Genomic DNA, 57,671 nt, shown 5'->3' with positions numbered 1-57,671 from the left:
TTTTGGGCAATTTATTCTACAGATGGTCTGGGTGAGATCCTCAATCAGCCTTCGAAATTCCAATCGCCTTCAGAATTCTGGAAGTTTTTCTTTCCGGCTCTGACAGGAATGGTAGGATTCTGGGCAACTTTATCATTAAATATTCCTGATTTTACAAGATATGCGACTTCTCAAAAAGCTCAGATCAATGGACAAATGATTGGTTTACCACCTTCAATGGCAGTCTTTTCTTTCATTGGCGTCGTGGTTACATCTGCAACAACCATCATCTATGGAACAACGATTTGGGATCCTGTGATCCTGGCAGGAAAGTTTGAGAACAAAATTCTGGTGACGTTGGCAATGATCGCTATTGCAATTTCAACGCTCGCAACTAATATTGCAGCGAATATCGTAAGTCCGGCTAATGATTTTGCTAATCTCAGTCCATCAAAAATCAGCTTCAGAACAGGTGGTTACATTACAGGGATTATAGGAGTTTTAATCTGTCCCTGGAAACTCATTGCAGATCCTTCAGGCTATATTTTCACTTGGCTGGTAGGCTATTCCAGCTTGCTTGGTCCAATTGGAGGCATTATGATTTCTGATTACTTTTTTGTGAGAAAACAACAGCTGATTTTGGAAGAATTATATCAGGAAGGAAAAACCTATTCTTACAAAAACGGTTTTAATTCCAAAGCTGTTATGGCTTTGATATTCGGGGTTATACCTAACATTCCGGGCTTTCTGGTAACCATAAAAGTTATCCCGGCAGATTCAGTTCCTGAGTGGCTGACCAATCTTTATCATTACGGATGGTTTGTCGGATTCTTTATCAGTGGATTAATTTATTTTCTATTGATGAAAAATAAAAAATAAAACTTTTAATCATCATTTATCAACTATCATTCATCATTTATAAGATATATGAGCATTTTAATTAAAAACGGTAATATTGTTACTGCTTCAGAGAATTTCATCGGAGATATCTTCATCGAAAATGAAACGATTTCAGCCATCGGGAAGAATCTGAAATATGAAGCGGATGAAGTGATTGATGCTTCCGGTAAATTGATTTTTCCCGGTGGAATAGATCCTCACGTTCATCTGGATATGCCGTTTATGGGAACTTTTTCCAGTGATTCTTACGAAACAGGAACACGGGCTGCATTATTTGGCGGAACAACAATGGTTATTGACTTTATTCTTCAGACTCAAGGGAAGTCTCTTCGTTCGGCTTTGGAAGAATGGAAGGGAAGAAGCGAGGGAAATGCAGTCGGCGATTATAGTTTCCATATGGCTGTGACGGATTATAATGATAATACCAAGCCAGAAATCCGGGAGATGATAGAAGAGGAAGGCATTACGTCTTTCAAAACCTTTATGGCTTATAAAGGTGCATTGATGGTGGATGACCGTCAGATGGTCGGCTTGATGGAGGAAGTGAAACAACACGGCGGACTTATCAACGTTCACGCAACCAACGGCGATATGATTGATTATCTGGTTCAGAAAAATCGAAATGAAGGCAATCGTGCTCCGATTTATCACTATCTGTCTCAGCCGGAAGTGACGGAAGCAGAAGCCAGCGAGCGTTTTGTTGATATGACCAATTTTACAGGCTGTCCCGGCTATATTGTGCATCTTACTTGCGAAGGCGCTCTGAATGCGGTGCGAAACGCAACCAGAAGGAATCAGCACGTTTTCGTGGAAACCTGTATTCAGTATTTAATTCTTGATGCGAGTTTATATGAGCAGGATTTTGAGGGTGCAAAATGGGTAATGTCGCCACCGTTGAGAGAGAAAAAGGATCAGGAAACGCTTTGGGCGGGAATCAATCAGGGATTGGTCAATGTGGTTGCAACAGACCATTGTCCGTTTTTCTGGGAACAGAAATTAATGGGTATTGACGATTTCTCAAAAATTCCGAACGGACATCCGGCTGTGGAAAACCGAATGGAACTTTTATATTCCGAAGGAGTTCATAAAGGCAGAATTACACTAAGCAAATTCGTAGAAGTGGCCTGTACAAATCCAGCCAAGATTTTCGGAATGTACCCTAAAAAAGGAACTATTTGTATCGGTTCGGATGCCGATTTGGTGATTTTCGATCCCAATGAAAAACATACGCTTTCAGCAAAAACCCATCATATGAATGTGGATTACAGCGGTTACGAAGGCTGGGAAGTCACCGGAAAAGTCAAAACCGTTTTGTTAAGAGGAAAAGTTGCTATCAGTAATAATGAATGTCTTGTAGAAAAAGGCTATGGTCAATTTATCAAACGGAATAAAGTCTCTGATAAAATTTAATAACTAATAACTCATAACTAAAAGCTATGTCTCGAATCATAAAATCAGGATTAATCCAAATGTCTCTCGCCAAAACAGAAGGCGAAGGAACGATTGACGAAATAAAACAGGCGATGCTGGAAAAACATCTGCCTTATATTGATGAAGCTGGTCAAAAAGGCGTTCAGATTTTATGCTTTCAGGAGATTTTTAATACACCATATTTCTGTCCGGGTCAGGACTCCAAATGGTATGAGTCGGCAGAAACCGTTCCGGGTCCTACGACAGATCTGATGGCAGAATATGCTAAAAAATACCAAATGGTGATTATCGTTCCTATTTACGAAAAAGACGGTGCCGGAATTCTTTATAATACAGCCGCCGTGATAGATGCAGACGGACAATATCTAGGAAAATACCGTAAAAACCACATTCCGCAAACGGGTGGATTCTGGGAAAAATACTTCTTCAAACCCGGAAATATGGGCTATCCTGTTTTCCATACCAGGTACGCAAAAGTCGGGGTTTACATCTGCTACGACAGACATTTTCCGGAAGGTGCAAGAGCGTTGGGAATCAATGGAGCAGAGATCGTTTACAATCCTTCCGCAACAACAGTCGGACAGTCGCAATACCTTTGGAAGCTGGAACAGCCAGCTCATGCTGTAGCGAATGGCTATTTTATGGGCTGCATCAATCGTGTTGGAACAGAAAAACCCTGGAATCTCGGCAAATTCTACGGAACTTCTTATTTCGTCAATCCTTTGGGTGAGATCTTCGCGATGGCTTCGGAAGATCGTGATGAGCTTCTCATTGCCGAATTTGATCTGGATCTGATAGATCAGGTTCGCTCCAAATGGCAGTTTTACCGCGACAGACGACCGGAAACTTACGATGACTTAACTCAATTATAAATTTTTATGGCAGCTATATCCGTCTTCCACTCCCGCTTTTTTCTTTTCTGTAAAAAGAAAAAGAGCTCCGTTCAAGCCGGGCTGCGGATTGAAGATATAATAATGGTTTGACAATTAATCAAACGTTACTTACTAAATAACAACTGACAACTAAGAAAATTATGATAGCAAACAGACGCTTAACTGAAGAACAATATCAGCAAAATTTCGCAGACATTCATCCACCTTTTGAGAATCGGGAAGGCGCTATAATAGAAGCCAACCGCTGTATAATGTGCTATGACGCACCTTGTATCAAAATGTGTCCAACACATATCAACATTCCGAAATTTATCAAACAAATTGCGACAGACAACGTGAAAGGCTCGGCTCGCACCATTTTTACGGATAATATTATGGGCGCAAGCTGTTCCAAAGTTTGCCCGGTCGAAAAGTTGTGCGAAGGTTCCTGTGTTTATAATCTGTTGCACGAAGAACCAATTCAGATAGCACGTTTGCAAAGATATTCCACAGAAAAAGCCATGTATAACAACTGGCAATTGTTCGAGAGGAAGCCATCTCTTGGAAAAAAAGTGGCGGTGGTTGGCGCTGGTCCTGCCGGATTGGCGTGTGCTTTCTATTTGGCAAAAGAAGGTGTAGACGTAACGATTTTCGAAAAGGAATCCAAAGGTGGCGGACTGATGACATACGGGATTGCGGCTTATAAAGTCACTCCGGAATTCTGCGAAGACGAAGTGAAATATATCACATCCATTGGCGGAATTGATATCAGATATAACCAGGAACTTGGAAAAGATGTTCACCTGAAAGATTTGCAGGATAATTTTGATGCTGTTTTCCTTGGAATCGGTGTCGGAATTGCGAGAAGACTCGATATTTCTGGGGAAGATTCTCAAGGTGTCGAAGACGCAATTTCTTACATCTATAATCTCAGAACCAATGATTTTTCATCTGTTCCTGTTGGTGATAAAGTGGTGGTAATAGGTTTGGGAATGACAGCAATAGATGCTGCAACCCAGGCAAAAAGATTGGGCGCAAAGGATGTGACGATTGTTTACAGAAGAACGGAAAACGAAAAACCTTGCACCGACGTAGAATTGGATATTGCCAAACTGGACGGTTGTAATATGGAATATCTTGCAGCACCAAAAGAAGTTTATGCTGAGAATGGAAATGTAAAGACATTGGTTTGCAGTAGGATGAAATTGGGCGATGCAGATGCATCTGGAAGAAGAAGTCCTGTGGAAACCGGAGAAACCTTTGAGATCGAATGCGATATGATTATTAAAGCAGCCGGGCAAACGCCATTCGAAGGGCTAATTTCCAATTACGAATTACAGAATTCTTATGGCAAAGTTTCCGTTAATTCCGCTTATGAAACCAACTGGAAAGGTGTTTTTGCGGGCGGCGACTGCATCAATGGCGGAAAAGAAGTGGTGAATGCTGCTCAGGACGGAAAATTGGCGGCTCGTTCAATCTTAGAATATATATTGAATTAACAAAATCAAAAAAAACATTGTCACACTGAGCTTGTCGAAGTGTCTATCTCAAACTTTAAATCAAAATTATGGCAGATATATCTTGTGACTTTTTAGGTATAAAATCCCCGAATCCTTTTTGGCTGGCTTCAGCACCGCCTACAGATAAAAAAATAAATGTAATGCGCGCCTTCGAAGCGGGATGGGGTGGCGTTGTCTGGAAAACATTAGGTTCCCAGGTGAAAAATGTTTCTTCCCGTTATTCCGCAATCAATTTCAATGGACAGCGTGTTGCAGGTTTCAATAATATAGAATTGATTTCCGACCGACCTTTGGATATCAACCTTCGGGAAATCGAAGAAGTGGTAAGGGAATTTCCGGACAGAGCGATGATTATTTCGCTAATGGCAGATAACACAAGAGAAGCATGGCACGAAATGGTAAAACGTTGTGAGCAAACTGGCGCTCACGGCTTCGAGCTCAATTTTGGTTGCCCGCACGGGATGACAGAGCGCGGAATGGGTGCAGCTGTCGGGCAAGACCCGGAAATTGCGGGAATGATTGTAGAATGGGTGATGGAAGTCGCCACATTGCCTGTCATCACAAAACTGACGCCTAATGTTCATTCCGTAGTTCCGACAGCAAGAGCTGCTGTGAACGCAGGAACCAACGCATTATCTCTAATCAATACCATTCAGTCTGTTACAGGAATCGATCTGGATACATTGGTTCCGAATCCGAATGTTGGCGGGCAATCCGTTTTTGGAGGCTATTGCGGACCGGCTGTTAAGCCAATTGCACTTAAAATGCTGACAACCATTTCCAAAGACCCTGTCACTTCCCAGGTTCCCATTTCCGGGATTGGAGGCGTTTCAACTTGGCAGGATGCGGTGGAGTTTATGTTGTTGGGTTCCACTTCCGTTCAGGTTTGTACGGCTGCGATGAAATATGGATTCAGAATTGTGGAAGATTTATGCGAAGGTCTCAACAACTGGATGGACGAAAAAGGTTTTGAAAAAATCACAGATTTCGTAGGCAAATCAGTTCCTACGATGACTGAATGGGAAAAGCTCGACCTCAATTTCCATATCGTTGCCAATATCAATCAGGACAAATGCATCCATTGCGGATTATGCCACATTGCCTGCGAAGACACATCGCATCAGGCTATTTTCAAAGGCGACGGAATGCCTTACAATACTTACACCATCAACGAACCGGAATGTGTCGGCTGTAACCTTTGTAAGCTGGTTTGTCCCGTTGATAATTGTATCACAATGGAAGAAAAAAGAGTAGCGCCGGATTATCTCAATTGGATTCAGTTCCAGGAAAAGGGTTTGCCGCTGAATGATCATTAAGATTATTTGGGCGCCTTTATCCGCCCTCCGTTCCCGCTTTTTTGTCATTGCGTATGGAGCGAAGTAATCAGTAGAACTTTACAGCAAACGCAATGACAAAAAGAGCTCCACTCAGGTCGGGGCGCAGTTTTGACAGCAATAGACCATTTGTCAATCATTTTAAAATTACAAACCTTTCCGAATTGTAAACCGAAAGGATTTACGAACAATAAAACATATAGCTTCAACCTCATATTTTTTTTAAAAACCAATGAACATCAACGCTTCACGCCTCGAAAATTTCTTCACCGAAATGTCAAAAATTGGGAAAATCGGTGAAACAGGAACCAACAGACCTGCGCATTCTCCTGACGAAAAAAAAGCATTTGAACTCGCTTCATCGTGGATGAAACAAGCCGGAATGACAACAAGAATTGACAATTTCGGGAATCTTATCGGAAGGTTAGAAGGAACTAATCCCGATTTGCCAGTTCTGATGGTTGGTTCACATCTGGATTCTCAACCTTATGGCGGAAGATTCGACGGCGTTGCTGGTGTTCTTTGTGCAATTGAATGTGCAATGACGATACACGAAAAAGGATTGAAGCCAGAGAGAACTTTAGAAATCATTTCATTTGCTGATGAAGAAGGTTGGCGTTTTAACAAGGGTTTATTTGGTTCAAGGGGAATTCTAGGAAGGCTGGAGGAAGGCGAATTGCAGAGAGCGGACGCCAACGGAATCACAAGAGAACAGGCTCTTAAAGATTTTGGTTGTGATATTGCAAAATTTAAAGAATCACGATATAAAAAGGGAAGTATCTATTGCTATCTTGAACTTCACATTGAGCAAGGACCAGTTTTGGATATTCAGGAAAAATCAATTGCTGTTGTTTCCGGAATTTCCGGCCCAATATGGCTGACTGTTAAGCTGAAAGGAATGGCCGGACACGCCGGTTCTGTTCCGATGCCGATGCGAAAAGATGCTTTGGTAGGTGCTTCAGAAATTATCATTGCACTAAACGAAATTGCCAATCAGGTTCCGGGAAATCCAACTGTTGGAACTTGCGGAACCATCAAAGTTTTTCCTGCTTCCAGAAATATAATTCCCGAAGAAGTAGAATTTACACTGGATTTGCGTGACATCGATCTGGAAAGAAGAAACCGCTACGAAAAACAATTATTGGATAAAATCGATGAAATTTCCAAAAAACACGGTTTGTCTTATGAAATTTCAGAAGACTGGAAATCGGAACCGCGGTATTGTGCAGACTGGATCAAAGATATCATCCGGAATAATTGTGAAAAAATAGGTCTAGAAAATACACCGGAACTGATGAGTGGTCCTTTCCACGACGCTATGGCTATTTCTTACGCCTGTGACTACGGAATGATTTTCGTCCGCTGCAAAGACGGAATCAGCCACAATCCACTGGAATATTCTTCTGCGGAAGATCTGGCAATAGGAGCCGAGGTTTTATATGGAAGCATTTTGGATATATTTAAAATAAAAAATTAATATCCTACATCAATTCATTTCAATTTTAAAGTTTCTAAATTTGGTGCTTTAAAATTTAAACTAAAATGAAAATACTAGCATTTGGAGCAAGTAACTCCAGAGAATCCATCAACAAAATATTCGCAGAATATACTGCAAAACAATTTACTGGAGCAGAATTAGAAGTCCTTGATCTGAATGATTACGAAATGCCTATCTTCAGTGTAGACAGAGAAAAACACGATGGCATTCCGGCTTTAGCGTTGAGATTTGCAGAGAAAATCGACGCAGCTGATTTGTTGATTATTTCTTTTGCAGAACATAATAGTACTTATACCACAGCTTTCAAAAATGTGTTCGATTGGGTCTCGAGAATAAAAGACAGAAAACATTTTGGCGAAAAACCGGTGTTCGCTTTAGCTACAGCAACTGGTCCTGGTGGTGGAAAACATGTGGTTGCTGCTTTCGAGGCGAGAGCTAAGTCAAGTGGCGCAACTGTATTGCAAAGTTTTGTGTTGCCAAAATACAAAGAGACTTTTGATACCGAGAAAGGCATCATTGATGAAGAAAAGAATGCTGAGTTTCAGGAGAAATTGACAGCTGTTAAAAACTTTTTCGCATAACATTTTGGAATATTATGCTAAGATTACGTAACTTTGTCATCAAAGAAAGAAAATGAAAATCTTACAAGTTCATTTCAAGCAGTATTCTAATTCTTGCAAAAAGGATTATACATACACCTCCGAACTTGTGAACTAAAATACAGCCGACAATCTCCAAGATTGTCGGCTTTTTTATTTAGCAAAATTGAAAAGTAAGTTTGAAATAAATCTAATGAATTCCAAGATTCTTTCAGGTTTTCAAAAGCCTGAAGGAATCGAAAGAATAGAAATCTGAAAGTGAAAAATGAGCAATACCTATAAATCTGCCGGCGTTGATAAAGAAGAAGGCTACAAAACTGTAGATAAAATCAAAACTGCCGTTGCCGGGACACACAATAAAAACGTCCTGAATAATCTCGGAAGTTTCGGTGCATTCTACGAGATTGCTGGTTACAAAAATCCTGTTTTGGTTTCCGGAACCGATGGCGTCGGAACCAAGCTGAAAATCGCTCTTGATACCAAACAATATGATTCTATCGGTGTAGATTGTTTTGCAATGTGTGCCAATGATATCCTTTGTCACGGTGCCAAACCATTGTTTTTCCTGGATTACCTGGCCTGCGGAAAGCTCGATTCTGAAATTGCTGCAGAAATTGTTCTTGGGATGGTAAAAGCTTGTAAAGACAACAATTGCGCTTTAATTGGTGGTGAAACTGCCGAAATGCCGGGAATGTATAAGCCTGGTGATTACGATGTCGCAGGTTTTTGCGTAGGAATCGTTGAAAAAGATCAAATCATCGATGGTTCAAAAATCAACAAAGGAAACAGAATTATTGTGATTCCTAGTTCCGGATTTCATTCCAACGGTTTTTCTTTGGTAAGAAAGATTTTTCCGGATTTCGAAGAAGAATTTGAAGGAAAGCCTTTATATGAGACACTTCTGGTTCCTACAAGGTTATATTATAGGGACATTCATAAAGTCTTGGAAGAGGTTCCGGTTTGTGGGATTGCTCATATCACAGGAGGCGGATTGTATGAGAATATTCCGAGAATTATTCCAAATGGATTGTGCGCCAGCATCGATGCGTCGAAAATCAAAATTCCGTCCGTGATGCTGGAGTTGGAAAAACGTGGAAATATCGCAAGGGAAGAGATGTTCGGCACATTCAATATGGGCGTTGGGATGGTTTTGGTAACCGATGACAATCACGTTGAGAAAATCCTTGATTTATTGGAAGATGCTTATGAAATCGGAGAAATCACAGAAGGAGACGAAAAAATTAGTTTATCGTAAAATGTCTATCGTAAATGTAAAAGTATTTGACATACTCGTACTTTATACATCATACATTGTACTTCTTAAATGAAAAATATCACCATTTTAATTTCGGGTTCTGGGACCAACCTGCAAAGACTCATTGATTGCATAGTCACAGGAGAAATCCGTAATACAAAAATCAATAAAGTGATTGCTGACCGCGAATGTTTCGGACTGGAAAGAGCAAAAAAACATCAGATCCCGAATCAATTAATCACACGAGGAAAAGATTTTTCGGACAATTTAGAAAAAGCAATTCCTGATAATACAGACTTGATTGTTTTAGCTGGTTTTCTGTCTATTCTGAAATCAGAATTCTGTGAAAAATGGAATAGTAGGATGATTAACATCCATCCCTCATTATTGCCGAAATTCGGAGGAAAAGGAATGTGGGGACATCACGTTCATAATGCAGTCATTGAAGCTGGCGAAAAAGAAAGTGGAGCAAGCGTCCATTTTGTTACTACAGGAATTGATGAAGGAGAAATTATTCTGCAGGGGAAATTTGATATTGATGAAAAAGATACGGCTGAAACGTTAGCTGAGAAAGTTCATCAAGTGGAATACGAAATTTTTCCAAAAGCCATTGATTTGATTTTAAATCGATAATATATTTATTTGAAGTTAAATTAATATTTAGAATTGTAAATTATTGTAAAATAATAACTTGTAAGATCTAATGATAATTAACTTTAATTCATGAAATGAAATCTAATAGCTCAGTTGGAGCAATCTAATAATAAAAATCCGGAGGTGAAAGAACCGGTAAATCACAGTTTGGATAAAACTGTAAAAAGTAAAATTTGAAAGAAAGTATGATTAAGAAAAGAGCACTTATCAGCGTATCTGATAAAAGTGGTTTGGTAGATTTTGCCCGGTTTCTCAAGGCGCAAAACTACGAACTGATTTCCACTGGCGGAACATTCAAACATTTGAAAGAAGCCGGACTCTACCCAGTCCAAATCGATGAAGTGACCGATTTTCCAGAGATGCTGGACGGAAGAGTGAAAACCCTGCACCCGAAAGTTCATGGCGGATTGTTGGCAGTTCGTTCCAACAAGGAACATATGAAAACGGTTCAGGAATATGAAATTGGACTGATTGATATGGTGATTGTGAATCTTTATCCGTTTTTTGAAAACGTGAACAAAGCTATTTCTCTCGATGAAAAAGTAGAATTTATAGATATTGGTGGGCCATCTATGTTGCGTTCAGCAGCTAAGAATTTTAATTCGGTAACGGTTTTGACAGATGTGAATGATTATGAGGTTGTTCAAAACGAAATGTCTGCAAATGGCGATTCAACTATTGAAACAAGGAAGAAATTAGCTGGAAAAGTGTTTAATCTGACTTCTGCTTACGACGCTGCGATTTCCAGTATGCTTTTGGATGAAGAATATCCGACTTACTTGAATGCTTCTTATAAAAAGGTTTCTGACTTGAGATATGGTGAAAATCCTCATCAGTCGGCAGCATATTATACATCAACTTTCGAAAATGGAGCGATGAAGGATTTTGAGATTTTGGGAGGTAAAGAATTGTCTTTCAATAATCTTCGCGATATGGATTTGTGCTGGAAAGTTGTGAATGAGTTCCAAGAAGAAATGGCTTGTTGTGCCGTAAAACATTCTACGCCTTGCGGTGTTGCTGTTGGAACTTCGGCTTTAGAAACTTATACTAAAACATTTGATTGTGACCCGATTTCAATTTTCGGAGGCATCATCGGAATGAATTATAAAGTAGATGTTGCAACAGCTGAGGAATTAAACAAAACATTCCTTGAGATTGTAATGGCAACTGATTTTGATGAAGACGCTTTGGAAATTCTTAGAAAAAAGAAAAACCTTAGAATCATTAAAATCAAAAATAAGGTTATTGATCAGCAAATATGGGTGAAAATTGACGGCGGAATGTTGGTTCAAAATGCTGACAATCAATTTTCAACAGACATCAAATTGATGACAGAAACTGCTCCAACAGAAGAACAAAGAAGAGCTTTGCTGTTCTCGCAAAGGGTGGTTAAATATGTAAAATCCAATGCGATTGTTGTTTCTAACGGCGTCCAGGCAATCGGAATCGGCGGTGGACAGGTTAATAGAATCTGGGCAACGCAACAGGCGATAGAAAGAGCAAAAACGAAATTCGATGGCGAATTGGTTTTGGCTTCGGATGCGTTTTTCCCTTTCCGGGATGTTGTAGATTTCTGTGCGCAGGAAGGCATCAAAGCAATTATTCAGCCTGGCGGAAGTATGAAAGATAATGATTCTATCGAAGCTGCGAATGAGCATAAAATCCCAATGCTATTTACGGGAATGAGGCATTTCCTGCATTGATAATAAAATTAATTGTATTTTAATAAAAAGATAACCCCAATTGAGATCAATTGGGGTTATCCGTTTATATTTATTATTCTTATTTTTTAATCACCTTGAATGATTTCACATTCGATGATGTTCTTACATTTACAATGTAGACACCGGCAGGCAGATGTTTCATATCGATATTTGCTGTTTTAGCATTGGTCTTTTCTGATTTTACCACGCTTCCTGCAAAATTATATATTGCAATATTTTCAATCGTATCACCATTCATTTTTACCGTCAGGTTATCGACAACAGGATTCGGGTAATATTTAAGACCATTATCTTTCGTATTCTCCGCAGTTCCAAGTTTGTCATCAACTTTTACAACAAAGCTGCAGGTATCAATGATCTGTCCATTGAAAATCAGATTATGCTTAACCGTTGTTTCTCCCACAGGGAAAATCGCGCCTGAAGGCAAACCTTCTGTCAATACTGAAAAGACTCCTGTTGAAGTACCTTCACATGCGAAAGTCAAATTGTAATTAACTACAGCACCGATATTACCTGGATTGGTGGTAACGGTCATGTTTGCGGGACAAGTATAATCACACTCTGGTGGATCTGGCAGACCAACCATGTAAACCTGAACATCATCTATCAATGCTCCTGTTCCTTTTGCTGCCAATGAGTTAAATCCTAAATAATAAACTCCGGAAGAATTTGGCGTGAAAGATATAATGGCTTCTTCATACTTGTCATTGCTTACATTTTTGCTCCAGATAACATTGTCTTTCTGTACGTATGCATAGGCTTTGTTAGCAATGCTCAGACTCATTGGAACGTCATTTCCTATAGACCTGTATTTGAATTTGATCAGAATTTCTTTTCCACCTTGTAGATTCAGACCTCTTGAGAAATACCAGGAATTAGCGTCAAAATAATAATTGAAATTTTGAATTGCATGAGATTCTCCTTCAGCAGGATATGATGAATCAATCAGCCACTGGTTGTTTCTTGATATGGATTGTGTGATCCATTGATCATCAGTTTCAAAGCCATATTTATAAGGCAGATTGACCGCAGATCCTGGATTTGGTAAAGTTGTGAAGTAAACAGGTCCTGCCCATGAACTGAAAGTATCTTCTCCACAATTAGCCCTTACGTAAGCTTCATAAATTGTATCCGTAGATAAACCTTCTACATGAACCTGTGTATTACCAACAGCAGTTCCTGAAGATGGAGTGCCTGTTCCGGCAGGTTGTACTGCATATTCGTATCCGTTTCCAGGCTGTGTCAGGAAATCCCAAGTCAGATCTACAGTTGTCTGTGCGTAATTGGCTTTTAAATTCGATGGTTTTGCACAGTTCGGACACGAAGCAATGATTGGTATACTGATGCTTTGTTCGCTTTCGCTTCCCACGACATTGCCATTGGAATCCAATATTTCATAACTGGTCTGCCAGCCGCTATGGCTTCCTCCGTTCCATGTAGTAGTAATAGCATCACCTGAATTGATTTTGAAAGGGAAATCCAATATATCGCCAATCGGTAAAGTTATGTCCGTAAATATAGAATCACCATTCACAAACAGACTCATCGTATTGTAGTTCCAGCCATCACCTTCAGAATCTTTGAGACGAAGGATATATTCGCAAGGAGAAGAATCTTTGTCGGAAACTTTTACATTATCGAACATGACATAGCCATAATTGGCGTCAGAATAAGTTTGGTATCCCAGATAATAAACACCATTTTCCGGAACTGTAAAAGTCACATTAGCAGTATTGTAAGTAGTACTCTGGATAAAATCATTATTCCACAGCTGAACTGAGTTTGCCGATGGGAAAGGATCTTTACTCACCACTACTTTCATTTTTTGCGGATAATATTCATCCTGGCTGGATCTGTAGTCGAACTGCAAAGTAATTTCCTTACCCGCAGGAAGATTAATGCCTCTAGAGATTACCCAGGCATCCGAGACATTTTCGCTGTCATCGTGTAATAAGTAGTATTTTCCGTCTGATGGCCCATACAGTCCTCCGGGACCTGAGTCAAAGTCACCTTTTACCCAAGGTTTTCCTACTGGCGGTTCAAGAAGTGTCCAGTGGCTATCGCCTTCAAAACTTTCATTGTAAGGTAAATTCGCTGGAAGAGCAGTTGTGGCAGGATAGGTTTTAAACTTTACAGGACTGGACCAGTTTCCATAAATCGAGCCTGATGCACAGACAGATCTTACATACAGCTCATATTGAGTTTCCGGCTGTAAACCGTGAGCTGTTGTAGAAAGACCTTGTGCCGGAGTTCCTGCCTCAGTAGGAATACCAGTTCCTGGCGTTTTAATAACATATTCAAATCCTGCGTCCGGTATGGAAGCACTTTCCCACGAGATATCTGCCGTAGTCTGTCCCGGAACTGCTTTTACATTCACAGGTTTTGGACATAATTCTTCATACAGATTAATATTATCCAAACTTATATATCCCAGGTTGGGATCCGGATAAAAGTAAAAAGCCAAATAATAAGTGCCAGTTTCAGGAACTTCGAAAGTTTGATGGGCATTCTGGTAAGTGTTTATCTGAATATTCTCATTGACCCATAATTCTGTAGAGTTGTCAAGAACCGGCGTTGGTTGCTTTTTTAACACCACTTTTAATTTAACCGGAAAAAGGGTGTTAAGGCTGGATCGGTAATCAAAATCCAATGCAATTTTGTGTCCTGATTCGATATTGATACCTTTTGTAATGAGCCAGGCCGATCCTCCGTTTTCGAAGTCGCTCTGGGCACGCGCATAATACTGACCCTGAGAAGGACCATAAACGGTACTTGTCTCATCAGTGAATTCCCAGGGCGTGCCGGGACCTGTGTTCATTTTGTACCAATAATTTTGTTCTGCTTCTGTTTCAAAACCATTGGAGTACGGAAGCGATACCGGATCCGTCTGTCCAAATGTGAATAGAAAACCGAGCAAAGAGAAAAAAGTTAATGCTTTGTTCATATATTTCATTTTGCAACAAACATAGAACGGAAGCCCTTTAATTCCTATTTTTATACTTTAAAAATGAAGAAATATTCATTGTTTTTGAAAGAACTTTGACAATATAGGATCAGGAAGAGTGTTTATTATCTTCTCGAATCTGTTTTTTTAGTTTTCTGATTTTGCTTTTGGTTTGTACGATTTGATAGATTACTAAAATTATAAAAATACAAAGAATGATGATGATCCAGTATTTGACATTATTGTCATTTTCAGAATTTTCCTCAGCCGTTTTTTTTACAATAATTTTGTTTACAGATTTCTTTTTTGCACTAATATCGGTATTGGTTTTCTGCTTATAAAGGTTCAGATACAAGGTATGATTTTTAATATCGTTTAATGCATAATAATTTTCCGAGATATATTTATAAACTTCAGGATTGGCATTTTCTACTTTATTGGATTTTAAAATCAGAATAGCTTTGTCAAATTCTTTTTTGGCTTTCAAATAATCTTTTTGCAGATAACTGATCCTGCCCAGGCCGGCAAGACTTTCTGCGTTCAGAAGAGCGTAGTTTCCGTTAACGGCATATTTCAGAGATTTTTCAAAGGATTCTCTTGCAGAATCAGGTTGATCCTGCTCCAGAAAACAACTTCCGATTTCGTTATATATATCTGCAATGGAAAAACGGAGCATGTCCCGGTTTTTGAGTGCCGCTAGATAGACTTCCAGCGCTTTCTGATAATAGGTATTGGCAAAATCGCACCCCAGTTCGTCACGGTAGATTAAGGCTTTTAAGAAAAGAATATTGCCTTTATAAAATTTCAGCGAGTCGGGTAGTGGATGTTTCTCAATCAGTTCATAAGCTTCATCCGCATAGTATTTTGCTTTGCTATAGATATTGAGATTATGATATTTTTCGCCGATGAATCCTGCTACCTGAATCTGCGTCGGATAATCATTAATTTTCTGCGAGATCTCTCTTGTTTTAAAAGCATATTCTATGGCTTTTTCATAATCCTTCTTCACAGAGTAGCTGCTGCCGATAATTGTAAGGATAGAAATTTCCATTTTTGGATTTCCCTTATATTTTTTATAAAGCTCTTTTCCTTGGAGGATGACCCTTTCAGGGTTTGAATTCATCAGAAGAAACAAAGAATCCAGATGTGGCTCATTTTTATTTTGTGCTGAGCAAGTCTGTGAATTGATGGTAAAAAGAACACAAAGAACTATTATTATATTTTTTATTTTTTGGATAATGATTTTCATGATCAATTGGCTATGGGAAGTTCTTTTTTAATAAAGCTGATAAATTCTTTAGGAGAAATTCCTGTTATAGTTTTAAATACGGTCGAAAAAGAAGTATGGGAAGAAAAACCGCTCTCCTCGGCAAGATAACTGATCTTGTAATTCAGAAAAGAAGGTTCGTTATGGAGTTTATTGATGATGTAATTGACTCTCAGTTCGTTGATGTAAGCATTGAAATTTTTATGCTTATGCTTATTGACAATTTCTGAAAGATATCTTGTATTGGTGTCAAGTTCCTTTGCCATAGATTGTAAAGTAAGACTTTTTTTTGTAAAGTCCTTTCCATTCTCGAAGGCAAGCAGTTTTTCCAACAGAATCTGTTCGGTTTTTTCCGGGATAAGCTGTGGCGTTCTGGACATCTCTTCAGCATCTTCCTTAGCTGAGATTATGATCTCTTCGTCTTTCTCCGTCTTTTTCAGCTTGCTGATGTATTCTTTATAATAATTATAATTTTGCCTGGTTCTGAATCTGAACCAAAATACAAATCCAAGCACAATAAAAGCAACCCCGATCATCCAGATCAGAATATGATTGGTCTTATATCTCTGATAATCTTTTGCCTTGAAATCACTTTCTGTAAGCGAAAGTATCAGGTCACTCGCTTTTTGCTGAGCCGAATTGATGGCTTCATTCAGTTCAAGATATTTCTGGTTATGAAATTGATATTTGGTTTTATTGCCTTCTGATAGATAGAAATCTGCTAAAAATTGATGTATATTTTTCTTTAAAACCACATCATTGACTTTTTCTGACAAGATCAGAAGTCTGGGAATTTCAATGAGATATTGCTGTTTATTTTTTCTGACGAAATTCGCTTTTGCAACATCTAACTCGGCATAAGCTGTAAAGTTTTCTTCCAAACCTGATTTTACGGAGATTTGCAGAGCTTTTTCAGCATACTGCAGGGATTGATCCCATTGCTGATCCATTCCATAAGCTTTTGCCAATTGACTGTACGATCTGGAAACCTGATAAGGAAATCGGGTTGAAAATTTTTTCAGAATTGTATCGTTGATGACTTCCGTAGCGTTACGATACTTTTTTTGTTCACAGAGCAGTATGGATTTTGCTGTCAGAAAATCAATATACAAGCTGGTTTTTTCAGGCTTATGAATAGAATTATTATCGAATTTTTCTGCAATCAGTTTCAGCCTTTCCTCTGCTTTGGGAATTACGCCTAATTTCCTATAAAGATCACCCAGGATAAGATTGGTGCGTAGCAATTCGGCAGAATCTTCATTAACAGAATTTAAATGAATGGATTCTAAAAGTGCGTTCAGTGCAATAATGTAATTTCCCTGCAGGATCTGGGCTTCGGCTTTCAGATTCAGAGCTTTGGAACGTTGTTCATCGGTATCTGCATTGATGGAAAGATATTCGGAAATTGTAATGGACTTTTCCGGATGTGTGTAAAGATTTCCTACTGCATTTTTATAAATATCTTCATTTTCCGATTTTTTTTGTGAAAACACACAAATGCTGCAAGCCAGTAAAAGCAGAACAATAAACTTATTGGTATATAGAATCTTTTTTTCCAAAAACATATTCCTCAATCTCATTGCTGCAAAGATATAATTTACAAATATAACATGAGAAACACTAATTACCGTTAATATTGGGATGATATTTTTGTTAATTCTTATAGATTAGAGTTTCAAAAACTCATTCTGTGCAATTTCTAAAATATTAAGATGACAAAATTTAGCTATAAAATTTATCTTAAAATCGAAATAATATTTACTTTTGGGACAAATTCTGGATATGAGTATTTTTAATGATACAAAGTTGGCATTTGCCGATAAAACCGACGCTCAGCTCAAAAAAGCCTACTGGATGTTTAAAGCCATTGAACAGCCTGTGTTGACCAATATTGGCGTTTCTCTTCTCAATTTTACCGTTAGGAACAATTTTCCGTTTGTGGATGGTATTGTGAAGCAGACTTTGTTCGAGCAGTTTTGCGGCGGTGAAACGCGTGAAGAAAGTATGAAAGTGGTGAAACAAATGTTCAAACGTGGTGTTGGAAGTATTTTCGATTATTCGATTGAAGGAAAAGAAGAAGAAGAAGTTTTTGATGCTGTTTGTAAGGAGATCAAAGATATTGTCCGTTTTTCTGTCGGAAATCCGGCGATTCCATTCATTGTTTTCAAACCAACGGCTTTTGGAAGAATTGATATTTATGAAGAAGTCGGGAAAGGTAAAGAATTGACAACCAGCCAGAAAAAAGAGTGGAATAGAGTTGTACAGCGTTTTGACGAAGTTTGTAAGCTTTGTTTTGAAAGCGACAAAAAAGTAATGGTGGATGCCGAGGAAACCTGGATGCAGGACGCTGCTGATCAGCTTTGTGAGGAAATGATGGAAAAATACAACAAGGAAAAGGCCATCGTCTGGAACACGATTCAAATGTACAGAACCGGCCGACTGGAATATATGAATGCACACTTGAAAAGAGCAAAAGAAAAAGGATACTTCATTGGTTATAAGCTTGTTCGTGGTGCTTATATGGAGAAAGAAAGAGAACGGGCTGCACAACTGAATTACCCAGATCCAATTCAGCCTACAAAACAGGCTTCGGATGACAATTACAATTCGGGAATCGATTTTGTAATGACAAATCTGGATAGAGTTTCTGCGTTTTTCGGAACACATAACGAGAAATCTTCCGAACTGGTAATGGACAAAATGAAAGCGAAAGGTTTGGAGCATAACAATCCGCATATCTATTTCGGACAGCTTTACGGGATGAGTGACAATATCACTTATTATCTCGCAGACCAGCATTATAACGTGGCGAAATATTTGCCTTATGGACCTGTAAAAGACGTTGTACCATATTTAACGAGACGTGCGCAGGAAAATACTTCTGTTGCTGGACAAACAGGAAGAGAATTAGGGCTTATACAGAAAGAATTGAAAAGAAGAAAATAGAAATTAGAAAATCCGCTGTGAAGCGGATTTTTTTTAAAGTTATTTTTGTTTAATAATTTGAGATAATTCTTTAAATTTCTTTAACTCAACTGAAGGAAAATCAGAGATAATCATTGATGAATCACTTAGTATTATCTGATTAAATCTACCGCTATGTGATGGAATATCCAGTCTGTTCAATTTTTTTTCACAGAGTTCATTAATGCTTTCGACAACTAATTTTTGTTCTTCATTTGTTATTTTAATACGTTTATAGAGTTAATAATTTTGATTTACTACCATCATAACAGGCTGTTTTTTCAATATAATCAGCCAGAAGAGACCCTTCTAAAGTATCTCTATAAATTATTAATTGTGTAACGTCGCCTCCCCATTCTCCGCATCTATCATCTCTTGTTTCTAATACAAGTTTATTAAATTGACTGATATGTCTGAATGTGTTTTTATTATTATCAGAGTCTTGACAAGAATAGGTCAAAATAGAAGTTAATACTAATCTTAAAATTATTTTCATTTATTGACAAGGTGATTTTATTAATCTACTTTTTCTTCTCCGCCTTCACAGCCTGCCTGGCTAACAATTTCCAGCCATTTTTAGTTTTCTGCCAGACATATAAAATATCCAGGCTTACTTCTCCTTGTTCTTTTCCAAAATCGTGAGTTTGTGCAAACAAATGATTGCGGACAATCGCTGTTTTATCTACAATTTGGATGGATTGATTGGTATTTTCAATTGTCAAGAAATTAGATTTTTTGCTGACTAATTTTTCTACAAATTCTTTCGCGTCATCAATATGACCACCCGAATGTCCGTAAGTCAGCTCCGGTAAAATCAATGATTCTAAAACAGTTTTGTCACCACTAATCATTGCTAATCTGAGTTTTTCAGACGCTTCGTCAACAGTTTGCTGGTCATTATTTTTTTGTGCCAATAGCATTGATACAGCCAAAAAGCTGAATGTCAATAATAATTTCTTGATCATAATTACTTTAATATCCATCAAAGATAATAAACATTGGGATGTAATTTGTTAAACATATTTTCTATCTTTATTTATACAAATTTTTAAGATTTTGAATCCAATTCTTGATATCGTTCTCCGCTCGCTGGCGGTTTACTTTTTTATGGTGATTGCTGTGCGCGTTTTTGGGAAAAATCAGTTGTCACAGCTTAATGCGGGAGATGTGATTCTTTTGCTGTTGATAAGTAATGCGGTTCAGAATGCTATGGTTGGTTCCAACAGCAGTTTGGAAGGCGGAATTGTTGCCGCTTTGGTTCTGTTTGTAGCGAATTTTGTCGTGAAGAAATTTATTTTCAAGAATCAGAAAATCAAAGAGTTGATAGAAGATCATCCTTATATTTTAGTAAAAGATGGAATAGTTTATCCGGAAGTTTTAAAGAAAGTTTCAATTTCCGAGGACGAACTGGAAGAAGCCGTTCACGAACACGGCATCGAAAAAGTATCTGATGTGAAATTAGCAATTCTGGAAGTGGATGGAAACATCAGTGTAATTTCAACTGACAAAGAAACGGAGCAGACGCACTATTCCAGACATAAAACTAAACTGAAGAGAAAGTTTAGAAATCAGTAATTGATTTATAAATCATAACTAATATTTATTCCCATTAAATATATATCAAAGTTTAGTACAGATGTTATTTCTTCTGAAGAATATATTTGATTTTTGAAATGATTAAATGATGTATCACCTGATTTCCAATGAAAAAATCTATTGTCTGCATCTCTTTCTATTTCAAAATATTTCTCTACACTAGTATCAACATAAGGCATATTTATATAAAATTCAAGTTGAATTTGAAATTCTTCATCTAATTCTTTAATTCTAATTTTTCTTTCGATTTCTATTAAATTATAATTACCTTCACTGTATAGTCTTTTTTCAGGTCCTTGTAAAATTAGAGAAAATATCATTTCATCTTTCTCAATTTTATCATCTATAAAATAATCAAAAGCACTATTATTTTCAAAAAATATTAGAAAACAATTTATTAATTCGTGAATTGTTAATTTATCTTTTTTTTCAATAGAATTTTCAATATTCTTTTTTAATATATCCGTAAAAGGAAGTAATCTATTTTTTATAAATTGAGAGAACATATAAATTAATTTTAAAAAATTCTTTCAGAATGACAAAGAGATTCTTTTTTAAGCTAAAATAGTAATTCCTTTCTCAGCTAAATCATAAATCGTGTTCCTTGCGCTATCAGGTTTTACATTCACAGCTTTTGTTCCATTGAAATGTAGACAAGTAATAAATCCAGCATTAAAAGCATCAATCGCAGTGAATTTTACACAATAATCCAAAGCCAATCCAACAATCTCAACTAACTGAATATCGTGATATTTCAGGAAATCCTCCAATCCTGTTTTCATAAAGTGATTGTTATCCTGAAAACCGCTGTAGCTGTCAATCTCCACATTTTTTCCTTTCTGAATGATGTGTGTGACTTTATCACGATTCAGATCTTTATGAAACTCTGCTCCAAAAGTTCCCTGAACACAATGGTCCGGCCACATAAACTGCGGAACGCCATTGAGTGAAATAGTTTCGCCTACATTCTTTCCATTATTGGAAGCAAAACTTTTATGATTGGCAGGATGCCAGTCTTGAGTCAAAATGATTTCGTCATATTCATTCTCTTCCATCAGAAGATTGATATAGGGAATGATGCTGTTAGCTTCCGGAACGGCCAAAGCGCCACCTTCGCAGAAATCATTTTGAACATCAACTATAATAAGGGCTTTTTTCATTGTCTGAGATTTGGGTTATCAAAATACAAAATGTCATTCTGAAAGAACCGAGCCAATTAATATAACTGGCATTTAGATTCCTGCAAAATGACATTTTGACTTAATTTATTTTAAAATTATCCTAAATATGGATATTTGTAATCTTTTGGAGAGACAAAAGTTTCCTTGATACTTCTTACAGACACCCAACGCGTCAAATTCATTTTAGAACCTGCTTTATCATTGGTTCCGGACGCTCTGGAACCTCCGAAAGGCTGTTGTCCAACAACTGCGCCCGTTGGTTTGTCATTGATGTAGAAGTTTCCGGAAGCATTTTCCAAAGCTTTGTAAGCTTCGTCAATCGCATATCTGTCTTGTGCGAAAATAGAACCGGTCAAAGAATATTGTGTTGAAGTATCAACCAATTTCAGGGTGTCTTTCCAGTTTTCGTCTTCGTAAACGTAAACAGTCAGGATTGGACCGAAGATTTCCTCAACAATACTTTCGTAATAAGGATTGATGGTTTCAATCACTGTTGGATACACGAACCATCCTTTTTTATCGTCATATTTTCCACCGATGATGACGTTGGCGTCGTTTGAAGCTTCCGCTCTGTCAATATAACCTTTGCATTTCTCGAAAGAATTTTTATCAATAACCGCATTTATGAAATTGGAAGGATCTTCAGGAGAACCAATTTTAATCGTTTTGATTTGAGCTTCCATTACAGCTTTTACTTCATTCCAAAGTGATTTTGGAACATAAGCTCTGGATGCTGCGGAACATTTTTGTCCTTGATATTCAAAAGCTCCTCTTACCAAACCTGTGGCAACGGCTTCAACATTCGCTGAAGGATGAACCATTACGAAGTCTTTTCCTCCAGTTTCACCAACGATTCTTGGGTAAGATTTATAGTTGTGAATATTATCACCAATCATTTTCCACATGCCTTGGAAAACCTTTGTAGAACCTGTAAAATGAAGGCCTGCAAAGTCTGGATGCGCTAAAATTTTCTCAGCAGTTTCTTTCCCGTCAGTAAAAATCATATTGATAACGCCATCCGGAAGTCCGGCTTCTTTCAAAACGTCCATGATTACTTTTGCTGAATAAACCTGTTTGTCAGATGGTTTCCAAACCACAACATTTCCCATCATGGCCATACAAGCCGGCAGGTTTCCGGAGATGGCTGTAAAGTTGAAAGGCGTCACCGCAAAGCAAAAGCCTTCGAGGGGTCTGTACTCTACACGATTCCAGATTCCTGCATCAGAAACAGGTTGCTCCGCATAAAGCTCTGTCATAAATTCTACATTGAAACGCAGGAAATCAATGAATTCACAAGCTGCATCAATCTCAGCCTGATGAACATTTTTGGATTGACCGATCATTGTAGCTGCGTTGATAACATCTCTGTATGGTCCGGCCAAAAGATCTGCAGCCTTCAGGAAAATTGCAGCTCTGTGTTCCCAGCCTAGTGCATTCCACTTTGATTTTGCTGCAAGGGCAGATTCTATGGCTAGGTCAACGTGAGACATGTCGCCTTCATAATAGAATCCGAAATCATGCTGATGATCCTGGGGCGAACTAAGTTGTACCTTTTTATCAGTTTTAATATCTTTTCCACCGATTACCATTGGGATTTCGGTTTTTTCTTTCCACATTTTTTTATAGGTGGTAATCAGGCTTTTTACCTCGTCAGAACCTGGAGCATAGGAATTTACAGGTTCATTTTGTGCAAAAGGCACTTGAGAAATGGCTTTAGACATAAATTTAATTTTAATTTCCACAAATTTACGATAAGCATTTTAAAGCGACAATTTAAAATGAATGTTTAAATATTTAGAGAAAAATCATTAATTTTGACCTAAGTTTAATTCAAAAAAAATAATTATGATTAAAAAACTACTTTTTGCTGGTGCTTTAGCATTGGCTTTCAATTCAATGAATGCGCAAACTGTTATTTTCGAAGATAGCTTCGAGACTTATACTGATTTTGCATATACAACCGGTACAGTTGGAAACTGGACTCTTAGAGATTTGGATGGAAAAAATTCTTACAAAATTAATGGGTCTGATTTTCCAAACCAATCCATTCCAAAAGCGTTTATCGTTTTCAACAAACAAGGGATTACACCTACAGTTCCTACTAGTACACAGTTTGATGCCAATACAGGCGACAAAGTGATGGCTTGTTTTAATGCTGTATCTTCACCTTGGAATAATGACTGGTTAATCAGCCCTAAAATTAAATTAGGAAGCTCTGATAACGTATTATCATTCTGGGCAAAGCCTATCAATGAGCTATACGGAGAAGAAAAGTTTAATGTTTTGGTTTCAACAACTGATACCAATACAGCTAGCTTTACTAAAGTGAATACAGCTGTTATTGTTACTGATCCTATCGTTGAATATGCTGAATATACGTTTAACCTTGATGCTTACAAAGATAAAGATGTATATATCGCTATACAGTGTGTTTCTGATGATCAATTCGCTTTGTTGGTTGATGATTTCAAAGTTGTAGGTAATGTTTTGGCAGTTTCAGATGTGAACAAAAAATCTGTTTCTGTTTATCCAAACCCGACTACTGATTATTTGACAATCAACCAAAGAGTTAATTCCGCAGAGGTTTATGACATGACTGGTAAGCTTGTTGCTTCGCCTGCAGTTGTAGATTCTAAAGTTGATGTTAAATCATTACAGAATGGAACTTACGTATTAAAAGTAAACACTGCAGAAGGTTCTACTTCTCACAAGTTTATCAAAAAATAATATTTAAAAAAATATGATTTTTAAAGCCTTTCATTTATCTGAAGGGCTTTTTTTAAATCCTTAGATTTGAATTTTAAATTATATATTAATGACAAATTTTGTATTGATAGCTGTTTGCATTATTGCCGGAATGATTTTCAAGTCTACGAAAACCATCCATCCGGAAGCGCATAAGGGTATCAATACCTGGATTCTTTATCTTGCATTACCTGCGGTTTCATTCAAATATTTACCAAAAGTTGACTGGTCTCTGGAGATGCTTTTCCCGATTGTCAGCACAGTCGTGATCGCAGTGGGAAGCTGGATTTTCATGCTGTTTTACAGCGGGGCAAAAAACTATTCCGCCCGGTCCAGAAGCACTATGGAACTGGCCAGTGGCTACAGCAATACGTCGTTTATTGGATTTCCTTTGATCGCTGCATTTTATGGAGAAAAATATCTGAGCATTGCCATCATCTGTGATCAGATGATGTTTGTGATGCTTTCCACCATGGGAATTATAGCTGCTTTGAAAGGTGGCAGCAAGACAGGGAAAGTAGAAACTAAATTTATATTGAAACGGCTTTTCACGTTCCCCCCATTTCTGGGATGTATCAGCGCATTGGTATTATCTCAATTCATCAGTCTTGATTTTGCTGAACCCTTTTTTGATAAACTGGCCGGGACTGTTGCGCCGTTAGCCTTGTTTTCGGTAGGCCTTCAGCTGAAGTTCAACGGATGGAAAAAACTGATGCCACAGATTTCGGTGTCGATGCTTTACAAGTTGATTTTAGCACCGGCTTTTGTATTGATATTGGCACTTGTTTTCGGGGTCAAAGGCGATGTTGCAAAAATAAGTATCTTCGAAGCTGCAATGCCAACGGTAATCACTTCCAGCATTATTGCCGAACAATTCCGGCTGAACACCAAGCTTATTAATCTGATTATAGGCATCAGCATTATAGTCGGATTTGCGACAACAGGAATTTGGTTTCAGATCATAGAATTGTTATTCTGACTAGGTGTGATTATTTAAGTTAATAAACTAAAGAATCACTATTTGGCTTTGAAAAGCTGATTCTTAAGCTTAAATTAAAACCATAAAAGTTATAAAAGATAAAGCTGCAGATTTCTTTTATGGATTTGTATGCTTAATATTTTTGTGTTTTACGGCAGGATAAAAAAGAAAATAGCGCAAAAATGCATGATGCTTCCTCCTAAAACAAACAGATGCCAGATAGGATGGTAAAACGGTTTACGGTCTTTGGCATAAAAATAAATCCCGAAAGTATAGCATAACCCACCCAGAATAATCAATGTCAATGCGCCGGTGGAAAGGTTTTCTATCATTGGTTTAATCGCAACCAGGGCAATCCAGCCCATAAGGGCGTAAAGGGATAATGAGATTTTTTCATTGCGTCTCAGCGGTGAAAATTTGAAAATAAATCCGATGATGGCTAGTCCCCAGATCACGCCGAACATACTCCAGCCCCAGACACCTTTCAGTCCGAGCAGAGCGATGGGAGTATAGGTGCCGGCAATGAGAAGATAAATGCTGAGATGGTCGATTTTCTGACAGATCTTTTTCCATCGGAGCTTATAAACAGCGTGATAAATAGTGGATGCAGAATAGAGTGCTAACAGGCTAAGGCCAAACACCAAAGACGATGCTAAAGCAATTCCGCTTTTGCTGACTACAGAATAATAAATCATCAGAATCAAAGCAACAACGGACAGGACAATACCAAAACCGTGGGTGATGACATTGTATAATTCTTCTTTTTTGCGGTTCTTCTTCGGCATCTTTCAATTTTAATGTAAAGTTAAATAATTAGATTTTCTTGATATAGAGAGCAGGTATTTTTAACACGAATTTAATTGTTGTTACATATATAAGGAGCCATTCTTAATCGAATTTAAATTTCACAACTTTAAAAGAATTTTACCAGTTGGTTATATCTTGGACATATTTTTTCACATATTATAAATGTTTTTCAATTGTACATGAAAATCCTTAGTTTTGATAAAAAATCAGAAATGAAGAGACTTCTCATTATTATATTGTTTTCTCAAATTGTTTTCTCACAATCGGTTTCTGATCAGTTGGACAAGTCTGTTAAAGAAATGATGTCAACTCCCAACGCTTTGTCAGCCAATCTTTCGTTCTATGTTTCGGATGAGAACGGAAACCTGGTTTATGAATATAATGGGAGCAAAGGGCTTTCTACAGCCAGTACGCAGAAGATTTTCACGTCAGCTGCAGCTTTGGAAACCCTAGGGAAGAATTATCAGTTCAAAACTACAGCTTCATATTCCGGGAAGATATCTAATGGCAACCTCGATGGCGATTTGTATATCGCTTCCAACGGTGATCCAACGCTTGGAACCTGGCGTTATGAGAACTATAAACCAGAAAACTTTAAACAGCAGTTATTAGAGGCTATTAAGAAAGCTGGAATCAAAAAAATATCGGGCAATCTGATTGTGGATGATTCTTATTTCGATTTTCAAAGCACACCCGGAGGTTGGCCTTGGAACGATTTGGGGAATTATTACGGAGCTGGCACTTTTGGTGTGAACTGGAGGGAAAATCAGTTTGATATCAATATCAATGGGAATCAGTTCAAAAGTTTTTCCTACGATTTGGAAAGTATCAATTGGATCAATGAATTGAAAACCGGTGGCAGTTCTGATCAGAGTTTGATTTTCACTGCGCCACATTCCGAGACGGCAATGATTAATGGAATGTTACCTGCCGGAAAAGTGACCACCGTTTCCGGATCAACACCCAATCCACCCATGCAGTTAGCTGTCGAAATCACAAAATTGCTTGAAGATAACAGTATTTCTATTTCAGGGAAGACAACCACCTATTATAATGAAAAGATTACCGGAAAAACGGTCTCAAAAGCACCTATTCAGAATAAGATTTTCGAATATAAATCACCGACACTGGATAAAATCATTTACTGGTTTTTAAGAAAAAGCATCAATCTGTACGGAGAAACGCTGATCAAAACAATGGCAAAAGAAAAGCGGAATAATCCAAATTTTGAGACCGGTGTCGATGTTCTGAAAGACTTCTGGAAGTCAAAAGGAATCAACCCGGCGATGATCAACTTTGCCGACGGAAGCGGACTATCACCACAGAATTATGTTTCGGCAAAAGCGCAGGTACAAGCTTTGCTTTATGCTAAAAAGCAAAGTTGGTTTGATGCCTTTTATGAAGGCTTTCCTACACAAAATGGGATCAAAATGAAAAGCGGAACCATCAAAGACAGCAAATCCTTTGCAGGTTATCAGACTTCTAAAAATGGTAAGAATTATATTTTCTCAATTATTCTTAATAATTACCAGGGCGGAAGTATCGGCAATGCTTTGTTCAAAGTTTTGGATAATTTGAAATAATGAGCAGAATCACTTCTTTTCCGGCGATTGTTGATGAGCAATCAGAAATCCTGATTCTCGGCTCTGTTCCAGGGGTTAAATCTCTGGAAATGCAGCAATATTATGCCCATCCGCAGAATCAGTTCTGGAAAATCATGTTTCATCTTTTTGATGAAGAGTTCTCATCGGATTATAAGCGAAAAATAGCGTTACTGAAAAAGAACAAAATTGCACTTTGGGATGTCATCGAAAGTTGTGAACGAAAAGGCAGCCTGGACACCGAAATCAGGAATGAAATTGATAACAATATTCCAGAGCTAATTGATAATCATCCAAATGTCAAAACGATTTTCTGCAACGGACAAAAATCGTATAAGAATCTCATCAAAATTATGGGTAAGGATTTTAAAATCCCGATTCTGGTTTTGCCGTCTACAAGTCCGCTTCATACTATCAAATTTGAGGAGAAATTGGAGAGTTGGAAAATCATTGAAAATTATCTTTAAATCAACTGTTCCAAATCTGCCAGGCTTTTTCCGCCTGCTGTTCCAGCATATAAAACCCGTTTAGCGTAGTTGCGCCTTTTTCTGCCGATTTTTTCAAGAAAGCAGTTTCTGCGGGATTATAAATCAGATCAATCACATAATGTTTATCGGTAATTCCTTCAAAAGGAAACGGAACCGATTCATCCACATTTGGGAAAGTTCCGACTGGTGTAGTCTGGATAATCAATAATGAATCTTTTACCAGATCTTCCGATAGATTTTCAAAATTGATTTCAGATTTTCTGGAAACGGTTTTGTGTTCGATATTATGTTTTTCAAGGATATATCTCACAGCTTTTGCCGCGCCGCCATCGCCAAGAATCAAAGCTTTTTTGTGATATTCTTTTTTGTTAATGAGTAATGTTTTCTCAAAGCCAAAAGCATCCGTATTGTAACCGGTTTTTTTTCCGTTTTGGAAACTGATGCAATTCACAGCACCAATTTGTAAAGCTTCGGCGCTCAGTTCATCAAGAAACGGAATAACAGCTTGTTTGTAAGGGATTGTGACATTCATCCCAACTAATTTTTGATTGCTTGCGATTGAATTAAAACTCTCGATTTCAGCGATATCAAAGAAGTTGTAAGAATGATTTTTTAAAAATAATTTTCTGAATTTTTCCTCAAAATATTTTTTTGAGAATGAATAAGAAATATTTTTCCCAAGCAATCCGAATTCCTTTTTTTCCATACTTCAAATTTAGGAAATATCATCGCAGGAATCATTATTATTTTTTGAATTATCCATAAGTCAAATTATTTTCCCGGCTCATATTGATGGCGTAATTTTGGCTTTTGGAAAATCAAATTTTTTAATAATGAAAAAGGTAATTTTAAATAACGGCACCGAAATCCCTGAAATAGGGTTCGGAACGTGGCAGACAACGGAAAGTGTTCAGAAAACTATAAAGATTGCTTTAGAAGCCGGATATACGCATATCGACACAGCAGATATCTATGGCAACGAAGAAGAGATAGGAGAGGCAATTGCCGAATCTGGCGTTGACCGGAAAGAACTATTTCTCACCACAAAAGTCTGGAACAGCAACAGAAGCTCTGAAGGTGTAAAACAGTCTCTCGAGCAGTCTTTGAAAAAGCTGAAAACAGATTATCTGGATCTGCTGCTGATCCATTGGCCGGCAAATGCCAAACAGTTTAACAACTGGAAAGAAATCAATGCTGAAACATGGAAAGCGATGGAAGAGGCGTATAAATCCGGCGTGGTAAAAGCAATTGGCGTGAGCAACTTTATGCTGCCTCAGCTGCAGGCACTTTTGGAAACCTCGGATGTGATACCGGCTGTTAACCAGATAGAGTTTCATCCAGGTCATGTTCAGCATGAAGTGGTAGAGTTTTGTAAAGAGGAAGGAATAGCAATAGAAGCGTGGAGTCCGCTTGGTTCCGGAAGATTGCTGAAAGATGAAGAACTGAACGGGATCGCAGAAAAGTACAATGTTTCTCCGGCAATCTTATGTATTCAGTTTGCTTTGCAGTCCGGCGTGATTGTTTTGCCCAAATCGGAAAATCCTGAAAATATCAAGAGCAATCTACATTTTGAAAGGTTCAAAATATCGGACAGTGATATGAAAGCTTTGAAAAATTTGAAAGAAACAGGTTTTTCCGGTCTCAATCCTGAGACGGTGGATTTCTAAAATTATATATATAATGATAAAAAAAGCAGTTTAAAATAATCTTTAAACTGCTTTTTTATTATTCGGAAGCGTTGGAATAATATCTTATTTTTTCTACGATCTCTCCCAGATCGAATGGTTTCGGAATAAAATCAATGGCACCGCTTTCTATAGCAGAATCTCCAAGTCCACGGCTTGCAGACATTATAACCACAGGAATGTTTTTGAATTCCTGATGTGCTTTTATCATTTTGCATATATCCCTTCCGTCTTCTCCGGACAGCCACATATCCATCAGGATGACATCCGGTTTTGTAGAAGTCTCCATCAAAGAGTTAAACATATCAGTACCTCTTTCATAATTAGATACTTCGAATCCTTCCATATTCAGCATCAGTTTTACAGAATCAAGAATGGCAGGACTGTCGTCCACAACTATTATTTTTTTTGATTTTGACATTGTAATAAAAATTATTAATTCGTTTTGTGTTTCTGTGGGATCTCGAAGCAGAACTCCGAGCCTTTACCTTCGATTGAGTTTACAAAAATCCTGCCAGCACTTCTCTTGATAATCTCAGATGAAATATAAAGTCCCAGACCAAGTCCCGGAAAGGTATGTTCCTTGCTGCCGCTTACCCTGTAATACTGTTCAAAAACCTTATCTGTTTTATCTGACGGAATGCCGATGCCAAAGTCTCTCACAGAGAATTGGACACAACCTTCTTCGGTTATTTTTGTGGTAATCTGGATTTTATCAGACTCCGGAGAATATTTTATCGCATTGCTTATGAGATTGCTCATGACCTGCGAGATCCTGTGCCTGTCGCCATAGATGATCCCGATTTTTTCCGGGTCCAGGTAGATTCTGTGGTTGGTACTCATCTGCTGTTCTGTGATGATCTCCTGCACCAGTTCATCAAAATCAAAATCAGACTTATTCAGTAATATCTTTCCATTCTGAATTTTGGTAACGTCCAAAAGGTCATTAACCAGACTCGTCAGCTTATTGATCTGATCGTCCATTTTTTTTGCAACGTCGGCATTCTTATTATCATCCTGTTTTCTCAGGTTTTTTTCGAGAAACTGGGAATAGAGTTTTAGGCTTGTCAGCGGCGTTTTCAGCTCATGGCTTGCAATGCCCAAAAAATTATCTTTTTGCTGTTGGAACTGTTTGAAATCATTGATGTCTGTGCAGGTTCCGATCCATTGCATCACTTCGCCGTCCGCATCTTTGATAGGGATTGCACGTCCGAGAAACCAGCGGTAAGCATCCTCCGAGGATCTGTCCCGGAACTGATATTCAATTTCGTAATTTGACTTTTTGGTCATACTGTTTTTCCAGATTTCTCTGGCTCTGTTCTGATCATCAGGATGGAGGATTTTGACCGTTGCCGATTCTCTGTTGTCTACCCCTTCAAAGCCTGTAAAGTCATACCAGCGTTTGTTGTAATAGTCTATGTTTCCGTCTTTGTCGGCAGTCCATACTATGATGGGGAGACTGTCTGCCAGGTTTCTGTATTTTTCCTCATTTTGCTTCAGTTGTTTTTTAGTCAGGACGGCTTCTGTGACATCTGTTGCAAAGTTAAGGATGGCGTAGACTTCACCCTTTTCATTGATAAGCGGCTTATATGAAAAATTGTAGTAGGAGGTTTGGAGTTCTCCGTTTCTTTCCAGCAAGACTTCGTCTTCCGTTGCAGAATAGGTTGTTCCTGTTTCGAAAATGTTCTTCAGAATGTCAATAAATGGCTGACCTTTTAATTCAGGGAGCGCGTCTTCCAGTTTTTTACCAATGACATTTTCCTTTTTTCCCCAGGTATTGAGCATCGATTTATTAGCGATGTCGATGATGAGATCTTTTCCTTTATAAAGGGCAATGGAATAATCAGATTCTTTGATCAGCTTTTCGAAGGTATATTCTGTTTCCGCAAGTTTTTTCTCTGCATTGACCTGTTCCGTTACTTCTGTTGCTACAACACTTACACCAAGGATTTCTGTCTGTCCATCATTATATATCGGAGCATAGATAAAATCAAAAAAACATTCTTCTTTCTGTCCATTTCTAACCAGAAAGCAGAGTTCTTTATAACCTTTATATATTTTCCCGGTTTTTTTTACATGAGAAAGAATATCAAGAAAGGGTTGATCTTTGAGCTCAGGAAGGGCATCAATAAGTTTTGAGCCGATTATTTGAGCCGGTTTTCCCCAGAGCTCTAAGATCTGTGGATTAGCAACTTTGATAATAAATTCATCGCCTATCAGCATAGACATGGCAACAGGCGCTTGTGTCAGAAGTAATGCCAGAGATTCTTGCGAAATATTAGACCTGATGAAGTTCCTCATTTTTTAGATAATAAATTTAATCTATGTTTTTTTATTTGAAAATTTTTGTTTCCCTATCAGCAATTCAAAAAATAATCTGAAATCAGAGATCAAAGACCAGAAAGGATATCTGAATGTTGCAGGCTTGTTCTTCTCAAAAACCGCATGACTGAACCATGCAAATCCGTAACCGAAAATAGGACAGTACCAAAGAAATCTTTCTTTCCCGGACTCGATTACATAAATAATAACCGCAAAAACCAAAAGTATCCCAATAAAATGGAAAACCCTGGTCAGCGGCTTTTGATGTTCGGTCAGATAAAATTGATAAAATTCTTTATAAGTTTTGATTCTTTCAGGAGATTCCATCTTTTAATCGGTTAAGCTTGCTGTTTTTATACCCATAAATAAAATAGATGATCAAACCTATAGCAAACCACAGTCCAAACCAGAACCAGTTATCGTGGCTCATTCCCGTCAGGAGATAAAGACATGAGCTAAGACCGATCAGCGGGATTAAAGAAAGATTCTTAATGAAGGTCAGGCCACATAAAATAAAATTGACAATGATGAAAATGATAATAGCCAGACGGAATTCACCTTCATTGGGATCACTGATATCCGTTAAATGATGGAAAAATGCAGGCTGATAAAAATAGAAAAATATCAATCCGCCAATAAAAATCAATGGAAAAATTACCTTTCCATTGATATATGGCAAATGGAATCTGCCTTTGATTTTCTCTTTATTTGGTAATAATAAAACGCCACCACAAACCAGCACAAAAGCAAATATAGTCCCGATACTTGTAAAATCAAGGACAAAACTTTTATCTGTAAATAGGATTGGAATGCCCACTACAATTCCTGTCACAATGGTGGCAAACGAAGGCACTCTGTTCTTGCTGTGAACCTCCTGGAATTTCTTGGGTAAAAGCCCGTCTCTGGACATCGCCATCCATATTCTCGGCTGCCCCATCTGAAACACCAATAAAACGGTTGTGATGGCAACAATCGCAATCAACGAAACAATAAATTCCATCCAGGGCATATTCAGATTATTCCTATCAAAGACAAAGGATAGCGGATCTCCGACGCCATCAAACTTTCTGTAATCTACCAATCCTGTTAATGTTAAAGTCAATACAATGTAGATCACAGTACAGAGACCAAGCGAAATCAGCATCCCTTTTGGCAGATCCTTCTGCGGATTTTTTGTTTCTTCTGACAGAACCGAAATCGCATCAAAACCTATGTAAGCAAAGAAAACACCCGAAACTGCTGACATGACACCTGCAAAGCCATTTGGCATGAAAGAACTCTCTGATGTTACAGTGCTTGTCGGGAACCAGTTGCCGGTATTCACATAAGCGATACCAACGGCAATAACCAGGAGAATTACAAATAACTTCAGGATGACGAAAAAGTTATTAAAATTCTTACTTTCCTTGATACCCTGATAACAAAGCCAGGTAATCAGTCCATTGATTACCAAAGCAGGAATGTCAACAATGATTTTCAATCCGCCAAGCATAGGTGCAGATTTCCAGGCGTTGACGAGTTCTGTATTGGGAGAATTATTCAGAAAAGCTTTCTTAGCTTCGGAATAGCTGCATGTGAAAAAATCTGGAATATGAATTCCTATTCTTTCCATAAAACTGGTAAAGTAATCTGACCAGGAAAATGCAACATAAATATTTCCAAAAGAGTACTCCATAATCAAAGCCCAGCCAATCACCCAGGCAATCAATTCTCCGAAACTGGCATAAGCATAGGTATAGGCACTTCCCGCGGTTGGGATCCTGCTTGCAAACTCGGCGTAGCAAAGTGCTGTAAAAGCGCAGGCAAAGCCACAAATCAGATATAAAACTATAACACCCGGTCCGCCCCGGAAAATCGCTTCTCCCAAACTGCTGAAACTTCCTGCCCCGATAATAGCGGCAATTCCAAAAAATACAATGTCCCAGGTTCCCAGAACCCTGTTTAGTTGTCCGGAATCTGTATGTTCTGCGTAGTGTTTTCTTCTGAAAAGTGAACTCATATTAGGTTAAAAATTTATGAAAGAAACAAATGTAATAAAATTTTGAGGTTTTTAACATTTTACTTAAAAATTAAAAAGATTGCAGATTACAAAAGTTTATTATCCTTGTCGGATTTATTTTACTTTTCTTCGGAGTTCCTTCGGGTCTTCTTCGGAAAACATATCTTTTTTCCGAAGAAGACCCGAAGGAGTCCCGAACAATTTCCGAAGAACAAATTACTTTCTTTGGAATGCTGGTTTAGTAATTTTTAATATAATAGTCTTTTGTATAACCCTTGTATCCGATAGTGCGGATTTGCAATACGTGATTTTAGCACCAGACAGTCACTGATACCAGTCAAGAGAAAGGCTTTAGCGAGCCGGAGAATATCAGGAAACTAATATATTCTGTATCCAAATGGCCGTTTTCTGTATATATTTTGCACATTTCCGTATCGCCTCTGTATCCGTTCCGTATCCTTTGTCCGTTGTTCCCATATCCAAGATTTTAATACATTTCTAAATTATAAAATCTAATAAATCTTCTCCCGGATAATATCTTTTCCCTATTTTCGTTGGAAAAGGAACAAACTTTGTTGAAGCAGAGGCTTTGGCAATAATTTTGAAAATCTGTATGAATTCAAAAAAAGTAATACTCGCGTCGCTGATTTCCATTTACGGGATTTCCGAGGCGCAGCAATCTCAATATTTTACACAGAAAGAAGACTATCACTTTGGCTTGGCAGAAAATCTCTATAACACCAAGGTCTACAACGCTTCCCAATACGAATATTCTCAACAGTATTTTTACAACAAAAGCTTAAACCAATCCAGGAAGGAGGCAGCATTGTTTTTCAGCAATGTGATTGGTGTGATTTTGCAGCAACAATATGCAGAAGAAGGACTCAATGCTTTTATAAAAGAATACCCGAAGTCGGCTTATTTTGCGCAGGCCAACGGACCTTTGGCAGATTATTATTTGTCCAAAAAAGATTTCGAAAAAGCTTTGGAAACTTTGCAGAAAGTCAATCAATATCAGCTGAGCAAAGAGGAAAATACCCAGCATATTATGAAGTTGGGTTACGCTAAGTTTATGACTGGCGATTCTTCAGGAGCCATTGAAGCTTTGGAAGAATCTTTTAAAAACGCCGATGAGAACAGCAAACCTGCGATTTCTTATATGTTGGGTCATCTTTATTATGCTGATAAACAAAATGAAAATGCCTTTGTTTACTTTGACCAGATCAAGAATAATGAGGAATATGCACATTTGGTGAAGCCTTATTATGTGCAGATGTATTATAATCAGAAGAATTATGATCTGGCAATTTCCGAAGGCAATGAAATTCTGAACAACGGAAAAACCACAGCTTACGACACGGAGATCCATAAGATAGTAGGAGAAAGCTACTTTATGAAAGGTGATTATCAGTCGGCTTATCCGCATCTGAAATTATTCCTTGATAAAGAACAAACACCGTCTGAAACTGACCTTTATGAAATGGGATTTGTTTCTTCTCAAGTGGGGAAAAATGCTGAGGCTGTTAGCTATTATAATCAATTGATTAACAGTCAATCTCCGTTGGCACAAAATGCTTATTATCAGTTGGGAAATGCTTATCTGCAAAATAATCAGAAACAGGAAGCGCTTTCGGCTTATCGCAACGCGTCTCAAATGAATTATGATGCAAAAGTTCAGCAGCTGGCTTTGGAGCAATATGCAAAGTTGGGTTATGAATTAGGAAATCCTTTTGAGAATTCATCCAAAGTAATTCAAAGGTATCTGGATAAATATCCAAACTCTAAAACCCAGGAAATGCGATCGCTTTTGGTGAAGTCTTATTTATATTCCGGAGATTACAGGGCCACTTTGGATGCTCTTTCAAAATTGGATCAGAAAACCAATGAAACGAAAAAAATAGAGCAGGAAGTTTCCTATTTATTGGGTTCTGAGGAATTTAATAAAGGAAATTTTGACCAAGCTGAATCTTATTTCTTGAGAAGTCTTAAATTCAATTTAAACAAAGATTATTATAAAAAAGCAAAATATTGGCTAGGACAGACTTATTATCAGAAAGCCGATTACAAATCCGCCATTGCTGCCTATAAAGAATTAGAAAACGAAACGGCTGATAATTTTCCTGAACGTGAACAATTGGACTATGATTTAGGTTACGCTTATTTCAAGTCTAAGGATTTTGCTTCTGCTCAGGAATATTTCAAGGAATATCTGAGGTTCCCGAAACAGGAATTTAAAGCGGATGCAGAATTGCGTTTGGCTGATACTTATTATGCTAACAATCAATTAAATGAAGCCTTAGAGATTTATAACAAAACCGAAAATGCCAGCGATTACACTTTATATCAGAAAGCTTTGGCGTTAGGTTTCAAAGGTGATACAGTTGCGAAAATCTCTGAACTGAAAACCTTGATTTCAAAATATCCGAATTCAGAATATGCAGATGATGCGAATTATGAAATTGCGTCTGCTTATGCTCAGAATGATGATTTTAACAATTCCAATGCTTACTTTGATAAAGTCATCAAATCCAGTCCTGACAAAGATCTGGTAGCGAATTCCCAGATTTACAGAGCGCAGAATTTGATTGATTCGAATCAGAATGAAAATGCTATTGCTGAATTTCGACAATTAGCAAATCAGTATAAAAATACAGCTTATGCAGACAAAATTGTTGCAGCCGCAAAACCTGCTTTCGTCAAAAATGGCGATGTTGCAGGTTATGAACAGTTTGCAAAAGGTCTGAATGTCAATGTTTCCGGAACAGAAATCAGTGAAATCAATCTGAATTTGGCTCAAGATAGTTTCTCGAAAAAAGATTATGCAAAAGCGGTTTCTTATTATGAAAAATACCTTGACCAGAATCCAAGCGGAGACAATTTGTTCAAATCTCAATACGAGTTGGGCGAAAGTTATTATCAGTTGAAACAAATTGATAAAGCAATGTTGCCTTTGCAAAATGTCGCTGATTTTCAGAATGATAATCAACAGGACGCGCAAGTTCGTTTAGCTCAGATTTACATTTCGCAAGACAAAATATCAGATGCGAAAAAATATCTGGAACAAGTTGCGAATTCTACAAATGTGAATGTTAAGAATTTCGCGTCCATTGAATTGATGAAAATCTACGCCGGCGAAAAGAACTTTTCGGAAGCTGAGAAATATGCTAATTCTGTGATTTCAAATTCCAAAAATTCTGCATCAACTTTGGAACAGGCGAAAGTCATCAAAGCGAGAAGTCTTATGAATCAAGGGAAAGATAAAGATGCGCAAACGGCTTATGCATTGTTAGAAAAGTCATCAAATACAGAAGTTGCTGCAGAAGCTTTGTACGCAAAAGCGGTTTATCAAAACAAAGGAAAAGCTTTCAAATCTTCTAATGAAACGATTTTCAAACTGGCAAACAATTACGCTTCCGAAGAATATTGGGGCGCAAAAGCATTGGTTGTGATGGCGAAAAATTATCTGGCGCTGAAAGATAATTATCAGGCAAGTTACACAGTAGATGAAATTATCAACAACTATGGTGATTTCCCTGAAATTGTGGCAGAAGCAAAAGAAGTGAAAGCACAGATTAAGAAGTAATTAAAAATAGAGACCTTGTTTTTATCACAAAGTCGCACAAAAATTTAATACAAAAATTTTTTAAGTCGCAAAATATCTTCGATGAAATCAGATTCTATAAAATGTAATCTTTCTTTTGCGACTTTAACAGTCTTTTTTAATCCAAACAATTGCGCCTTTGCGATTAATTTGATTTAAATAAAAAATAAATGAACAAACTAAAATATATTGCCGTTTTGGCATTCTTAGGAACATTCGGAATATCAGAAGTTGGTGCTCAAATCAAAGAAGAGCAACTGATTCTGAACAGAAAGCGTGAGCCGGAAGTTAAGAAAATCGAAAAGAAAAAAACGTCTGTTGTTCAGGAAAAAAATTATCCGCCCGATAATAAAAAGAAAGAAGATTCTATTAATCTGAAATATACAATTGTGGATGTTCCGCCGGTTTCTGACTTCAAAACGACCGAAATCCAAGGCGAGGATATTTCGCCAAAATTCTCCAATGACTATCAATCCAATTATTTCAGATTGGGTTATGGAAATTATGGGAAATTCCTGGCAGATGCAAATGTTTCCGGGAAATTACAAGAGAATGTTGAAGTTGGTGCAGATGTTCATTACCTTTCTACAAGCGGTTTGAAGAAAGACTACGATTGGTTATCCAAACAAAATCAAGCCAAAATCGGAGCGTTTGCCAATATTTACGCGGAAACAGGAAAGTTCAATATCGATGCGGATTATGCTTTCAATAATTATAATTACTACGGGATTTATGCTTTGACACCGCCCAATTCAGATATTGATTTGCAACAAAAAGTGAATAAGTTTTCTGTTAATGCAGCTTACGACCATTATTCCAACGAAATTTTGAATAATGTGAAAGTGAAATCTTATTTCCTGAGCGACCATTTTGGCGCTAAAGAAAATTTTGCCAATTTGGAAGTGAATTTGTCTAAACACGATTTTGTGATTCAGGATGATATCACGGCCAATGCAGATTTGGGAATCAATTTGGAAACAGTTAATTCTAAATTTGATATCCTGAGTCAGAATACGAATAACCAGTTCAGTTTTACTTTGTCGCCGAAAGCTACTTTCTACAAAGGCGAATCTTATTTGATGATTGGTTCGGATTTCAGCTTACTTAGTTCTAAAAATTCAAATAATGCGACCGAAGAATCTAAGAAGAACAAATTATATTGGTTCCCGAAAGCCGAAGTTTTGATTGCTGCAGCAGATGAATTCAAATTTTACGGCGGAATTGATGGCGGTTTGAAATTGAATACTTATGGGAATTTGTTAGAAGAAAATCCGTTTTTGATTTCTGATTTGGTTTTAACGCCAACCGAAACCAAATATCATTTTTATTTTGGAATGAAAGGTGATGTTGACCAGACTTTTAAATATGATTTTAATGCAGGTTTCAGCAAAGTGAACAATGCCCAGTTTTTCTATAACAATAATTTGTTTGATAATAATATTAGTGCTGACAGACGTGGTTACGATTATGCCAATACTTTCAGTTCCATCTATGACAATGGAACGCTGATGGAAGTGAAAGGTGATTTGCAGGCTTTTCCGATGGAGAATCTGACCGTTGATGCTGGTTTGCATTTTATGAAATATAAACTGGACAATCTGGAAGAAGTTTATTATAAGCCATTATTTCAAGTTAATCTTGGTGCAAAATATACAATGCTTGAGAAAAAACTAAATCTTGGTTTTAAGGCGTATTTTGTAACTGACAGAACATCAAATGCTTATGATGTTTCTACAGATCCTTTAGCTTTCGGATATATTTCAGATGAGCATAAAAATGAAAAAGTTGGTGGATTTGCGGATTTAAATCTGTCAGCAGAGTACAAAATTCACAAAAATTTCAGTATTTTCGCACTCGGAAATAATCTTCTTGGTGCCAAATATCAGAATTATCTGGGGTACAAAGTTTTGGGCGCACAGTTTTTAGGCGGCGTGAAGATTAGTTTCTAATAGATAATGGCCTCGTAGTTCAACTGGATAGAATATCGGATTTCGGCTCCGAGGGTTAGGGGTTCGAATCCCTTCGAGGTCACTTGACGGGAAAAATCACTTTTAGGAGTGATTTTTCCTTTTTTTTACTTTGTAATTGATTGTTAATTAATAAGATAGAGGAAAGGGTGGAATTGATCTGGGGTGTTCGAAAAGTCGTTTCGTGAAATTCTAGTTTTTCGGCAAAAATCGAACACATTACCGTTTGAATCCCCTGTAGTATAGATTTGAGAGAGATTTGGTAATACTTTTAGCACTTGATCAAGTTTTGTTGTGATATCGCTATTTTTACCAGTTAGCTTTTGATTCTGCAAATCCATTTCCAATACATCAATTTTCTTTTTACTTTCGTTTTTAATCAACTGATAATCTTCAAAATCCAATTTGTCCTCTAAGTATTTTTCTCTGGCACTATTTAGACGATTATTCAAGTTGATAATTTTTGAAGAAATTTCCTTTCTCTTCACGTCTAGACCTTGATGAATATTTTTGAAATTGATCAAAAGTATTTTCTTAATAAGGTGACTAAATCCAGTATGACACTCATATTTTTTTAACTCTTTTGTGAATGCATCATTAACTATGTCAGAGCTATATCTGTATCCACATCTGGATTTGCAGTGATAATAATAGTAGACGTTCTTTTTACCTTTCGATCCGCTACCTGTAATGTGACCTCCGCATTTGGGACATTTTAAAAAACCTCTTAAAGGAAAATGGTTATGGGCAATCATTTTTCCTTGTGGCCTTTCTGCCCAAGTTTTTCCACTTAAAACTTTCTGTACCTTATTAAAAAGAGATTGCGAAATCAAACTTTCATGGGTAGCTTCAACAAGGCAGGCCTCTTCATCTTTGTAAGCTTTAATAAATATTTTACCACAGTATATAGGATTTTTTATTGCCCTGTAGAATGATGTACTGCTAATGTTTGCACCATAGTATTCATCTTCAACCTTATTTGATTGATGGAGTATTTACCTTTAGCAATCTCATTAAATGCCCAGAGCATATTCGAAGCTTCCGGCTCTTTAAGACCAACATATTTTCTGCCATCTTCTGTACACTTATTGACGTAGCCGTACGAAGCTGTTCCCATTAGCCTTCCTTCTTTCTGAGCTCTTCTCATCCCATAAAAAGTATTTAGAGATCTTCGATCATTTTCAACTTCCGGAGCTGCCAAATAGATTGCCAGCATCATCTTATTTTCCGGAATAGACATGTCTAGAGGTTGCTCGATTGATTGTGGTGAAATGTTGTTGCCTAACAGCAATTTAATCATCTGATAAGCATCACCGGCATTTCTGCTAAAGCGATCCCACTTTGTAAACAGAACTAAATTTGATTTAAGACTTCTTTTTTTTATGTGATTGATATATTTTGTCCACTCCGGCCTATTAAAATTTTTTGCAGAATGGTCCTCAAATATTACCTGACCGATCGTAATCTGGTTTTGATTGCAATATCGTTCTAATCTTTCATGCTGATCTCTCTGAGAATAACCTTTATTAGCTTGTTCATCTGTAGAAACTCTAATATATAAATCTGCTATCAGCATAATAGTAAGTTGGGTGTTAACATTATGGCTATCAGGCTAATGTAGTAAAATTATTTTTAAAATATAATTTTTAATAATAAGATTTGGTAACTGATGAGCAAAATCCATTATACTTCTGACTTCATCATCTGTAGGATTTAACCCAGACTCCATCAGAATTTTTCTAGATCTTTCTAAAGAAACCTTTTTTAAGGTGTTCTGCGTAAAATCAATTCTCACCCTACAAAGCACTTTTACAATCTGTTTCAAACTGTCATCTGATCTATTGTTATGCAGTCGTATTTATTGCAATAATTCCACTGATCAATTTGATTATCAATAAAACTTATGTACCAGCAGCAGGTATATTTTGCATACCCTTGCTAATCTACGGAGCTATTCTCCTTCAAATTATCGCAATTGAAGAATGTAATCCAAGTCTTCTAATGGAAATGAATTTAGGTATGAATAATATTTCCCGTTATTTGAATGAATTTAAATCTGTAGATAAAGCAGCCAAAGAGAAAAGTGAAAAACTGCAATTTGAATGGCCAAACGAAACGCCTCTACATAGTGTAACATCAAAATACAACACCAATGTTATTATAAACGATCCATTTGCATTACTTTATAACGTTATTGAACTTGCGCTAGAGAATGGTGATAAAATAACCTATGAGCGGGCTATCAACAATTATTTTTTATTAACTGACCTTTGTGCCGATCATGAAATTGTAGATTACAACAGTGGGAGCAGATTTGCAATCAATAAACAAGTGACAGATACATTTGAAATAATTTTAACACAGGTGGTTACGGCAAAAAACATTCCTCTACTTTCAATCATAATCTATAAAACTGGAGATTTTGTAAAAGAGAAAGCTTTAAGACAACTGCAAACCACAGCACCCTATGATGACCTCATAGACATCCTGGTTAAATATGCTAAAACTGCTTTGGATAATAATCAAGAATTTGTTATATATATATAAATATATGTTCTCTATGCCGTGAACTATCGCAAAAGGGAATTCATGATCCTGAAATAGATGAAAGAAAAATGTTCTTTAGTCTTCATTTGGCATCCTTTGCTAAATATATTACTATCATTGGGCAAGAAGCGGTTTTGAAGAAAATTCAGATGTGCTGTACAGGTGCCTTGAAGATCTCGGTTTTCTAGGTTGTACAGCTGTTAAACAAATCATTTCAGTGTCATAATTGAATGTTTACAGGGGCTTGTCCAGCTAGGTAGAGAAGCACGTGATGCAGATGTAAAATGTTTTTGGAGACATTGTTCTCTTGACATGACAGATCACGCCGACCAGAGAATAGAATGGATGGTGACTTGGCTTCCACAAGTTCCCGAAGAAGATCGCAGCATTCTTGCCGAATCTTTTGGTACAGCCTATTCCAGACTGTAGTGGAAAAAGCTTACTGTTTCCATTGAAGAAATAAAAGGCGAACTAGGAGTTAAATTTTCAAAAAGTGATGAAAAGCATATAGAAAGCCATGCCGATGCAAAGTATCGTAAAACTATAGATTATTCTGATTTTAAAGAAACAAAGGAATTTAAACTTTATTAGGATAATTATCTTCGTAGTGCAGATCATAAAGTTTGAAAAAGTCATAAAGCTGCTGTAAGCAAGTGTATTGTGAAAGACTGAGTAAATTTTTATGAAATACAATCACTGACCGGTCCAGGTGGGACTACGATAAAACCCTTTAATATGCTGATATTTAGTTTTTTATTTTTTATAGGGGTTCAAAGAAGTGGACTAGGATTTAAAAAGAAATCTTGATTATTCATATAATTCACTTACCTTATTAGCAACATCTTATCCCTCATAAATCTTGTCTCTGTGCTTCGGGCATTAAACCGGCCAATGCTTCAAACAAGCCTTTTTTGTGTTCGTCCGTCGTTAAGAAGTCGAACAAAAGGTGTGTTTCTTCCGTAGGAGTATCCGCATCGTTTTATGTGGATTTTGTTGATGGCTGTACGGTAGCTTCTTTTATTTCCGATTGATGTTATGGTTCCAGTAATCATTAAAAATATTGGCAGAGAGATACTTCGCTAAAACGTGAACCGTTCCAGATCGCTTTTGAATTGTGGTCTATGACAGTGATTCCATAAATACGTCCTGTATCGTTCTGGCGTACCACTACAATAATGCCCTGTTTTTTTAAAAGCCTGTCCATCGTTTGTGGTTTGCAGAGCAATGGTAATGTAGCTTTTAGGGTCTGTTTGGTAGTTCTATCAAAGTGATTTTGCATTTATCAAAATGCAGTTCCAAAGTCGGCAGCCCTGCACTTTTTCCGAAAAGCGAAGCCTTAAACGAATGTGGACTGCCCCTAAAAAAAGTCAGAAACCTTGTTAGGGCGGTCCACACTGCGGATTTTTTCTTTGAATATGTAAGCTTAAAAAATGATCAATTCACCTTCAATATTGTTCATTCTACCCAAACAACTATAAAGAATAGCTGTCTTTGTTAATAGTTTTGTCATCAGAAACAAAGATTAACAGATAAAAAACCTTATAAAAAAATTGATTATATGAAAAACCTTTTTAAAACCTCAAAAATTATTTTTCCATTGGTATTCCTATTAATGGGAATCAATATGCAAGCACAGAATTCTCCGGACAAACTTCTTGGAAAATGGGCCAATGAAGATAAAACAAAAGTGGTAGAATTTGTTAAAAACGGACCTTCTTACGATGCCGTTATCCTGAAATCAGAAGATAAAAGTCTCATTGGTAAAAAACAGATCACCGGACTCAAGTTCCAACACGAGGGCAATTACAATAATGGAACGGTTCATATCATAAAGAAAGGGAAAACGGCTTCCTGTACCGTGAAGATTACTAAAGATCAGTTAACTGTTAAAGCATCTTACGGAATAATGTCAAAAACGCAGGTTTGGACCAGATTGTAAATCAATGAAAAAATCTTTTTTAGTAATATCTGTTATGCTTTGTTGCTTTTCTGTCAAGAGTCAGATTGTTTTTGGCTCTTTTCGGGAAGTGCTTGACTATGCTGACAAACACAGTACATCCATACGTATTCCGGCAGAAAAACAGGAGATCAATAGTATTGGGGAAAAACAGGTGAGATCATTTCTCTATCCTTCCATTAACGTTTCGGCAGGATTTAATGATAATATCACTTTGCAGCCTACATTGGTTCCCGGAAAACTATTTAATCCCAATGCTCCGGAAGGCAGTTTTCAGGAAATGACATTCGGAAAGCCATATGTCTATACAACATCCCTGCAGGTCCAATGGAATGTTCTGGACTTCCAGAAGATCTTTGCGATTAAGACCTCAAAATTGAGATCAGAGGCAGGGAAGATTGATACAGAAGTGAATCGTTTCAACACCTATAATCAATTGGCTTCCCTTTACTATTCAATTTCGCTTGCTCAGAGGTCAATGGAGATCGATAAAGAAAATCTTAAAACTACCGAGGTAATGCTGGACAATGCTTTAGAAAAATATAAGAAAGGTGTCATCAGCGAATCAGACCTTAACCGTGTTTCCATCCAGAACCTTCAAAATCAAAGAAAAATTGAACTCACAGAAAACAATATGGCACAGCTTTACAGACAAATGCAAAGCGCCCTTAACCTCCGCGAAGAAATTCAGATATCAGATATTGGAAGTTTTGAGGATTCTGTTTTTGCTTCTGATTTTCAGGCTGTTCATCCGGAAGTCCTTTTGCAGGAGAAGCAGATCGATATTTCAAAGTCACTCGTAAAGCAAAATGAGGCTTTGCGCTATCCATCGATGGGATTTGTTTATCAATATAATTACAATTGGGCGACAGATCGGCTTAATGATCTTTCAAATGCCAATACACTTCCTCAGCAGTTTTTGGGAATAAAGCTTAATGTCCCTGTTTTCAATGGATTCTCCAACAATCAAAAAATCAAAGAATCTAAAGCAGAGTTGAAAATACAGCAGATTCAACTGGAAAATATAAAAATTGTAAAGGACAAAGAAGATGAAATTCTCAATCTGCAATACGACCAGACAAAGACCAATCTTGAACGGAATACCCAAATATTATCATTACAGGACAAAAATGACATTCATACCCAAAACAAATACGAAAGCGGGATCATCAGTCTGGACGAACGCCTTGATCGATATAGTGATCTTCTTTCTGCTCAGTATAATTATCTGCAAAGCCTTGCTGACTTTTCTCTGGCAAAATATAAGATCTACATTCGGAAAATAGATTTTCAAAAACCATAGTTACACATTATGAAAAATACAATCACAAGAACGGTTCTTTTTCTATTTGCCGGGATGCTGATTTCCTGTAATAAAACAGAAAAAACAAAGCCGGTAAGAAAAAATTTAGAAGATGCCGTCTTTGCAAGCGGATATGTAGAAAAAGATGAAGAATACCTTATCTCTGCAAAAATCAGCGGAAACATACTTGATATTTTGGTGACGGAAGGTGATCAGATATCAAAAAACAGCCTGGTAGCCACCATCGAAAATAAAATACAGACAGAACAGCTGAAGGATGCAGAAACGGTGTATTCTCAATCAAGAAAAAATACTTCAAGTAGTTCTGCGCAACTGCTTCAGATTCAGTCACAGATTGATCAGGCTCAGCATCAGGCGGAGCAGGACAAGGTCAATTTCCAGCGTTACCAGGAACTCAGGGTAAAAAATTCTGTTTCCCAATTGGATCTGGAAAAAGCTCAGTTGCAGTACAGAGCTTCTCAGAACAATTTGATTTCGCTTCAAAAGAATTATCAGGACACAAAAAGTACACTTGAACTTGTTGAGAAAAGAAATGCAATACAAGTCGATCAGCAAAACGAAATTTTGAAGGATTATAACATCACTTCTCCCGGAAAAGGAGAGGTTCTCACAGTCTTCAAAAAAAAGGGTGAACTCGTAAAGCAAGGTGATAACATTGTAAAAATAGGCAACGGCCATTTCAAGCTGAGGTTGTATGTTTCGGAAGATGATATTGCGAAAATCAGGATCGGGCAAAAGGCGGCCATCCGTCTCAATACTTATCCCAATGATACTTTTTCTGCGACCATCGTTAAAATTCTCCCGGCTTTTGACGAAACGGAACAATCTTATATTGTCGAAGCAAAATTTGAAAAACTTCCGAAAGCCGTTTTTTCGGGCACACAACTTCAGGCCGATATAGAAACGACGAAAAGGAAAAATGTGCTGGTCATACCAACGTCTTATATTACCAAAGGAAATTATGTAACACTGGAAAACAAAGTTCAGAAACAAATCGTTACCGGCTCAAAAGATAATGAATGGACAGAGATCCGAAGTGGTATCTCCGAAAAAGATGTGCTGCTAAAACCTAAAAACTAAGAAGATGAATATCAACAGAAAAATATCGTGGATATATCTTTCATCCAAGGTCAAGCAACTCTTTGTGGCTGTTTTGAGTGTCACATTCGGAATATCGATGTACATTTTTATGAACAGCTTTATGTCCGGAGTAAATAGCGCGCAGACACAGATCTCATTCACTTCGATGTCACATATCAGGATCTATAACGATCTGCCTTCGGATGTCAATAATATTCTTCAACCAACTAAAAAAGACGATGGAATTGTTATCGTGAATAATGCCAGAAATATCCGCTATACTGAAGGCATCAAAAATACAGAACCTATCAAAGAATCTGTTGCCAAACTAGAAGAAATAGAAGCAATAACGGAACAGCTCAATCAGAATATTTTCATCAGAAATGGTGTTACAAAGATCAATGCATCATTATCTGGAGTGGATGTTGAAAATGAAGATCACCTGTTTCATACATCAGATTATATGCGGCAAGGTCATTTTTTTGACCTTGAAAAACGTTCGGACGGAATTATTTTAGGATTCAAGTTGGCGCAGAATCTCGGTGTTGGGATGGATGATAATATCACGGTTCTGACCTCTGACGGCATAACAAGAATTTTCAAAATCATCGGAATTATGGAAACAGGTGCTGCCAGTGTGGATAAAACCAGGGCCATTATTTCTATTCGTTCGGCGAGACAGCTTTTCTCAAAGAACAGCAGCTTTGCGACAGATATTCTTGTCAATATTGATGATTATAACAACTCCAAAGAAATTTCTAGAAAAATAGCCGCAATGACCAAATATAAAGTGGAGGCGTGGCAAGATGGCAATGCCCAGCTGGATTCTGCAAACGTGCTCCGAAATATTCTGGCGGTAGCGGTTTCCAGTACCATTTTGATCGTCGCAGGATTTGGTATTTATAATATTATGAATATGACAGTGAATGAAAAAATCAAAGAAATAGCAATTTTGAAGGCAATGGGTTTCAATGGAGCCGATATTGTCGAGATCTTTCTGACACAATCCATTATTATCGGACTTATCGGTGGATTTACGGGACTGGGATTCGGATATTTTGTTTCTAAAGTTGTTGATCAGATTCCGTTTAAAATCGGCTCGATGACAACGCTTCCAATAGATTATAGTCCTGCAGATTATGTTTTGGCTCTTCTGTTCGGCCTTATGATAACAGCCATTGCAGGATATCTGCCCGCAAGAAATGCATCGAAAATAGATCCGGTAGCCATATTAAGAGGATGATGAGGAAAGAAGACGATAAAAACAATGACGACAATGGTTCATCGATAAAACTATTTGTAATTGTATTGATTCTGATATTTTTTGCAGAGTTATCGAGGGAATATTGGGAATACTATACATATTGCCAGGACTGCTGTTGCTATTATTGTTATTGACTTATCAAAATGATTAAAAATCTACTTATAATCATCAAGTTACTGATACTCTTTATTGTGATTACCATCACAGAAATTTTAATTATCGCATTTTTATTATGGATGGAATATCCGGAATAACTTATACTTTTCACAATTATGAAAGCATTATCGATTAACCATATTAATAAATATTTCTATGAACCGGAAAAATTCCAGGTTCTGAAGGATGTTTCGTTTGAGGTAGATAAAGGGGAATTTGTTGCTGTGGTAGGAAAATCGGGTTCTGGGAAATCGACGCTCTTATATCTCCTTTCCACAATGGATACAGATTATGAAGGGCAAATTATAATTAACGATACTCTTGTGACAGGGCTGAATCAAAATAAGCTGTCCGCATTCCGTAATGAGCATATTGGATTTGTTTTTCAATTCCATTATCTGTTACCGGAATTTTCCGTATTGGACAATGTGATGCTTCCTGCGCTCAAACTAAAAAAGCGTTCAAAAGAAGAAATTAAACACAAAGCCTTGGATCTTCTCGATCTCTTGGGTATAAAAGGACACGAACATAAAAAAGCCTCGAAAATCTCCGGTGGTCAGCAACAGCGGGTTGCAATAGCGAGAGCATTGATCAACGATCCTGCCATCATCATGGGAGACGAGCCGACAGGAAATCTCGATTCAAAGAATACCAAGATAGTTTTCGAAATATTCCGTGAGTTGGCAAAAGAAAAAGGACAGACCATCATTGCAGTTACGCATGATGATGAATTTGCCGCCAACTGCGACCGCGTTATTGAAATGGCGGATGGTAAAATTATTATCTAAAAAAAAATAAAAGCATTTAAATACAATCTAAACCCTATTTCAATAGGTTTTTTTTTGTTTTGCGGGTCAAACTTGGTTACTGAAAAAATTCTGAAGTAATACTGCCGTTCAATTCAGCTTTTAAAATGTTCAGTTCAACAAAATTACAACCGATTTACAGCATCGCCTTTTTCAAATTTGCCGGATATTACAAAAACAATAATGAGTAAATACGCTTTAATTTTTTTTACATTGATCATCGTTCCCAAATGCTTTGGACAGATAAAACGTAAAATAAAATATCGGGACAAGGTATACGAAATTTATGTTCAGAATAACAGAATGAAAAATTCAACACAGATAATCCCGGGAATGAAGGTTTTTATCATTATTGGAGCTTCAAGCGATTTGGACAGTATATATAATTCGGATAAGCTCAAAAATATTCCTATCACAGGAATGAATGATTATGCTATTTTCTACTATCTCAAAACTGAGCAAATTACTGAGACAAATGATTTTTTGGCATTTTTCAAAAATATGATTGAAGAATTGTACCAAGAGGATTTTTTTGACCGCAATCGGGTTCATCTTATCTGCAGGAGTTTTTCCAGGGAATTTTTATGTCAGGAATCATACGAGCTGAGCAAAATATTTTCCACCATAACTATTCAAGGAGAAAATGAAACTTCAGGTTGTAAGAATCTTTTTCTTAATAATGAAGAAATATGGTAAAGAAGTAAAAATAAAAGAAGCCGAGAAAACTACTACGTTCCCGGTCTTTGGGAAATATGAATGCCGGCTACTATTTTTCTGACCGTTGGTACGGAAGTGCAGAAGGCGCCGCTATTTACGCCGGAAAAAAGAAGAGTGTTAATAATATAGAAAATACAGGTGATGGCATTACGGTGAGTGGATCTGGGTCTGGTGGTGCAATGTTGCGTAGCGGCATTGGAATAGGCTACATCATTTATCAGCAGAGGAAATTCTGGACAGACATAAAACTCTCCGGCGGCAGGCTAACGGCTATTGCAGGCGGTGGAAATGTTACCCGAACAATTGGAGGCGGGGACGGTAGTGAAGCGGCAATTATTACAAGAAATCGGACGGCTAATTATTATGCATTTACCGGCGCTACCAATTTGAGGCTGAACAATACCTTTTACCTTACCGGAAATCTACAGTATGTACATTCAGAATTTAAAGAGCCAATAGGTTCTGTCAAAGGATTTTCCGTAATTTCAGTCAATGCAGGTGTCGGGATTTTCATTAATATAAAAAAGAAAAAAGATGAATAGTTATTTAAGAGAAATGAAAAAATGGTCAATTCTTTCAGCAGCATTGGTTTTGGCTTTTAGCAGTAAAATCTCTGCACAAGAAGGAAAATATGATTTTTTTGGAGCCACTTACGGCTACCAGAATATCAAGAGCGATTCTGTAAAAGGCCATATGAAGAATATAGATGTCTTTGTAAACTTCCCAATTTACCGTTCCGAAGAAGGAATGGCTGGCGGACGATTGCAGTTTAAGTCAAAAAGTATTTCAGGCCTTGATCCCTCGATTTCCAAAGATCTTTACAGTACAGATCTTTTTGTATTCTGGCAGACCAAAATAAATGAGAACTATAAAATCTACATATTTGGGCAGTTGGGTGTTTATTCAGATCTAAAAGATGTGAGTGGGGAAGATTTCCGTTATTCTTTTGGCGCAAGATATACCATTCAGCATAATGATAATCTCAGAACAGGTTGGGGAATGTCCTACAACAGACAGTTCTTCGGGCATCAGCTGAACCCATTTATATCGGTGGACTATAGGATCACGCCAAAACTCCAATTGTCTGGACTGCTGCCGATTCGACCAAAAGTCACTTATAGTATTAACGAAAATCTGTCTTGGACCAACGAGATAGTTGCAAGTGCGGCAAGTTACAGACTCTCCGCAAACGAAGAGAACAGTCGTTTTATCAGAATCAACAATTGGTATGGCATGAGCGGATTGGAATATAAATTGGCAGGAAATCATAAGTTTTCCCTGGGACTCGGATATGATTTTATAAACAGCATCAGGCTTTACGACGATACCAATGCCAATAACTGGAGCATCTTCACTTTTGATCTTCGCCAAAAAATACAGCCTGTTCAGGAGATCAAATCAAGAGGTTTAAGGTTTGAAATCGGCTACAGTTTTAATTTGCAGAAATAAAATCAGATCGATACTTGTCTGTTTTTTTAATTGTAAAATGATAGATAAAACTGGAAATGTTCAGTAGATTTGAGTAACAAAAGAATTGTAAGATTATTCTTCAACTAAAAATGAAAAAAAGGATACATATTATTTTACCTTTTGCTCTGGCAATTATTTTACCGGGCCTCAATTTCTTTTCAAATTCGGAAGCGAGTGGTAAAGTCCCTAAATATTTTGCGGAAAAATGGCTTTATGGATCTATTGTAATGTATATTCTCTGGTATCTTCTGCAAATATTATCCAATATCAGGAAAAAACATAGAAACTTGATCATTACAGGTGCTGTCACGACTTTCTCGGTCTTAGTTTACGGCCTTTTTGCCTTGTATATATTTAAAATACCGAATACTATCAAATGGGTTTTCATTATCAAATTATTCTTTGCAGCAATATTGTTCTTCATCATTCAGTTTGCGCTCAAGGCTAAGGAAAGTATTTCCAGGCTTCAGCTGCAAAATGAGCAAATCCTGATCGAGAATTACAAAGTTCAGCTTCAGGAACTCAGAACAAAAGTTGATCCTCATTTTCTGTTCAATTCATTCAATACATTGCGGACGATGATCAGGAATAATCATCCTTCTTCTGAACAGTTTGTGATGAGTTTGTCCAATTTCTATCGGTTGACATTAACCTTAAACAAAACATCAACAACCTCTCTAAAAGAAGAAATCGATGTTCTGAAATCTTATCTTTTTCTAATACAGACGAGAAATGAAGGTGCGATCAAAGTATCTATTGATATTGAAGAAAGTCTTTTACAGAAGCAGATCCCTGTACTCAGCCTTCAGATTCTGGCAGAGAATTGTTTCAAACATAACAGAACTTCTTCTTCGCATCCGCTGGAAATTAAAATTTACACCGAGAATGATTACATTTTGGTAAAAAATAATAGATTGCCCAAACTTACTGTTGGTGAGATATCGGGATTCGGTCTTGAGAATCTTATGCAACGTTATGCCTTGCTTAAGATTCCCGACGGAATGATAAAGAATTCAAATGATGAATCCTTTGAAGTAAAATTAAAACTGATATAATTATGAATGTTCTTTTGGTAGAAGACGAAATTCACACTGCCCAAATGCTGCAGTATGTTATCGAAAAAGACAAGGATTTTATCGTGCTGAAAACGCTGGATTCTATTGTAGATACCGTCTCATATCTCGCTAAATACAGCCAGAATATAGATCTGATATTTCTTGATATCCACTTGTCAGACGGGCACAGCTTTGAAATATTCCGTCATATTGACATCAGCATACCCATCATCTTTTGTACGGCTTATGACGAATATGCGCTTCAGGCCATAAAAAACAATGGGATAGATTATATTATGAAACCCTTTGAAGATAAGGAGATATTGACTTCCCTCCAAAAATTCAAACAATTGGCCGTACGTTTCAAGAAAAAGATGACCTTTGAAATTCCCCAAGAAAGTTCCAAATTTCCAGTTTATCAGAAAAGTTTTCTTGCTCAGCAGAGAGATAAGACGATGGTAGTTTTTGCAGAAAATATTGCAATGTTTATTATAGAGCAGGATGTTGTCTACATTTACACCTTTGACAAAAAGAGATATCCCGTTTTCAAAAATCTGGAGTACATAGAGAGTGTTTGTAATCCCCGAACATTTTTCAGAATCAACCGACAAATGCTGATTAACAGGAATGCTGTCATCACCATCCAACCTTACTTCAATCGAAAAGTTATCCTTGAACTTAAAATTGAACCAGAGGAACAGGCGATTGTGAGCCGTCTCAAAGTTACTGGTTTCAAGGAATGGCTTGAAGGTGCAGATCGATTTTTATAAAAAGAACTTGTGTGATAAATATTTACGAACCGTAAAAAGAGTAGATGAGTATGTAATCAAACTTTGTAGTCACGGTTTAAAATGTATTAAAGAAGTCAATGTAAAAGCGTTATTGAATTGTTTGATTTTTGTAAAATATTGTTTCAATTTGGTTATGATCTTCCGTTTTCATTCTAATTTTGTTTTGAAAATAAATTAAAATGGATAAAGGTAAAGTATGGTTTATAACGGGAGCTTCTAAAGGAATTGGCCTCGCGTTGGTGAAAAAATTAATTGAAAATGGTGGTAAAGTTGCAGCAACCAGTAGAAAATATCAGACTTTAATTGATGCTGTAGGAGATTATGACCAATTGCAGTTTTTGCCGTTGGAGCTGGATCTTACGAGCCAGGAATCAATAAATAATGCTTTTGAAAGAACTGTTTTGCATTTTGGAAAAATCGACGTTTTAGTTAATAATGCAGGTTATGGGATCGGTGGAGCCGTAGAAGAATTGACTACAGAAGAGATTGATGCCAGTTTTGAGATTAACGTGATGGCTGTCATTAAAACCATGAAATCTGTAATGCCTTACCTCAGACAGCAAAAGTCAGGTAACATCATTAATATATCTTCTATTGAGGGATTTGCAGCTGGAGTAAGACGAGCGGTTTATGCAGCAACGAAGTATTCTGTAATGGGACTGTCAGAAGTTATGGCAGAGGATGTAAGGGAGTTTGGGGTCAATGTTACAGTGGTGGCGCCAGGTGCATTCAGAACTAATTTCCTTGAAGATGGTTCCATTGTTTTTGGCAAGAATAAAATTGAAGGTTACAATGGCATCAGAGCACTCGACCAAAGATATGCCGCCATGAACGGAACACAGATCGGTAATCCCGATAAGCTGGCCGAAATCTTCATCGATATCGCAAATTTTCTTAATCCGCCGGTACGTCTTTTTTTGGGAAGTGATTCGTACCATCGTGCTACAGAAAAAATAAGTTTAATGTCGGAAGAATTGGAATGTCATAAAAACATTTCCTTTTCTACTGATTTTAATTGAAAATACAAGCGCATACCTGTTAAAAATGAGATTAAAAATACTCCCTTTTGGATATAAGCATTTATTCTGGAGAGGGGTCAAAAAGATATAAAATGCTTTTAACTAAAATTCGATTTTCATGAAGATCAGCCAAAATACTGGGAACAGATATCTGAATTTTTATCAGATCTGACTCGATTATTTGATTTTCGTAATTTACTGTTTCTATTTAGTTAGCCTTACTGTTCAATGACCTCCTAATTTTGTCAATTAAATAGATTAAATATGAATACCAATAAAGTTTGGTTTGTAACAGGAGCATCAAAAGGGATGGGAATGGCATTGGTGAAAAAACTAATTGAAAACGGATGTAGAGTAGCAGCAACAAGCAGAAAATCGCAGTATCTGACTGATGCTTTAGGGGATTTTAGCTAACAACAGTTTTTAGCTTTGGAAGTTGATCTTTCGAACCAGGAATCTATTGTTGAGGCTATTGCAAAGACGGTAGCAAAATTCGGAAAAATTGATGTTTTGGTCAATAACGCAGGCTATGGGATCGGAGGAGCTGTGGAGGAATTGAATCAGAAAGAAATCAGTGACAGTTTTAACATTAACATAATGGCCGTCATTAAAACAATGAAGTCTGTGATGCCATATTTCAGGCAGCAAAAGTCTGGAAATATCATCAATGTATCATCCATTGCGGGATTTGCGCCGGGAATCGGTTGGGCCATCTATGCAGCAACAAAATATGCGGTAACAGGTCTGTCCGAAGTTATGGCGGAAGATGTAAGAGGGTTCGGGGTCAAGGTGACGGTAGTGGCACCGGGAGCGTTCAGGACTAATTTTCTGGAAGACAGTTCCCTTGTTTTTGCTGATAAAAAAATTTAAGGCCCACGCGAAATATGCTGCAATGAACGGAACTCAGATAGGAGATCCCGAAAAGTTGGCTCAAGTTTTTATCGACATTGCTAATGATCCTAATCCACCCGTACGACTTTATCTTGGAAGCGATTCCTATCATCGTGCGAAGGAAAAGATCAGTTTGCTGTCGGAAGAGTTGGAAAGCACGAAAAAAGTGTCCTCCCTAACTGATTTTCGATGAAAAGCATATGGCTTAAATTACGGAATGTTGTCATCGGAATGTTAAGCGTTTTCTATTTGATTTTTGTACATTTAAAATATGGGAAAGATTCAGTCACTGGAAGATTTTTATCGTTCAAAATTTAACTATGTTCCTGATAATATCCGAAACGGAGTAGGGCATTTCAATGTTTTTACAATAGATGAATTTATAGGAAAAAATTCCAGACCTGTGGTTTACAGCAGAAAGGATTATTTTAAGATCACCTTGATCATTGGCCGAAATAAGATTCATTATGCGGATAAAGTGATCGATATTCAAAAGCAGGCCTTGTTTTTTGCAAATCCTCAGATCCCGTACAAATTCGAATGGATTGACGATCATAAATCCGGAATATTTTGTGTGTTTACACCCGCATTTTTTCATCACTTCGGAAACCTGAACGATTACGAAGTTTTTAAGCCCGGAACCTTGCCTGTTTTTGAACTGACAGATGATCAGATGGAAGATGTATCTCGGTTTTTCAAAAAGATGGAGGATGAAATGGTCTCTGGTTATACACACAAGTATGACCTTTTGAGAAATCTGGTATTTGATCTGCTGCATTACACACTTAAAATGAAGCCGGCTTCCAAATCTGAAAGACAGCAGACGAATGCTTCGCAGCGGATCACCAATCTTTTTCTGGAACTCTTGGAGCGTCAATTCCCATTGAGGATGTCAGACAGCAGTTAAACTTCCGTTCACCGTCAGAATTTGCAGCTCAGCTTTCTGTCCACGTCAATCATCTCAATAGAGCGGTGAGAGAGATTACCGAAAAGACAACCTCAGAAGTTATTGCGGAGCGACTCTTACAGGAGTCCAAAATTTTGTTGAGACATACCGAATGGAACGTCTCAGAAATTGCTTATTCATTGGGGTTCAAAGAAGCGACGCACTTTAATAACTTTTTTAAAAAAAATATGAAAATGCCTCCTATGCGGTTTCGGGAAATGTAGTGAATTATTGTAAGTGGATAGTCGATAGTATCAATGTAATAATTAAGGTAACCATACCCATTTTACACTAAGTCCAGAAAAACCATACTGTTGTTGTATGGTCTTTTTTGTTATTTTTGTAACAAGATTTTACATCAAATCGTATCAATACCCAAGGCGAATAAGGAGGCGCCGACGGTGACACGGTGATGGTTGTCATCATAAACTTGTATAGTGATGAGTGCGAAATCTTCAAACAAGTTCGTAAGAGTAAACAAGCCAACACAAGATGGTAGAAAATACTTTTATAGAAGTAAACCAAAAAGTTGTCCTAAAAATAACAATAGGTTTCGTAGGGGATGTTTATAACATCTCCTACTTCTTATTTTCGTCTTTAAAATTTCTTGCTTTCAAAAGTGCTTTGTTAAATTCAGATAGTTCTTCTTCTTTCAGTGGTTCTTTTATTAGACCTTTTTCTATTTCTGATAAAGTAGCAACTTTAATATACTCTTCATTTATAGGTAGAACAATACTCTTTACTTTTGATAAATCTTGTTTTATTTCCATAGCAATATCATCTATAGAAAAGTAGAATTCGTTATTGAACTCTACACTTCTAATATCTGCCCTTATTAGGAGCTCATTTTGTTCTAGTGGCTTATACATAGATTAGATCTTTATATTTTGTTCTAATATTAGAATTCAAAAGTAAGTAATTAAATCTAACTCCACATTTCATTTCTCTGGTATTATAACGAAAAACAAATTCATCTACATATATCTGTAGATATTTTCTTGAAACTGAGTTATACATGTCTCTAAGAATGTTTTTCATGATTTTCCATGCGCCTTCTATGTTATTAGTATGAATTGTGTTATCATATATTTTTTGTTTAGCGTAGTTTTTAATAACACAGTGATTATATTCCGGCATATTTCTGTACCCTTTCCAATCATCGGTAATTAATACTGTCTGAGGTTTTATATACTTTTTGATTATAGGTTGTAATGATTTTACAGATGTATCTTTGGTTACTACTGCTGTAAGTTTACCCTCTCTTTGAACTAATCCAAGTACTGGAGTTTTATCAACACATGCGCGACCTTGTGATTGTGGAATCTTTTTTCTTTTGTGGCGATTTTTATTTAATCCACCATAAAAAGCTTCGTCTGCTTCTACCACTCCTTCTAACTCGTTGTAGTTTTCAATTCCAAAACATGATCTGATTCTTTGTAACATATACCAAGCGGTTTTTTGTGCCAGAATTTCGTGACTTGGGATGTCGTCATTGATGCTGTGAACGCACAATGTTCATCACTTACTTCTGCTCCTAATGAAGTAAAGATCTCTGATTCTGCCTGTTTCCAGAGATTTTTCAGAATCAATCAGAACGCCATCCATATCAAAAATTACAGCTTCTATGCGATTTGTATCTAGATCCATTTTTTTAAATTATAAGCTGCATCCCAGAATTTATATTCCATTCTTGAGGAGGTTACATAGGCTTGTTCCATTTTTTGTCTGATTGCAGG

The 57,671-nt window shown here is 37.2% G+C and carries 52 protein-coding genes, 1 tRNA gene and 2 pseudogenes (1 of these 55 running past the window's edge); 36 read left to right on the top strand and 19 right to left on the bottom strand.

The annotated features are described in order from the left end of the window. From BUA97_RS00265 to purH, 10 genes are all read left to right on the top strand, one after another. Window positions 1–858, top strand: partial view of an NCS1 family nucleobase:cation symporter-1 gene (locus tag BUA97_RS00265; RefSeq protein WP_072995677.1) — the 3' portion only. Its footprint begins 594 nt before the window's first position; only the last 858 of its 1,452 coding nucleotides appear in the window; its start codon lies beyond the left edge, outside the window; the stop codon is at window positions 856–858. Window positions 859–906: 48 nt separating this feature from the next. Then, window positions 907–2,289 (top strand): dihydropyrimidinase, encoded by a 1,383-nt coding sequence (gene hydA, locus BUA97_RS00260; protein WP_072995675.1) that lies wholly within the window; start codon window positions 907–909, stop codon window positions 2,287–2,289. A gap of 26 nt (window positions 2,290–2,315) precedes the next feature. Beyond that, window positions 2,316–3,182 (top strand): nitrilase-related carbon-nitrogen hydrolase, encoded by an 867-nt coding sequence (locus tag BUA97_RS00255; RefSeq protein WP_175546158.1) that lies wholly within the window; start codon window positions 2,316–2,318, stop codon window positions 3,180–3,182. Between the two features lie 161 nt (window positions 3,183–3,343). Further along, window positions 3,344–4,681, top strand: coding sequence for an NAD(P)-dependent oxidoreductase (locus tag BUA97_RS00250; protein ID WP_072995671.1), 1,338 nt, complete (start codon window positions 3,344–3,346; stop codon window positions 4,679–4,681). Between the two features lie 68 nt (window positions 4,682–4,749). Continuing rightward, entirely contained in the window at window positions 4,750–6,018 is a 1,269-nt protein-coding gene (gene preA / locus BUA97_RS00245; RefSeq protein ID WP_072995669.1) for an NAD-dependent dihydropyrimidine dehydrogenase subunit PreA, read from the top strand. Window positions 6,019–6,268: 250 nt separating this feature from the next. Next, complete coding sequence (locus tag BUA97_RS00240; protein WP_072995666.1) at window positions 6,269–7,513, top strand: M20 family metallo-hydrolase; 1,245 nt, start codon at window positions 6,269–6,271, stop codon at window positions 7,511–7,513. A gap of 65 nt (window positions 7,514–7,578) precedes the next feature. Further along, a complete protein-coding gene (locus BUA97_RS00235) occupies window positions 7,579–8,115 on the top strand; it encodes an NADPH-dependent FMN reductase (protein ID WP_072995663.1) in 537 nt (178 codons plus the stop codon). 283 nt (window positions 8,116–8,398) lie between these two features. Then, entirely contained in the window at window positions 8,399–9,388 is a 990-nt protein-coding gene (gene purM / locus BUA97_RS00230; RefSeq protein WP_072995661.1) for a phosphoribosylformylglycinamidine cyclo-ligase, read from the top strand. Window positions 9,389–9,457: 69 nt separating this feature from the next. After that, entirely contained in the window at window positions 9,458–10,021 is a 564-nt protein-coding gene (gene purN / locus BUA97_RS00225; RefSeq protein WP_072995658.1) for a phosphoribosylglycinamide formyltransferase, read from the top strand. A 209-nt stretch (window positions 10,022–10,230) separates the two neighbouring features. Beyond that, window positions 10,231–11,745 carry a bifunctional phosphoribosylaminoimidazolecarboxamide formyltransferase/IMP cyclohydrolase gene (gene purH, locus BUA97_RS00220; protein WP_072997157.1) on the top strand — a complete coding sequence of 505 codons (1,515 nt, stop codon included), beginning with the start codon at window positions 10,231–10,233 and terminating at the stop codon, window positions 11,743–11,745. Between the two features lie 79 nt (window positions 11,746–11,824). Here the strand turns inward: purH and BUA97_RS00215 are convergent, their stop codons facing one another. The 3 genes from BUA97_RS00215 to BUA97_RS00205 all read right to left on the bottom strand — a co-directional run bounded on the left by BUA97_RS00215 (window position 11,825) and on the right by BUA97_RS00205 (window position 17,542). Next, the gene (locus tag BUA97_RS00215; RefSeq protein ID WP_175546157.1) at window positions 11,825–14,710 is read right to left on the bottom strand and encodes a T9SS-dependent choice-of-anchor J family protein; all 2,886 of its coding nucleotides are present in this window, start codon (window positions 14,708–14,710) and stop codon (window positions 11,825–11,827) included. Between the two features lie 109 nt (window positions 14,711–14,819). Continuing rightward, window positions 14,820–15,761 (bottom strand): tetratricopeptide repeat protein, encoded by a 942-nt coding sequence (locus BUA97_RS00210; RefSeq protein ID WP_175546156.1) that lies wholly within the window; start codon window positions 15,759–15,761, stop codon window positions 14,820–14,822. A 200-nt stretch (window positions 15,762–15,961) separates the two neighbouring features. Further along, window positions 15,962–17,542, bottom strand: coding sequence for a helix-turn-helix domain-containing protein (locus BUA97_RS00205; protein ID WP_072995646.1), 1,581 nt, complete (start codon window positions 17,540–17,542; stop codon window positions 15,962–15,964). 217 nt (window positions 17,543–17,759) lie between these two features. Here BUA97_RS00205 and BUA97_RS00200 point away from each other — a divergent pair, with 217 nt between their 5' ends. Next, window positions 17,760–18,923 carry a proline dehydrogenase family protein gene (locus tag BUA97_RS00200; RefSeq protein ID WP_072997156.1) on the top strand — a complete coding sequence of 388 codons (1,164 nt, stop codon included), beginning with the start codon at window positions 17,760–17,762 and terminating at the stop codon, window positions 18,921–18,923. Between the two features lie 250 nt (window positions 18,924–19,173). On the opposite strand, the gene BUA97_RS00195 is transcribed toward BUA97_RS00200, so the two are convergent. After that, window positions 19,174–19,437, bottom strand: coding sequence for a hypothetical protein (locus BUA97_RS00195; protein ID WP_072995643.1), 264 nt, complete (start codon window positions 19,435–19,437; stop codon window positions 19,174–19,176). Window positions 19,438–19,462: 25 nt separating this feature from the next. After that, window positions 19,463–19,924 carry a nuclear transport factor 2 family protein gene (locus BUA97_RS00190; protein ID WP_245795770.1) on the bottom strand — a complete coding sequence of 154 codons (462 nt, stop codon included), beginning with the start codon at window positions 19,922–19,924 and terminating at the stop codon, window positions 19,463–19,465. 73 nt (window positions 19,925–19,997) lie between these two features. Between BUA97_RS00190 and BUA97_RS00185 the strand changes: the two genes are divergently transcribed. After that, window positions 19,998–20,516 carry a DUF421 domain-containing protein gene (locus BUA97_RS00185; RefSeq protein ID WP_072995638.1) on the top strand — a complete coding sequence of 173 codons (519 nt, stop codon included), beginning with the start codon at window positions 19,998–20,000 and terminating at the stop codon, window positions 20,514–20,516. Between the two features lie 5 nt (window positions 20,517–20,521). Here the strand turns inward: BUA97_RS00185 and BUA97_RS00180 are convergent, their stop codons facing one another. The 3 genes from BUA97_RS00180 to pruA form a co-directional block, all read right to left on the bottom strand. Continuing rightward, a complete protein-coding gene (locus BUA97_RS00180) occupies window positions 20,522–21,043 on the bottom strand; it encodes a hypothetical protein (RefSeq protein ID WP_072995635.1) in 522 nt (173 codons plus the stop codon). A gap of 48 nt (window positions 21,044–21,091) precedes the next feature. After that, window positions 21,092–21,697, bottom strand: coding sequence for a bifunctional nicotinamidase/pyrazinamidase (pncA, locus tag BUA97_RS00175; RefSeq protein WP_072995632.1), 606 nt, complete (start codon window positions 21,695–21,697; stop codon window positions 21,092–21,094). 116 nt (window positions 21,698–21,813) lie between these two features. After that, the gene (gene pruA / locus BUA97_RS00170) at window positions 21,814–23,439 is read right to left on the bottom strand and encodes an L-glutamate gamma-semialdehyde dehydrogenase (RefSeq protein ID WP_072995629.1); all 1,626 of its coding nucleotides are present in this window, start codon (window positions 23,437–23,439) and stop codon (window positions 21,814–21,816) included. 124 nt (window positions 23,440–23,563) lie between these two features. Between pruA and BUA97_RS00165 the strand changes: the two genes are divergently transcribed. Beyond that, window positions 23,564–24,445, top strand: coding sequence for a T9SS-dependent choice-of-anchor J family protein (locus BUA97_RS00165; RefSeq protein WP_072995625.1), 882 nt, complete (start codon window positions 23,564–23,566; stop codon window positions 24,443–24,445). Window positions 24,446–24,533: 88 nt separating this feature from the next. Then, window positions 24,534–25,442 carry an AEC family transporter gene (locus BUA97_RS00160; protein WP_072995623.1) on the top strand — a complete coding sequence of 303 codons (909 nt, stop codon included), beginning with the start codon at window positions 24,534–24,536 and terminating at the stop codon, window positions 25,440–25,442. A gap of 149 nt (window positions 25,443–25,591) precedes the next feature. On the opposite strand, the gene trhA is transcribed toward BUA97_RS00160, so the two are convergent. Continuing rightward, the gene (gene trhA / locus BUA97_RS00155) at window positions 25,592–26,227 is read right to left on the bottom strand and encodes a PAQR family membrane homeostasis protein TrhA (RefSeq protein ID WP_072995620.1); all 636 of its coding nucleotides are present in this window, start codon (window positions 26,225–26,227) and stop codon (window positions 25,592–25,594) included. A gap of 234 nt (window positions 26,228–26,461) precedes the next feature. Here trhA and dacB point away from each other — a divergent pair, with 234 nt between their 5' ends. Together dacB and BUA97_RS00145 are read left to right on the top strand one after the other, a co-directional pair. Continuing rightward, window positions 26,462–27,832, top strand: coding sequence for a D-alanyl-D-alanine carboxypeptidase/D-alanyl-D-alanine endopeptidase (gene dacB, locus BUA97_RS00150; protein ID WP_072997155.1), 1,371 nt, complete (start codon window positions 26,462–26,464; stop codon window positions 27,830–27,832). Next, complete coding sequence (locus BUA97_RS00145; protein WP_072995618.1) at window positions 27,832–28,317, top strand: DNA-deoxyinosine glycosylase; 486 nt, start codon at window positions 27,832–27,834, stop codon at window positions 28,315–28,317. Before dacB ends, BUA97_RS00145 begins: the two co-directional genes overlap by 1 nt. Window position 28,318: 1 nt before the next feature. Here BUA97_RS00145 and BUA97_RS00140 read toward each other — a convergent pair whose 3' ends face one another. Next, window positions 28,319–29,044, bottom strand: coding sequence for a shikimate dehydrogenase family protein (locus BUA97_RS00140; RefSeq protein ID WP_072995615.1), 726 nt, complete (start codon window positions 29,042–29,044; stop codon window positions 28,319–28,321). Window positions 29,045–29,171: 127 nt separating this feature from the next. On the opposite strand from BUA97_RS00140, the gene BUA97_RS00135 reads away from it, so the two are divergent. Beyond that, window positions 29,172–30,005, top strand: a complete 834-nt coding sequence (locus BUA97_RS00135) for an aldo/keto reductase (protein WP_072995613.1) — start codon at window positions 29,172–29,174, stop codon at window positions 30,003–30,005. A gap of 58 nt (window positions 30,006–30,063) precedes the next feature. Here the strand turns inward: BUA97_RS00135 and BUA97_RS00130 are convergent, their stop codons facing one another. Genes BUA97_RS00130 through BUA97_RS00115 form a run of 4 tightly spaced genes read right to left on the bottom strand, consistent with a single transcriptional unit; the run spans window position 30,064 to window position 34,344 of the window. Then, the gene (locus BUA97_RS00130) at window positions 30,064–30,444 is read right to left on the bottom strand and encodes a response regulator transcription factor (RefSeq protein ID WP_072995611.1); all 381 of its coding nucleotides are present in this window, start codon (window positions 30,442–30,444) and stop codon (window positions 30,064–30,066) included. Between the two features lie 14 nt (window positions 30,445–30,458). Next, window positions 30,459–32,324 (bottom strand): PAS domain-containing sensor histidine kinase, encoded by a 1,866-nt coding sequence (locus BUA97_RS00125; protein ID WP_072995608.1) that lies wholly within the window; start codon window positions 32,322–32,324, stop codon window positions 30,459–30,461. Window positions 32,325–32,345: 21 nt separating this feature from the next. Next, the gene (locus tag BUA97_RS00120; protein ID WP_072995605.1) at window positions 32,346–32,672 is read right to left on the bottom strand and encodes a DUF962 domain-containing protein; all 327 of its coding nucleotides are present in this window, start codon (window positions 32,670–32,672) and stop codon (window positions 32,346–32,348) included. Then, on the bottom strand, window positions 32,659–34,344 hold the full coding sequence (locus BUA97_RS00115) for an APC family permease (protein ID WP_072995603.1): 1,686 nt from the start codon (window positions 34,342–34,344) through the stop codon (window positions 32,659–32,661). Before BUA97_RS00115 ends, BUA97_RS00120 begins: the two co-directional genes overlap by 14 nt. A 613-nt stretch (window positions 34,345–34,957) precedes the next feature. On the opposite strand from BUA97_RS00115, the gene BUA97_RS00110 reads away from it, so the two are divergent. From BUA97_RS00110 to BUA97_RS00100, 3 genes are all read left to right on the top strand, one after another. Next, the gene (locus BUA97_RS00110; RefSeq protein WP_072995601.1) at window positions 34,958–37,927 is read left to right on the top strand and encodes a tetratricopeptide repeat protein; all 2,970 of its coding nucleotides are present in this window, start codon (window positions 34,958–34,960) and stop codon (window positions 37,925–37,927) included. Window positions 37,928–38,115: 188 nt separating this feature from the next. Further along, complete coding sequence (locus BUA97_RS00105) at window positions 38,116–39,894, top strand: TonB-dependent receptor (RefSeq protein WP_072995599.1); 1,779 nt, start codon at window positions 38,116–38,118, stop codon at window positions 39,892–39,894. 8 nt (window positions 39,895–39,902) lie between these two features. Beyond that, window positions 39,903–39,976, top strand: a tRNA-Arg gene (locus tag BUA97_RS00100). A 61-nt stretch (window positions 39,977–40,037) separates the two neighbouring features. On the opposite strand, the gene BUA97_RS16955 is transcribed toward BUA97_RS00100, so the two are convergent. The 3 genes and pseudogenes from BUA97_RS16955 to BUA97_RS16950 all read right to left on the bottom strand — a co-directional run bounded on the left by BUA97_RS16955 (window position 40,038) and on the right by BUA97_RS16950 (window position 41,488). Then, window positions 40,038–40,745, bottom strand: coding sequence for a zinc ribbon domain-containing protein (locus BUA97_RS16955; protein WP_245795768.1), 708 nt, complete (start codon window positions 40,743–40,745; stop codon window positions 40,038–40,040). A gap of 12 nt (window positions 40,746–40,757) precedes the next feature. Beyond that, window positions 40,758–40,805: pseudogene (locus tag BUA97_RS17455) on the bottom strand (hypothetical protein); the annotation flags it as partial. A 23-nt stretch (window positions 40,806–40,828) separates the two neighbouring features. Beyond that, window positions 40,829–41,488 (bottom strand): recombinase family protein, encoded by a 660-nt coding sequence (locus BUA97_RS16950; RefSeq protein WP_139258164.1) that lies wholly within the window; start codon window positions 41,486–41,488, stop codon window positions 40,829–40,831. A gap of 308 nt (window positions 41,489–41,796) precedes the next feature. Here BUA97_RS16950 and BUA97_RS00085 point away from each other — a divergent pair, with 308 nt between their 5' ends. The 15 genes and pseudogenes from BUA97_RS00085 to BUA97_RS17260 all read left to right on the top strand — a co-directional run bounded on the left by BUA97_RS00085 (window position 41,797) and on the right by BUA97_RS17260 (window position 56,159). Beyond that, window positions 41,797–42,459 carry a hypothetical protein gene (locus tag BUA97_RS00085; protein WP_139258162.1) on the top strand — a complete coding sequence of 221 codons (663 nt, stop codon included), beginning with the start codon at window positions 41,797–41,799 and terminating at the stop codon, window positions 42,457–42,459. 1,558 nt (window positions 42,460–44,017) lie between these two features. After that, entirely contained in the window at window positions 44,018–44,398 is a 381-nt protein-coding gene (locus BUA97_RS00075) for a DUF2147 domain-containing protein (protein WP_084081221.1), read from the top strand. A gap of 4 nt (window positions 44,399–44,402) precedes the next feature. After that, window positions 44,403–45,719: a TolC family protein gene (locus tag BUA97_RS00070; RefSeq protein ID WP_072995588.1), complete on the top strand. Its 1,317-nt coding sequence runs from the start codon at window positions 44,403–44,405 to the stop codon at window positions 45,717–45,719. 9 nt (window positions 45,720–45,728) lie between these two features. After that, complete coding sequence (locus BUA97_RS00065; RefSeq protein WP_072995586.1) at window positions 45,729–46,820, top strand: efflux RND transporter periplasmic adaptor subunit; 1,092 nt, start codon at window positions 45,729–45,731, stop codon at window positions 46,818–46,820. A 4-nt stretch (window positions 46,821–46,824) separates the two neighbouring features. Beyond that, window positions 46,825–48,063 carry an ABC transporter permease gene (locus BUA97_RS00060; RefSeq protein WP_072995584.1) on the top strand — a complete coding sequence of 413 codons (1,239 nt, stop codon included), beginning with the start codon at window positions 46,825–46,827 and terminating at the stop codon, window positions 48,061–48,063. Between the two features lie 293 nt (window positions 48,064–48,356). After that, window positions 48,357–49,028, top strand: a complete 672-nt coding sequence (locus BUA97_RS00055; RefSeq protein WP_072995582.1) for an ABC transporter ATP-binding protein — start codon at window positions 48,357–48,359, stop codon at window positions 49,026–49,028. A gap of 321 nt (window positions 49,029–49,349) precedes the next feature. Further along, entirely contained in the window at window positions 49,350–49,742 is a 393-nt protein-coding gene (locus BUA97_RS00050; protein WP_139258160.1) for a hypothetical protein, read from the top strand. A gap of 56 nt (window positions 49,743–49,798) precedes the next feature. Then, window positions 49,799–50,305: a hypothetical protein gene (locus tag BUA97_RS00045; protein WP_072995580.1), complete on the top strand. Its 507-nt coding sequence runs from the start codon at window positions 49,799–49,801 to the stop codon at window positions 50,303–50,305. Beyond that, window positions 50,298–51,212 carry a DUF6268 family outer membrane beta-barrel protein gene (locus BUA97_RS00040; RefSeq protein ID WP_072995578.1) on the top strand — a complete coding sequence of 305 codons (915 nt, stop codon included), beginning with the start codon at window positions 50,298–50,300 and terminating at the stop codon, window positions 51,210–51,212. Before BUA97_RS00045 ends, BUA97_RS00040 begins: the two co-directional genes overlap by 8 nt. A gap of 110 nt (window positions 51,213–51,322) precedes the next feature. Then, the gene (locus tag BUA97_RS00035; protein WP_072995577.1) at window positions 51,323–52,288 is read left to right on the top strand and encodes a sensor histidine kinase; all 966 of its coding nucleotides are present in this window, start codon (window positions 51,323–51,325) and stop codon (window positions 52,286–52,288) included. Between the two features lie 2 nt (window positions 52,289–52,290). Next, on the top strand, window positions 52,291–53,058 hold the full coding sequence (locus BUA97_RS00030) for a LytR/AlgR family response regulator transcription factor (protein WP_072995576.1): 768 nt from the start codon (window positions 52,291–52,293) through the stop codon (window positions 53,056–53,058). Window positions 53,059–53,258: 200 nt separating this feature from the next. Next, window positions 53,259–54,098, top strand: a complete 840-nt coding sequence (locus tag BUA97_RS00025) for an SDR family oxidoreductase (RefSeq protein WP_072995574.1) — start codon at window positions 53,259–53,261, stop codon at window positions 54,096–54,098. Between the two features lie 264 nt (window positions 54,099–54,362). Further along, window positions 54,363–54,968, top strand: a pseudogene (locus BUA97_RS17230) (SDR family oxidoreductase). A 292-nt stretch (window positions 54,969–55,260) separates the two neighbouring features. Beyond that, window positions 55,261–55,896 carry a hypothetical protein gene (locus tag BUA97_RS00015; RefSeq protein WP_245795766.1) on the top strand — a complete coding sequence of 212 codons (636 nt, stop codon included), beginning with the start codon at window positions 55,261–55,263 and terminating at the stop codon, window positions 55,894–55,896. A 65-nt stretch (window positions 55,897–55,961) separates the two neighbouring features. Beyond that, on the top strand, window positions 55,962–56,159 hold the full coding sequence (locus BUA97_RS17260; protein ID WP_245795763.1) for a helix-turn-helix domain-containing protein: 198 nt from the start codon (window positions 55,962–55,964) through the stop codon (window positions 56,157–56,159). A gap of 354 nt (window positions 56,160–56,513) precedes the next feature. Here the strand turns inward: BUA97_RS17260 and BUA97_RS00010 are convergent, their stop codons facing one another. Further along, entirely contained in the window at window positions 56,514–56,804 is a 291-nt protein-coding gene (locus BUA97_RS00010; RefSeq protein ID WP_072995572.1) for a hypothetical protein, read from the bottom strand. Continuing rightward, window positions 56,797–57,378 (bottom strand): IS1595 family transposase, encoded by a 582-nt coding sequence (locus BUA97_RS00005; RefSeq protein ID WP_175546155.1) that lies wholly within the window; start codon window positions 57,376–57,378, stop codon window positions 56,797–56,799. Before BUA97_RS00005 ends, BUA97_RS00010 begins: the two co-directional genes overlap by 8 nt. A 15-nt stretch (window positions 57,379–57,393) precedes the next feature. Here BUA97_RS00005 and BUA97_RS17065 point away from each other — a divergent pair, with 15 nt between their 5' ends. Next, window positions 57,394–57,576, top strand: coding sequence for a hypothetical protein (locus tag BUA97_RS17065; RefSeq protein WP_175546154.1), 183 nt, complete (start codon window positions 57,394–57,396; stop codon window positions 57,574–57,576). Window positions 57,577–57,671 lie beyond the last annotated feature (95 nt).

The organism is Epilithonimonas mollis (assembly GCF_900142325.1).
Lineage (GTDB): Bacteria > Bacteroidota > Bacteroidia > Flavobacteriales > Weeksellaceae > Epilithonimonas > Epilithonimonas mollis.
Note: the sequence above shows the minus strand (reverse complement) of the source record. Positions and strands in the feature narration are given on the sequence as shown.

Excerpts from the sequence above, each read along its gene's own strand:
- hydA (WP_072995675.1), top strand. The coding sequence starts at position 907 with ATGAGCATTTTAATTAAAAACGGTAATATTGTTACTGCTTCAGAGAAT.
- BUA97_RS00255 (WP_175546158.1), top strand. The coding sequence starts at position 2,316 with ATGTCTCGAATCATAAAATCAGGATTAATCCAAATGTCTCTCGCCAAA.
- BUA97_RS00250 (WP_072995671.1), top strand. The coding sequence starts at position 3,344 with ATGATAGCAAACAGACGCTTAACTGAAGAACAATATCAGCAAAATTTC.
- preA (WP_072995669.1), top strand. The coding sequence starts at position 4,750 with ATGGCAGATATATCTTGTGACTTTTTAGGTATAAAATCCCCGAATCCT.
- BUA97_RS00240 (WP_072995666.1), top strand. The coding sequence starts at position 6,269 with ATGAACATCAACGCTTCACGCCTCGAAAATTTCTTCACCGAAATGTCA.
- BUA97_RS00235 (WP_072995663.1), top strand. The coding sequence starts at position 7,579 with ATGAAAATACTAGCATTTGGAGCAAGTAACTCCAGAGAATCCATCAAC.
- purM (WP_072995661.1), top strand. The coding sequence starts at position 8,399 with ATGAGCAATACCTATAAATCTGCCGGCGTTGATAAAGAAGAAGGCTAC.
- purN (WP_072995658.1), top strand. The coding sequence starts at position 9,458 with ATGAAAAATATCACCATTTTAATTTCGGGTTCTGGGACCAACCTGCAA.
- BUA97_RS00215 (WP_175546157.1), bottom strand. The coding sequence starts at position 14,710 with ATGAACAAAGCATTAACTTTTTTCTCTTTGCTCGGTTTTCTATTCACA.
- BUA97_RS00210 (WP_175546156.1), bottom strand. The coding sequence starts at position 15,761 with ATGGAAATTTCTATCCTTACAATTATCGGCAGCAGCTACTCTGTGAAG.
- BUA97_RS00205 (WP_072995646.1), bottom strand. The coding sequence starts at position 17,542 with ATGTTTTTGGAAAAAAAGATTCTATATACCAATAAGTTTATTGTTCTG.
- BUA97_RS00200 (WP_072997156.1), top strand. The coding sequence starts at position 17,760 with ATGAGTATTTTTAATGATACAAAGTTGGCATTTGCCGATAAAACCGAC.
- BUA97_RS00195 (WP_072995643.1), bottom strand. The coding sequence starts at position 19,437 with ATGAAAATAATTTTAAGATTAGTATTAACTTCTATTTTGACCTATTCT.
- BUA97_RS00190 (WP_245795770.1), bottom strand. The coding sequence starts at position 19,924 with ATGGATATTAAAGTAATTATGATCAAGAAATTATTATTGACATTCAGC.
- BUA97_RS00180 (WP_072995635.1), bottom strand. The coding sequence starts at position 21,043 with ATGTTCTCTCAATTTATAAAAAATAGATTACTTCCTTTTACGGATATA.
- pncA (WP_072995632.1), bottom strand. The coding sequence starts at position 21,697 with ATGAAAAAAGCCCTTATTATAGTTGATGTTCAAAATGATTTCTGCGAA.
- pruA (WP_072995629.1), bottom strand. The coding sequence starts at position 23,439 with ATGTCTAAAGCCATTTCTCAAGTGCCTTTTGCACAAAATGAACCTGTA.
- BUA97_RS00165 (WP_072995625.1), top strand. The coding sequence starts at position 23,564 with ATGATTAAAAAACTACTTTTTGCTGGTGCTTTAGCATTGGCTTTCAAT.
- BUA97_RS00160 (WP_072995623.1), top strand. The coding sequence starts at position 24,534 with ATGACAAATTTTGTATTGATAGCTGTTTGCATTATTGCCGGAATGATT.
- trhA (WP_072995620.1), bottom strand. The coding sequence starts at position 26,227 with ATGCCGAAGAAGAACCGCAAAAAAGAAGAATTATACAATGTCATCACC.
- dacB (WP_072997155.1), top strand. The coding sequence starts at position 26,462 with ATGAAGAGACTTCTCATTATTATATTGTTTTCTCAAATTGTTTTCTCA.
- BUA97_RS00145 (WP_072995618.1), top strand. The coding sequence starts at position 27,832 with ATGAGCAGAATCACTTCTTTTCCGGCGATTGTTGATGAGCAATCAGAA.
- BUA97_RS00140 (WP_072995615.1), bottom strand. The coding sequence starts at position 29,044 with ATGGAAAAAAAGGAATTCGGATTGCTTGGGAAAAATATTTCTTATTCA.
- BUA97_RS00135 (WP_072995613.1), top strand. The coding sequence starts at position 29,172 with ATGAAAAAGGTAATTTTAAATAACGGCACCGAAATCCCTGAAATAGGG.
- BUA97_RS00130 (WP_072995611.1), bottom strand. The coding sequence starts at position 30,444 with ATGTCAAAATCAAAAAAAATAATAGTTGTGGACGACAGTCCTGCCATT.
- BUA97_RS00125 (WP_072995608.1), bottom strand. The coding sequence starts at position 32,324 with ATGAGGAACTTCATCAGGTCTAATATTTCGCAAGAATCTCTGGCATTA.
- BUA97_RS00120 (WP_072995605.1), bottom strand. The coding sequence starts at position 32,672 with ATGGAATCTCCTGAAAGAATCAAAACTTATAAAGAATTTTATCAATTT.
- BUA97_RS00115 (WP_072995603.1), bottom strand. The coding sequence starts at position 34,344 with ATGAGTTCACTTTTCAGAAGAAAACACTACGCAGAACATACAGATTCC.
- BUA97_RS00110 (WP_072995601.1), top strand. The coding sequence starts at position 34,958 with ATGAATTCAAAAAAAGTAATACTCGCGTCGCTGATTTCCATTTACGGG.
- BUA97_RS00105 (WP_072995599.1), top strand. The coding sequence starts at position 38,116 with ATGAACAAACTAAAATATATTGCCGTTTTGGCATTCTTAGGAACATTC.
- BUA97_RS16950 (WP_139258164.1), bottom strand. The coding sequence starts at position 41,488 with ATGCTGATAGCAGATTTATATATTAGAGTTTCTACAGATGAACAAGCT.
- BUA97_RS00075 (WP_084081221.1), top strand. The coding sequence starts at position 44,018 with ATGAAAAACCTTTTTAAAACCTCAAAAATTATTTTTCCATTGGTATTC.
- BUA97_RS00070 (WP_072995588.1), top strand. The coding sequence starts at position 44,403 with ATGAAAAAATCTTTTTTAGTAATATCTGTTATGCTTTGTTGCTTTTCT.
- BUA97_RS00065 (WP_072995586.1), top strand. The coding sequence starts at position 45,729 with ATGAAAAATACAATCACAAGAACGGTTCTTTTTCTATTTGCCGGGATG.
- BUA97_RS00060 (WP_072995584.1), top strand. The coding sequence starts at position 46,825 with ATGAATATCAACAGAAAAATATCGTGGATATATCTTTCATCCAAGGTC.
- BUA97_RS00055 (WP_072995582.1), top strand. The coding sequence starts at position 48,357 with ATGAAAGCATTATCGATTAACCATATTAATAAATATTTCTATGAACCG.
- BUA97_RS00050 (WP_139258160.1), top strand. The coding sequence starts at position 49,350 with ATGAAAAATTCAACACAGATAATCCCGGGAATGAAGGTTTTTATCATT.
- BUA97_RS00045 (WP_072995580.1), top strand. The coding sequence starts at position 49,799 with ATGAATGCCGGCTACTATTTTTCTGACCGTTGGTACGGAAGTGCAGAA.
- BUA97_RS00040 (WP_072995578.1), top strand. The coding sequence starts at position 50,298 with ATGAATAGTTATTTAAGAGAAATGAAAAAATGGTCAATTCTTTCAGCA.
- BUA97_RS00035 (WP_072995577.1), top strand. The coding sequence starts at position 51,323 with ATGAAAAAAAGGATACATATTATTTTACCTTTTGCTCTGGCAATTATT.
- BUA97_RS00030 (WP_072995576.1), top strand. The coding sequence starts at position 52,291 with ATGAATGTTCTTTTGGTAGAAGACGAAATTCACACTGCCCAAATGCTG.
- BUA97_RS00025 (WP_072995574.1), top strand. The coding sequence starts at position 53,259 with ATGGATAAAGGTAAAGTATGGTTTATAACGGGAGCTTCTAAAGGAATT.
- BUA97_RS00015 (WP_245795766.1), top strand. The coding sequence starts at position 55,261 with ATGGGAAAGATTCAGTCACTGGAAGATTTTTATCGTTCAAAATTTAAC.
- BUA97_RS00010 (WP_072995572.1), bottom strand. The coding sequence starts at position 56,804 with ATGTATAAGCCACTAGAACAAAATGAGCTCCTAATAAGGGCAGATATT.
- BUA97_RS00005 (WP_175546155.1), bottom strand. The coding sequence starts at position 57,378 with ATGTTACAAAGAATCAGATCATGTTTTGGAATTGAAAACTACAACGAG.